The sequence below is a fragment of the Thalassovita gelatinovora genome (genome assembly GCF_001458355.1).
Classification (GTDB): Bacteria; Pseudomonadota; Alphaproteobacteria; order Rhodobacterales; family Rhodobacteraceae; genus Thalassobius; species Thalassobius gelatinovorus.
The window spans coordinates 229218-286888 of the sequence record NZ_CYSA01000028.1; the positions used below are offsets into that span (position 1 = coordinate 229218).

Here is a 57671-nt window from a genome sequence, read left to right on the forward strand (position 1 = left end):
CCATCTGATCGAATTCGGCACCGGGCCGCGCAAGCACAAGTCTGGGAAATTTGTCGGGGCAGTCATGCCGGAGCCGTTCATGCGCCCGGCCTGGGACGCAAACAAGGCGGAAATGCTTGAGCGTCTGAAGCGGGAAATCTGGACCGAAATACAGAAGACCTTGGATCGGACAGCGGCCCGAAATGCCAGGGCGGGGCGGCGCTAATGGAAGAAGAGATGAAAGCATTGCTGGATGGTCTGGGCCATCCGGTTGCATGGGGCTGGCTGGGGCAGGGCACGGGCCTGCCCCGGATTGTGCTGAACAAGGTTTCCGGTTTCGAACCTGTCACCACCGATGGGGCTGCGGGCTTCATTGTTGGCCGGGTGCAGGTCGATATCTACGGAACAACTCCATTCGAGGCGGGGCTTTTGGGCCGTGCGGTCCGGGAACTTCTCTCAGGCTATCACGGGGCAATGGTTCGCTTTGCCCGCCTTGAAGCTATTCGCGACGGTCAGGACGGTTCTGACGGCGATGCAATCCCGCGCGTGTCGCAGGATTATGCGGTGAAATACCGCGTCTGACAGCCGGGTGTCCGGCGTTTCATCAAAGAGGTAAAACTATGACGACGAAAACACTCACCATCACCGACGATACCGTCGTTGAATGGTCCGATGATGGCACCACCTGGGCAAGTCTTCCAGGCGCGCAAAAGGTGAGCTTTCCCGAAGAACAGCGCGACTACAAGGACAAGACCAGCCTTGATAGTGTCGGGATGCACAAGGAATGGTCCCGTGGTCTGATCGACTCTGGCGAAATCACCTTGGGCTGTTTTTACACCAAGGAACTGTTCGCCGCTGCATCCGCAAAGAAGGCGTTGGCTACGCCGACCTATTTCCGCGTGACGCTGCCGATCGACATCGATCAGTCGACCGGCGACCAATTTGCCTGGCAGGCGTGGATCAGTCCTTCGCTGCCCGATGTCGAGGTCGGCAACGATCTTATGTTGGATATCAAACAGAAGGTCACCGGCGCTGTGACCTGGACCCAGGGGACTGCAGCAGTATGATCAGTTCCGTTGATGTAAAATCCGCCGCAGGCGCAGTTGTCACCACGCTGCGTCTGTCCACCAAAGCCATGGTGCGTCTTGAGCGCGAAAATGGCATTCCGATCCACCAGGTTCTGCAAAAGCTGGACAAGGAAGGTTCCGTCGATCTGGTCGCCGGGATCTTCGCGGCTGCCATGAACGATGGCAAAGGCGGCGCGGAAGACGACGCCTATGACGCGATCGATGAGGTCGGCGGCACGGTCGATGCTGTCGTGTTTGTTGGTGAGGCGATCGGGCTGGCATTCCCGGCGGCGGAAAAGACCGACGATGATGTCGTCGCGTTGGAAGAGCCGGTGGGAAACGGCAAGGGGAAGAAACCCAGCAAATAGACTGGGAGTCCCTTATCACGGGGTGGGTCGGTTGCGGCCTGCCCTATGCTGATTTCTGGGCAGTCACCCTGCGGGAATACAAGCTGATCACCGATGCGGTTCAGCGCCGGAAGGAAGCTGAGGTAAACGATCAGCGGGTCTTGCAACAAGAGATGGCCCACCTGATCGGTTACGCCTTTCACGATCCTGGAAACATCCCGGATTTCACCAAGAAGTCCGCACCGAAACAGGCTGAGCCGGTGAATGACCGGCTGGCCACAGAGCAGTTGCGGTCGTCGCTGATCCGCATGCACGTTGACAGTCAAAGGAAACGATAATGTCCGCGATCATTGGCGCCCTGCGCGGTGTTCTGTCTTTGGATTCTGCGGCCTTCGATAAGGGGGTCGACCGCTCGATTGCCAAGATGGGCAAGATGGAGCGGCGGATGGCGCAGACAGGCGCGCGGATGCAACGCTTGGGCCGCAAGCTGTCTCTGGGCATCACCGCCCCGATGGTGGCCATCGGGGCGGCTGCCGTGAAGTCGAGCCTGAGTGTCGTTGATTCTCAGGCGAAAATGGCGCAGTCGCTTGGCACGACCGTCAAGTCCATGCAGGTCTTGGGGCGCGCAGCGGATCTGTCCGGTGTTTCCGTTGGCGAGGTCGAGCAGGCGACCATCGCGCTGACCAAACGCTTGTCACAGGCAGCGCAGGGAACCGGGCCTGCGGCCAAAGCGCTGGCCTCATTGCGGTTGGAGGCGTCCCAGCTTCAGGGGTTGCCGCTGGATGAGCGCCTGGCGTCGATCCAAAAGGCGATGGCGCAATATGTCCCGGAAGCGCAGCGCGCGGCGGTGGCGTCGGATCTGTTCGGCAGCCGGGCCGGTGTCGTCTTTTCGCGGATCGACACGGCCACGCTGCAGCTGGCAACCGAAGATGTCGAGCGTTTTGGCGTCGCTGTTTCCGAAGCGGACGCGGATCAGATCGAGGTTACAAATGACGCTATTTCGCGCATGGGGCTGGCGGCGCGCGGGGTGGCCAATCAGCTGACCGTCGCGGTCGCGCCTGCGATGGAGTCGATCGCAAATGCGGTCGCATCGGTCGCGGGCTGGTTCAATGGCTTGAGCAGTTCCACCCAGATGGCGATCGGGATCATGGGGACGCTGGCGATTGCCGCCGGGCCGGTGATCGCTGGATTGGGGCTGATGGCGTCTGCATCGGCCCCGGTGATCCGTGGCGTTGCCGGAATGATCCCGGCCATGGCAGGTGCGGTGCGGCAGGCTGTTGCGCTGGAAATGGCGCTTGGTGCGACATCCAGGCGGGCCGCGATTTCCAGTATTGCGATCAAGGGCATGTCCCGCGCCCTTGGCGTGTTGAAAGGGGCACTGATTGCCACGGGTATCGGTGCGCTTGTCATTGGGGCGGGTGTGCTTGTGTCCTGGTTCTCGCGACTGGTCACTGCGACAGGCGGCTGGGGCGCGGCTCTTAAGCTTCTTGGTGAAGTCGCCTCTGGTGTCTGGGAAGGCATTAAGCTTAGCGCGAAATCAATTGTCCCAGCCTTGGGGGCCATATGGGCCGACACGCAGGCGGGTTTTGTTCGCGTACTTGAAGCGATGTCTCAGCAATGGGGCACTTTCCTTTGGGGGCTTGGGTCGCGTCTTGAGGGAATACCATTTTTTGGCGATATGGAGCAGGGGCTTAAGAATGCTTCTGAGCGTGCCTTTGATAGCATGGTTGAATTGAATGCTGAGGTATCTTCACTTGAAGGAAGCGCTATTCGACTGCGGAATGAAGCCGCCAGTATGGCAGTTGATGGTTTTGCACAGGCGCGTGAAGCCGCAGGGAAATTGTCTGCGGCTGTTGCTGATACGACGGACGAATTGGGTGATGGAAAAAGCGCCGCGGCCGATCTGAATGACGAGCTTTCGAAAGTGCCGAAATCAGGAGGCAAAGCCAGCAAGTCGCTGAAGGGCGTCAAGGAAGCAGCGGAAGCGTTCGCAGACGCTATGGATAAGGCGGCTTACACTGCGGAGGATTGGGGAAAGAACCGCGCCCAGGCGCTGATCAGCGGAATTGATGGTGTCGCTGATGCATGGGGCGATTTTTTAGTCAGCGGCTTCCGCGACTTTGACGGGTTCATGGATTCGGTCGTTTCCGGTTTCAAGTCGGGATTGTCGCAGATGATTTCGATGGCGGCGCGGAACCAGATCATGATTGGTCTCGGTTTCGGCGGATTTGCTGGCAGCGCGAGTGTTGCTGGGGCAAGCCCTTCGCCTGGGGCTTCCCTCGGCAACGGTTTGCTTGGCAATGTCGGCAGCAGCCTGCTTGGCGGTGGCGCTATTAGCGGCATTGCATCCGGTCTTGGCGGGATCCTGTCTGGTGGCGGTCTTGGCGCATCTTTCGCCAACCTGGGCGGTCTGATGAGTGGTTCGGTGGCTGGATGGGGCGCAATCGGCGCGGCGATCCCGGCGATCGGGCTTGTCGTTGCCGGGTTGTCACTGTTCATCGGCAAGACGAAGGAACTGGATCGCGGGCTGCGCGTCACGGTCGACGGGTTCGATGCGCTGGTGGAAACGTTCCGCGATACCCAAACCAGCCGCCTGTTCGGTCTGATCCGCAGCAACCGCAGCCATTACGCCGCAGCGGGTGAAGACGTTGCCGATCCGATCCGCACCGCCGTGGGGGCAATCCAGTCCGATGTATTGTCGATGGCCGATATCCTTGGCATCGGGTCGGATGTGTTTGCCGATTTCACGGCGCAGATCAGGATCAGCACCAAGGATCTGAGCGATGACGAAATCGCCGCCGCACTCCAGGAACAACTGACGCAGATCGCGGACGGCATGGCCGATCTTGCGTTGGCTTCCTATGACGTGGTCCGAGACGGTGAATCGGCCAGTGCCGCGCTGGATCGGCTGTCGACCCATCTTGTGGCGGTGCAGACTATTGCCGACACGATGGGGCATTCGTTTGATCAGGTCGGGGTTGCCGGTGCTGCGATGGCGTCGGATCTGGTGGATGCATTCGGCGGGCTGGAGGCTATGAACGCTTCGGCGACCACCTATTACGAGGCGTTCTATAGCGCGGCGGAACGACAGGCGGTCACCTTGCGCCATGTGACCACGGCGTTTGAAGACCTGAACCTATCTATGCCGCAAACCCGCGCCGCATACCGATCGCTGGTAGAGGCGCAGGATCTGGCGACCGAAAGCGGGCGCGATGTCTATGCAGCCCTGATCGGAATGGCGTCGGCACTGGATGAGGTTCTGCCGTCTGTGGCCGGGTTCACGGCCATGATTTCCGGGCTGGTGGGTGACACGTCCAGTTTGGTTGATGGCATGATCGCGGACGCCAGCACAATGGCACGGGATGCGGCGACGGCGGCAAGCAACTGGTACAAGGCCAGCGAAACGATCCGCGATCTTCTGGGCGATCTGATCTCTGCAAACACTGACACCAATTCGGGGCGTGACCAGGCGCTGCGCTACAATGAAGGTCAGTATAACCGGGCTTATGCGGCGGCGCGCGGGGGCGATATCGACGCGGCCCGATCGATCCCCGGTCTGGCGCAGGATTATCTGGCCAGCGTTCGGGCCAGCGCCAGCAGTTATTCCGAGGTGCTGCAGGCACAGGCGCGTCTTTCGGCGGATGCAAATTTCCTGTCCGGGATTTCCGCACTGCAAGGGGCCAACGAAGATGTCCTGGTCACGCTCTACAATGAGCAGATCGGGATCATGGAGGACGTTCGGGATTACCTTGCGGGGGCCGAACAGATTGACCCGGATGATATCGCCTCGTTCGAGGCGCGCCTGGGCAGCCTGCAAGGGGCGATCGAACAGGCGGAACTGTTCAGTTATGACTACCTGCGGGAACGGCTGAAGGTCACTGTTGACCTGTTGCCCACGGCTGACATTCCAAAGGATGTCGCGGACCTGATCGGCGCGGCTGCAACCGGTATTCAATCCAGCATCGATTTTGCGGTTCACGCTGCTGGGCTGACGCCGGATCTGCGCTGGTTGGCGGTGAATGCGGCCAGTGAGCACATCAAGACGATTGATTTCGTAATGGGCGCGGACCTGCCGCCGAACGTGGCGCGTCTTGCCTTGAATCAGGTTGGCGACCTGTCCAAAACGGTGAACTTGCTGGCTGGTTCGGATATCGCTGCCGATCTGAAAAGGATCGCGCTGGCCGGATCTTCAGAGTTGGGCCGGGTTGTGAATGTGACCTTGGCGGCAAACGTCAACCAGCAGGCCATGCAGCTGGCTTTGCAAAACGTCGGGGCCTATGACGTCGCCGTGCGCGCAGCGCTGCACCCTTCGGTGTCCGACGATGTGCGCCATATCGTATTCAGCGATATCGGCACCTATGTCGCCAGCATCGAAGCGGCGCTGTCTCAGGATATGCCGAACTGGGCGCGGTCTGTCTTGCTGGGCCGACAAGGCCGGATGATCGTGAATATCACCGGCATTCTGGCATCTGGCATGTCCAGCAGCGTGTCGCGTCTGCTGCTTAACGCCAACACCCACGCCGTGCGCGGCGTGACGGTAGCGATGGCCTTCGCTGGCAGTGTGAGCGCCGCTGAGCGCGATCTTCTGCTTCGCGCAAGCCTGACAACGATGCGCCAAATTCAGGCAATCGTGAACCCTGTTGGCTGGACCGCTGACGACCTGCTATTCATCCGGCAGTCTGCCACAAATGGATCGGTGCGAAGGAACATCCTTGGCGGCGCATGGATGCAGTCTGGGGCCTATTCCAACGACGGCCTGCGGCTGCTGCGGATGAACAGTGACAGGGTAGACCGCGTGGTGCGTGGCCGTGTCGATCTGTCAGGCATGAATACGCAACAGCGGTCCTTGCTGACAGCCGTTTCTGGTGCAAGCGCTGGCACGTTGCGGCTTTCCGGTGGCTTTGTGTTCAACCCGGCGGCCAGCTTCGCAACGTGGTATGAGACTGCGACCAGAAGCGCGATCACATCGCCCATGTCCACCCTGACCGGGGCGCTGTCCAGTTTGCGCCAAGCTGTTCTTAACGATATCGCTGACCGGAATGCGCAGAATGCAGCAGCTGCAAATACAGCGCAACGCCAGCAAGCTTTCAGCACCTACGCTGCCAAGCTTGGCCGTGGGGCGGATGGATCGCTGATCACCAGCGATGCACAACTGCGGTCGCTGGCACAGGCGGGCGGTCTAAGCACATCTGGCAGCGAGGCGGATATTCAGGCGCGGGTCGCCGGGTACATGGCAAACGACGATATTACCCGCATCGTCACCGGTGCTGCTGATATTCAGGACTACTTGTTTGGGGTTTTCCAGTCGCAATACGTACCAACAACGCAGGCCAAATACTCGCAATATTACAATGGCCTGTCGCTGCCCCACTATGAGCGGTACGGTCGCGACGAAATCATCGCCGGGGTGCGTCAGTTCAAACCTCACGCCTTCAATTGGTCGTCGGTCGGGATCAACATTCCGGGCTTTGCGACCGGCGGTTTCCATATGGGCGGCTTGCGCGTCGTTGGTGAACACGGTCCTGAACTGGAAGCAACCGGCCCGTCACGGATCTTCACCCATTCCCAAACCAAACAGATGCTGGGCGGCGATCCGGATATTCAGCGCCGGACCTTGCAGGAGCAGGAAAAGACCCGGCGGGAAATCGAATATCTGCGGGATGGTGTGCGTCGCCTTGTCGTCGCGAATGAAACATCTGCGAAAGCGCTCAAGTACCTCAAGGATAACGGCATCTTGCTGGATCAAACGGTGTGATTTCCCATGCTCAATATGTACCCTGAACTGACCATAACGGATGCGATGCTCACGGCGTCCAACGTGCCGGAGGACGATTACCCGGTATATGATCCAGCAGCGATCTATGCAGCCAGCGACCAGGTTATCGTTATTGCCACCCATTCGGTTTATCAATCCGTGTCCGGCGGGAATTCGGGCAATGATCCGACAACCGATGACGGCACGAACTGGATCAGGATAGGACCGACCAACCGCTGGAAAGCCTTCGACAACACGGTTCTGGGCGGCACGGAAAACGCAGGCACAATCACCTATTCGATCGAACCGGATGTGCTTGTCCTGGCGATCTATTTCGTGGAACTTTCCGCGTCCAAGGTGCGGGTGCAGGTATTCGATCCAGGCGATAACGAAGTATGGGATCGCACGGTTGAGCTTGTCGATTATTCCACCATGATCGATTACGCCCATGTCTACTGGTGGAACGGCGGTTATCAGACCAAAGAACTGCTGACAGGCATTCCGGGCTATGTTGGCAACAGGATCGAAATCACCATCGGAGATGGATTTGGAACCGCCGGTGTCGGTCAAATCGTTCTTGCTTCCCAAGTCAATATCGGCATTCCGATCAGCGGTGCGCGGGTGTCGCTGACCGACTTTTCCAAAAAAGAACAGAATGAATTTGGCGCGTTCACAATCACCAAACGCGGTTATGCGCGCGAGGTTCAGTATCCGGTCCTTGTCGCGGCTCCTGAAGGGGAGCGCGTTTTGCGCGAACTGGAAAGGTATCTCGCCTGTCCCGTCGTCTTCGCGGTGAGCGAAGGCCATACCAAATACGGGACCACAATCTATGGCTATGTGATCGATCCCTACATCACACTTGAAACGGGGTCGGACTCCGAAATGGTAATCGTCGTGAAAGGAATCGTCTAATGCCGGTCGAAATTGTCTATCCCTATGTGCCGCCGGATTTTAACAGTCCTGATACACTTCCGACGCGGCTGCAGCAGTTGTTCTCTTGGGTGTCTGGGCAGCTTCTGACTGATCTCGCGGGCATTGACGCCAGCGACGTCGTTAGTGTGCAAGACAGCCCCGCAGACGACACCGCAGGGCGGGTGCTGTTGGTGGGAGCATCTGCAACAGTCCTGTCAGCATCGCCCGCGCTTAGGGCCTCATATGGTGGTTCTGCGAATGCAATCACCCTGACAACTGGTGCAAGCCTGGCCTCGATTCCGACCGGTTTCAAAATCCGTTTCCGCGCAACATCATCGAACACCGGAGCGACGACGATCGATGTGGACGGCACCGGGGCGGTTGCAGCCAAGACGGTTGACGAGTCTACAGCGCTGCCATCTGGTTACATTCGAACCGATGTGGACACCGAGGCTTATTACAACGGCGCGATCTGGGTCGTTGACAGGGTGGTCGAGCGTGGATCAAACGCGAACGGCGATTACCAACGCTCGGCGGACGGCTTGCAAACCTGCTGGAATCAAAATTCAGCATTGCAAGGCAACGCTTCTGCGAATGTAACCGTGACGCTGCCAGCTGCTTTCGTGGACAACAATTACACCGGGTTCGCTCAGAGCAGCGATTATGCTGGTACGCTTAGAGTGGGGTCGGTTGCTGGCTATTCGACGACTTCTTTCCTTGTTTCAATCTTCGACGACGCGGACACGCGGCAGACGGACTATTTTCGATGGTCTGCAAAGGGTCGTTGGTACTGATGGAGGGTCGCATGAAAATCACCTTGAAACCGGTGCGCCACGGGACGCCGCTCATCTTGGAGAAATCCGGCGACGTTCTTAACGTGAACGGCGTGGCCTACGACTTCTCGGCGCTTCCTGACGGCGCAACATATCCTCGCGTTGAGCAAGCCAACGGAGATGACGTCATCGCCAGCGACGGGTCCGCAGTGCTAAATCTCCCGTTTCCGTTCGCTGGCGATATCACACGGGAAGGCGGTGAGTTGCACGTCATCTTGTGTCTGCCGCATGACAGCAGCGCGCCAGAAGAGACAAAGTTTCCGGCACCGATCACCGTAACCGTCGACGGCCCGATCACTCTGCCGCCGCACAGCATCGAGGACTTCGCAGTATGAGCAGCATAGACCTGACCAAAATAATCACCGCAGAGGACAAGGCCGCTGCAGCCCGCGCCGCTAAATTTTCCGCTCTGGCCGATCTGCGCTGGCAACGCGAAACCGGCGGACTGGACATCGCCGGCGGCGCGCGGATCGTCACCACCCGCGAAAGCCAGGCGCAGATCGCGTCCACGGTCCAGTCGATCAGCGCGGGTCTGATTTCTGAGCCGATAGATTGGAAGCTTGCAAGCGGCTGGCAACAGCTATCGGCTGCAGAAATACTGTCAATCGCTGGAGCTGTGGCCGATCATGTAAAGCGGTGCTTTGCTGCTGAAAAGGCCATCTCTGTGCAGATGGATGCCACGCCCGGCGACCTGTCGGGTTTTGACATCGCAGCGGCTTTCGACGCGGCTTACAGCGCCTGATACCGGCGACAATCAATCACCAGATGCACCGGCCTTGGGCCGGTTTTTTTATGAGGGGGTAGGGCCGATGGATGACCCGAACTTGTTCGCTCAAATCTTCAACCAACGCGGGGCGTTGCTGACCTTTTTCGGCGTCCTGGGCGGCATGGTTCGATCGGCCACGATCCGAACCACATGGCGCGAAGGTCTGCGGGTCAGCTTTATCGGCGGGGCCACGGCCTTCGGCGTGGGTGTCCTTGGCCCGATGCTGGCCCGGCCATGGATCGGGGATCTGCCGGAAGGCATGGAAACCGCCCTGGGGACGCTCTGCGCGGCGGCATTCATCGTCGGGTTGGTGGCGGTCACCATCATCGAGCGGATGATCGAAGGCAAAACCATCACGACGGCGGAAGACTGATGCGCCATCACATCCGCCGGGAAAAAACCGATCCGGCATCGGATATGTGGCGCGTTTTGCGGATTGGCCTGTCGATCGGGCTGATCCTGCTGCTGGTCCTGCCGCTTTTCATCAACTGAGGATCTGACATGTCACAGACATTCGACGTGCGCTGGTTGCAGCGCGCGCTAAAAACGCTTGGCTTCAATCCCGGCCCGATCGACGGGATCAAGGGGCCGCGCACTGACGCTGCGATCGTTGCGTTCAAGCACCGGTTCGGGTTCCGTCAGCGACCCTATCTCGGGCCGATCACGCTGGCCGCGTTGCGCGATGCCGTGGTCGAGGCGATGCCGACCCGGTTCGGCCCCGACACCGCGCCGGAACCGCCGTGGATGGTCGAGATTTCAAAATTCATCGGTCTGCACGAGGTCCGCGACAATGCCGCCGTGCGCGCCTGGCTGCGCTCTGACGGGGCCACTTTGGGCGATCCGGCACAGTTGCCATGGTGCGGCGATGCCGCCGCCACGGCTCTGAAAAAGGCGCTACCGGATGAAGCTTGGCCCGATCGGCTGGAAGCAAACCCGTATTGGGCGCGAAACTTCACCGGATTCGGGATCGCCTGCCGGGACGTTTACGGCGCGGTCTTCGTGTTCAGCCGGGGCAAGGGCGGGCATGTCGGGTTTGCCATCGGTCGCAGCGCGGACGGCAGCCGCTACCGGATCCGGGGCGGCAACCAGGGCGACATGATCCGCGATAGCTGGATGGCGGCCAGCCGCGTTCTGGCGCGGCGCTGGCCCGCGACATGGCCCGCCGCCTATCAGCGCCCCTTGCCGGTGCTGGACGCGTCCGGCGCGGTTCTCAGCGTGAACGAGGCGTGAGGTGATCCGCTGGTTTGCGCTTGCGCTGGTCCTGTCGGTCACGGCCTGCAGCCCGTCCAGCGCGGTCAAGCTGCTGACCGGCGGCGGCCCGAACGTCGCGGCGAACGGGCAGGCGGGCCGGACCAACGTGCAGGCGATCGGGCAGACCGCCGTCACCGATCAGAAAATCGTCCGGCCACAGGCGCGCTCGATCGAACAATCCAGCGGTGACACACGGGTAAAGGCCGAACAGGTGCAGACCGTTGTGGTGAACGAAGCGAAGGACGGCGCGCCGCCTTGGGTCTGGATATCCTGGGCAATGCTGGGAATGACCCCGGCCATTTACAGATGGCCGGGTTTGGCTTGGCAGCTGTTGGGGTGGCGTATTTCTCGGTAGCCCGCCGTGTTGGCGACATCTCAGATTAATTCTTCCGCCATCTGGCGGGGGCAACGGTGCTACAACACCGCCACCGTGCAGCCATCCGTCGAAAGAAGCTGCACCGACATGACACCAGATAATGTCGCCCGACTCTCGCGAGAGCGGGTGTTTCATATTCTGGAAACAACCATGGATACAATGAGAAAGGTGCCGCCTGCGGTGCCGGTCGCCCCTTGGCTGGGCGGTAAGAAGGCGTTGTCCGATAAAATCATCGCCCGGATCGAAGCGATTCCGCATCGCGCCTATGTCGAACCCTTTGTGGGCATGGGCGGCGTTTTCCTGCGCCGGACCTGGCAGCCGAAACTGGAAGTCGCAAACGATCTGAACGGTGAAATCACCAACCTGTTCCGCATCCTGCAGCGTCACTATCCGCAGCTGATGGAGGTGATGAAATACCAGATCACGTCGCGGCGGGAATTCGAGCGGCTAAGAAGCACGGACCCGGCCACCCTGACTGATCTGGAACGCGCTGCGCGGTTTCTCTATCTGCAACGCTTGGCATTCGGCGGCAAGCTGGGTGGCGTCTTCGGGGTTGCCAAGGAACGCGGTGCCCGGTTCAGCCTGTCCAGGATCGAACCTCTGCTTATGTCCGCGCATGAACGCCTTGACGGCGTCGTCTTCGAAAGCCTGGACTGGGCGGATGTCATCGCCCGCTATGATGCGCCGGAAACGCTGTTCTATCTCGATCCGCCTTATTGGGGTGGCGAGTCCGACTATGGCAAGGGCATGTTCGACCGTGCGCAGTTCACCGCCATGGCCGATGTGTTGCGGCAGATCAGCGGCGCGTTCATCCTGTCGATCAACGACGTGCCCGATATCCGCGCGGCCTTCGACGGTTTCCATATTGAGGAGGTCAGGTTGAAATACACCGTATCGCAAGGCGCGGCAAAAGAGGCGCGTGAACTGATCATCAGCAACCGGGAGGCGTCCAACCGGCTGCTGTAGCGTGCAGCTGGGTGCGGTAAATGTTGGGACCACCTCGGGCGGGGAGCGGACCTTCGCGTCAAAGCGCACGCATGACCGGTTCGGATGTGAAGCGGTCGTTCGCCACGCCTCATGCGAACATAGGCGACGCGGAGCTTGCTGAGATTGCTGCCTGGAGGCTTCGAACGCCCCACCCTCGGCAACTCGCTTCAGAGTAAAGGCGTTCGAACGCTGCCGGGGTGCTACGAATGCCTGCCCAGCCCTGCGGAACTGGCGGAATCCTACCCATGTTATCGAATAACACTTGAGGGTTATTGACTAACACGTGAGGTCATATCTTGTTGGCCACAAGATTACGACAAACGACCGGTTAACGCGTTTGTCTGGCAACACGGCGAACTGGCGACAATCCTGAAGCACAAGCGCCATACTACCACCGCGACCTGCGGTAAGAAGGAGCAAGAACATGAAACTCTTGATAGCAACAGCGACGGCTGTTCTGGTTGCATCTCAGGCATTTGCCGGCTCGTACGAGGTAAGATGCGAGACAACGAAAGTGCCGTATCAGGAAACCGTCAAAGGCGGAACTCCCGAGAAAGTAATCGGCGGGGCGATTATCGGCGGGGTGCTCGGGAAAGTCGTGACAAAGGAAAATGCCGGTGCTGCCGCCGGCGCCATCATCGGCGGCGCCGTCGCCAATGAGACGAGCAAGAGGACCGTCACCAAATACAAAGACGTCGAAACCTGCACGAACGTTTTCATTCCCGAGCGCGTCACGGATGAGGAAAGGCTTCGACAGGCCTTGCTGGATCTGAACGGCGGCAAGTCGGTCAGCAAGGAAATGATCATGGACGTGCAGTATACGATCGGCGTCGGCCATGACGGAAAATGGGGGCCAAAGTCCAAGCTGGCCGCCGAGAAATACCTGGCAAACCTCGAGCCTGACGCGCCGCTGTATTCACTGGTGGTCAATGATGTGGTCATCGTCAGTTCGGCCGACGTCAATGCGGTCGATCAGATCAAGGATGCATTGCTTGAAGCAGGTGTCGACTCGCAAATCTTTGTCGATTTGCAGCAATGAATGTCAGCGGCGCTACTCAGCGTAGCGCCGCCTGCGCCCGTCGGCAAAATTTCCCGAACAACGGTTCGGTACCTGTTCGCCCGGCAATCGATGCGGCAATCGCCAATGGCTCTTCGGGCTTATTCCGTTGAAAAACTCCCTGCGCAGCTCCGCGCCCTCCAAATTACAGAACATTTTTCCTGTTTGGCGCTTTGTTTGCCGCATTTCGAGGTGCCTTTCGAAGATGTCGGGAACATCTTCCCGCGACTTTGCTCCTTCAAGAGTGGTTGCTGAGTTTTTCAACAGAATTGGCTCGAAGCGGCCCTTCGCTACGCCCTAGACCAATGACTGTATTGCGCAGGAAGCTGCCTTTACAGATCCTATTTTGCTATGTCCGCGCATAGCCTACGGAATTATGCTCCGATGCATGACGGTATAAAATGAAGGCCGCTCACGCTACATCTGATGCTCATGGGCTTCACTGATCAGAGAGCTGAATATCACTTTCTTCAGCTGGAGCATCGACATAAGAATCAAAACTGTCTCTAAAGCGCTCAAAAAGCTCAGGCTGCTGAAGAAGCAGAAAAGCCAGCAATGTAATCAGCAATGTGAAAGCCCAAGCAATCACATTGGTTGTAATGGCTCGAAGAGCGCCTGTGCTATCAGAAATATGCCTTTGTATCTCTGATGTTGCGCTATTGATCCTATCTAACAAGGCGGACTGCTGGATCTCTTCCGCGGCTTCATCGATTGCATTCGCAGCAAAAGTTTGGAGCTCCTGACGCGCAGCGTTTCGATAAAACTCAACAACTTGGTCCGACGGATTCTTGGGGGTTCCTGCTGTTCTTTGTCCCTGAAGAACCTCATCCCGAACCATCTGTTTGTATCGAGCGTAGGCGACTAGGCCGATCAAGTCGTTATGATCGCCTTTAGTCATTTTATCGAATGCAGTGCTATAACTTCTTGGGCTCTGGTCTGCCTCGCGATGGGCCTCGACCACGTTGTCGTTTGCCTCAGTCACCCGGCTGCCGCCATATCCTTCGAGCGGGCGAGAGCACGATCGAGAGCATCCTTGCGGACGACACGTGCAGTCTTGCCAGAGGGCATCGTCATAGTTCGCACAACCATAACATGACCTTTAGGGGCACGCTTGCCGTCATCTTTACCAGACACAGTCTTGGAAGACTTTGTTTTCTTGCCAAAGATTCGCATATTGCTCTCCTGTTTCTCTAAATCAATATATAGCACGAACTGCCAAAATCCAAACACTTCTGCTCAGGTTAGGAACGAAACACTGCGCGCCACCCGGCACTACGGTCGGGCCTTCTTGATGTGATCCCCGAAAACTGGACCGATTTGGCTTAGAGTTTTCCGCACGAATCCCCGGCTGGGAAAGGAGCGGAAACGCATGAAAGCATCGAAGTTCACGGACGCGCAGAAAGCGTTCATCATCAAGCAGGGCGAAGACGGAACGCCGGTTGCTGAGATCTGCCGCAAGGCCGGGATCAGTCAGGCGACCTATTTCAACTGGAAGAAAAAAAGGCCGGGCTGATGCCGTCGGAGATGAAGCGGCTGCGCGAGTTGGAAGACGAGAATGTGCGGCTGAAGAAGATCGTCGCGGATCTGACGCTGGATCGTGAGATGCTCCAGGACGTCATCAAAAGAAAGCTCTGAAGCCGGATCGGAAGCGCGAACTGATTGACGGGATGTGCGCGGACTGGGCGGTGTCGATCCGGCGGGCTTGTGGGGCTCTCCGGTTCGACCGTTCCACCTACCACTACAAATCCCGGCGCACCGATCCGGCGGCGTTGAAAGCGCGGATCAAGGAGATCTGCGAAACCCGTGTGCGCTACGGCTATCGCCGGGTGCATGTCGTCCTGTGTCGCGAAGGCTGGGACGTGAACATCAAGAAAGTCTATCGCATTTACAGGGAGTTGGGTTTGCAACTCAGAAACAAGACACCGAAACGGCGGGTGAAGGCCAAGCTGCGCGATGACCGTGCCGAGGCTGTCGGTCCCAACGATGTCTGGGCGATGGACTTCGTGCATGACCAGCTTGCCATGGGCAAGAAGCTGCGCGTCCTGACGGTCGTGGATACGTTCTCGCGCTATTCGCCGGTGCTGGATGTTCGGTTCAGCTATCGCGGGGAAGACGTGGTCGCCACCCTGGATCGGGTGTGCCGCCGGATCGGCTATCCGAAGACGATCCGGGTCGACCAGGGTAGCGAGTTCATCTCCCGCGACATGGACCTCTGGGCCTATCATCGCGGCGTGATTCTCGACTTCTCACGGCCCGGTAAGCCGACCGATAACGCCTTCATCGAGGCCTTTAACGGGCGGTTCCGGCAGGAGTGCCTGAGCACACACTGGTTCATGAGCCTTGCGGATGCCCGCGAAAAAGTGGAGGCTTGGCGTAGATACTACAATGAGGAACGGCCACACAGCGCGATCGGGAACAAACCGCCGATCCTGCTGACGAAATCGGGAGGCGCAGCCAGCCCGTCACCCTGATCATAGCCGGAAAACTCTGCCCGCCGCTGGTCCAAAGATGGGTGTCGCTTCAAAGGTTGGGCAGACTCTACATCATGGTGAGGGATTTCGCGGGGGGCAGGTCAGGTAGTCTGGCAATAAAGGTTAAACGATGAATTTCTCTTCATCCCCCCAATGAGAAACAACCAGACGACATTGGCAGCTAACGTGGCGCGCGCCGGACAGCAGAATGCCCACCTGCACTGGAGACCTGTGCCCCAATAATCCCGAAGCCGATCATGCACGAACACTCAGACTGGAGCACTCAGTAGGGGGAGTTCAAGCCCGTCGGTCAGTGGACTTGCACCATGGTGACACTTCAATCAAGCTTATAGCTTTGACTGCTCTTCATGATGTCCAGATTAGAATATCTTGAAACATGCCCTGTGTCGGAAAAGGTCGCCCACATGGCCGCGATATCTGATTGACGGAATTCTATTGGTGTCTTTTTAACATTCCCTTTTCCAAAACCTTGGACGTAAAGTGTACCTACACTTCCTACAAGGAAAACGCTGTTAGGTGAAGGACTGGCGTTTGTTGATCGAATATCCATGTTTAAACGTTCGTCAGTCGTTAACTTGACTAGTTTTTCCAAATTGCGCGACACACTAGAACTCGGGAAAATTCCAGCAAGAGCATCGCTATCAAGCTTTTTCTTCCTGGCTACATAGGTTTTGTTTGCTTTCCCAGCGTTTGCAGCGATATGAATAACCCAGTTTCTGACCCCTCTTGAATACAGCCAGTCGCGCAAGTCGATCAATTGTTTCAGGTGATCATTGTGTTTTGTTACAACAGTTTGCACAGAAACTCCTGCGCCATACTCCAAACAGATATCAATCATCCTAGCAGCATAGTCCAACGAGGTTAGATTTCCAGTTACTAATTCCGGGAAATTTTTTTTGTTCATCGGTCTAAGTTTGTTATTTATTTTAGGGTCCATGGAATCTATCGAAATACGGACATGAATGGGCCGTATGGCTAAAATACGCTTTAGATCACTTTCATGGCCGACACCTGAAGTATCAATAACAATACCTGCTTCTCTTGGGAGCATTTTGATTAATGACACTGCACGATCAGGCCGTGTTAGGGGATCACCTCCGGTTACTACATACACCAATGCATTTAAGTTATTTGCAACTTTTGCAACATCCGAAATTTGATCTGGGTTTTCGTTTTCTCGAGTACCCTGGTCCATAAGGTCATCAGCATGGCAATAGATACATTTAAGAGGGCACCATGATGTTGCGAAGCAGTTCACAAGCAGTGGATGCTCGACAATGGGTACAGTGGGGAAATCTCCAATAAGATGAACTCCCGAGTAACCATGTTGCGGTATTGGAGTTCCATCCGACGAGATAGCTTCAATAATTCCTAGGCCAGTCAAGACCTCTAGGCTTCGCGTTTGGTCAGAAAAATTAGTCCAGTCGGGGCCAATTGAACTCAACAATTTGGAAGCATCGGCGTCCAATAAAAAAATATCGTCTCTTTCTGGCACATAAACTGACTGTCCAAACCTTTCGGGACGTGAGATGAGCCCTTTTTTTGATTTAACCCGCATGCTTCCCTCCCACGGAAGTGAAAATCAGTGACCACTCTCTTTGCGCTAAACCATGTAATGTTTGCTTGGCATACCCCTTTCTCGCCACTCCGATGTGACTACGAACGATATCAAATTCGGTGTCATCTGTTCTACGAAAACCTGCTTGTTCAAGAGCGAACTCAACCACTCTGTGGCTTTCAACGAGAGTGTCTTTTCGAGTGGTATCGCGTATGAAAACCAGCCACATCTTAGCCGAAGCTGAAGCAGCAGCTGCGGACAAGATAGATTTGTGCAAGTCTAGACAAAAATTAGCGAAGTATGGATAGTAGTAGCCGATACTTGCGTACTCTTTGCTGTCTCGTATTTCTTTCAAGCTTCTTGATACGTCCGTAGCGATCGCATCAAGATCGCTTTCGTGGAACTGCCGACCTTTGGTCACGGTACTTGCGATTTGGGCTTCCTTGACTTGTTGAAAAATACTATCATCGCTTAACATCTCAAAAACCTTCAGTTCAGGTGCCCACATTGCCGAATAATCCAGCCGGTTGGCATATGGAGGCGAGCAAACCACAACATCAGCGTTTCTTGCGAAATCGATTTTGAGGTTTTTCGCTTCCGATACGGAAAAGGAAGCGATTGATTCGCTACTACTGAAAACGCTTGATCCGAAACGATCCGTTTTTTCCCGCCGCCACGTAGCGAGTTTTTCTAACTCTTGTATAATTTCCTTCTTGATGTCCGTATGGCGAATCAACCCTCCTGGTTTCAACCATGTTGTGTTGTCAGATTTCGAGTATGTCACCAACCTACGAGCCGCCAGAACGACAGAGGCCCATTTGAAGAGTTCGTCCCGACAATTGGATTCATCTTGAAACAACTCTCCAATGCTTCGGCCATCAAGTTGGTTCGCATATTCGAATAGTCCATCCTGCACATGAGGAGCTATCCAGCCTTGGTGAAACTCGATTGCAGTATCTCGATTAGTCCCGCTATCAAAAGAAGGCAACTCTACACCGCTCAGCCAGTCCAAATATCTGTGCAGCAGGATTTCGAGGTCGTTCAGGACTGCACGAGACCGCAGCCAAGCGAGAAGGATAAGTGCAGGATTGTAGTCGTTTAGCCATACGTCATGCCCTAGCCACGTGAGGCTCGATATTGCATGTGCTTGGCCCGCCATTGGGTCAAAGACAGACAGCTTTTTCTGTCGAATATTCGCGGCAATAGTTTTCATTTGCGCGCGCGTATAGCCTGCGTAAGATCGACTGAAGAATGGAGAAGTGGCAGAGTTGCGCCGCTTTGTCCCCAATAGGATCCAGTCTTCATATGTGAAATCAGTAGACAACACTATTTACCGATAATACTCGAAAACGGCGTTGGCTACTTCCCTATCCGTAGAAGCAGTCCAATCTTTGTATGCAATTGCATCCTGCTCCATCACCTTGGCTGGAAACTTTATTAGATAGTTCTGCACCCACTCCCGCATTTCTGGGTATCGTGTGAGATTTTCTGCAAGTTCCTGCTGTGTACCCGGACGCAAAGCTTGTGTATCCATGTCCCCCCTAACCTTGGGGAGAAAAATGCTTTGAATGGAATACGAATTTTTTTGGGGACATGCTTGCCAAATCGCGTACTCATCATGACCACCGAGAGTTGCAAGCGCCTGACCGTCTGATAAATTTTTAACAACGCATTCCATTACGGTCCAGACGACTGACGGTGAAAGAAGCTTGCGTGGCTTTCTATCAAGTTGAGGCGAGCTATCTTGGTCAAGAAGCTTCGAGTCTTGAAGTACATTTTTAAGTCTTTCCGATTCTAGCAACCAGGTCACCAAGTTTTTCCCCAATCGGGCAAAAACAGTATCATCAGTCTCCTGATCTGGAGACTTCACGAAATCGGAGAATAGTATCGTGTTCTCTGAGATCGCCTCACCACAAGTCGAATTGCTAGCCTTACGCACCCACGCTTCAACACGAGTTTTAAAGTCTGTGACCCCTGATTGAATTGAAGCGTATCCCTCAGGGTTTCCCAAATCATCTAAACAAAGCCTTACGTCTAGACCTTTCTCCTGAAGATGAGCCGCAACATAGGCTTGTGCGGCATGAACAACATTTGGCCTGCGCAGCCGCACCGGCCAATAGACAATAGATCCACGTGGAATTGCTTGTTCATCTTTGCTGTACAGAAGTTGAAAATCAAATTCTTCCACACAATTTAGAGTAGTCTTGATGTCCACTTCATTTTGGCCTTGGGTATCCTCCTTATCTCCTGCTGCCTGTTGATGTTGCGATTTTTTTTTAATGAATTTGTAATGCTGCAAAGCATGCACAACAACTTTTGCCGCATTCGAAGCAGCTTGCTTCTGATATTCCTCTTTCTGTTCCTCATCGACGTTCTTCTTGTATCCCCAGTCGCAAATCGATTTTGCAACTACAATTTCGAAATTTTGGTCGTATTCTTCCCGGGCACGGGCAAGCGCCTGCAAAGCGCCTGTTGCTTCCATTTCTCCTCCAATGGCGCCCGAGCCTTCCAGTGCGGCGTTGCGGGCCTTCTGATTGTCGAACAAGTCTTCCTTGGAAAGGATAGTTCCGAGATAGTAAGTCACACCCATTTGCTTAGCGGCCTCTTCAAGAGTTCTGGCCCCTGTGATCGACGCTGCAGGCCTCTCTGCTCTGAAGGTAATTTTCTTTTCCGCAATTTTGGCGTTCGCCCCTATCTGGATCTGACTCGATATCAGCAAATCTCCGATTTTTTGTTTGGTTTCTTCACCACCCCAAGCGATTCCCACGCAAAGTACCATTGAAGGCATATAGTCACGTATCGCATACCTTACGGTATCATAGGACGCGCCTCCAGTTGAGGACCCCATCCGAGACTTGGCTAACACAACCGACTGACCGTTGATTGAGCCAAAATCCATGTAGTGGTAGAGGCTATTCTCGCTTTGACAATTTTTACCATCAAACCCATTTTGTCGAAGCGCTTCTCTTAGCTCATTATCTTCATGGTCATTTACGGTGACCAGCAAAATGTCAGCTTTCAATTTCCGTTCCCATTCTCACATTTCTTGCCAGCATGCTTGCCGCCATTAGGCCCATCTCTTTTCAACCCATCTTAGTGCAGCGCAGGCGACATGCAACGCTGGCTTTGGAGCAATGGTCTTCTGACCTGCCACTGGTCTTTCATCCAGCCGCGACCAGTGCCCGGTTGGTGTATACGCCGATCGGCGCAGGTTGAGCAATCGCCCGACGCGCGAAGCTTTCATCTCGCGCAGCGGAGCGGGCGATTGCAGTATTCAGGGTCCGCGCGTAGTCAGCCCGGGTCTTGTAATCCACCTGCAGCGAATGTCAGCTTCGTCCGCTCAGCAGACCTTGACTCCAAGCGCAGCGAACGTCCGCATCCCGCCGATTCTGTTGAAAAACTCCGCTGCGTGAAAATCGTAACGAAAATCCGGAACATCCTTCTCGCACGGCGCCTTTTTGTAAACGAAATTTGCATAAGCGTGCTATCGCGGAATGATGTTCTGCCTAATGATTGCCTCTCTGGCAGACACCGAGTTTTTCAACACAATCCGCCCAAACTGCCACAGTGTGCCTGGCGGCTGGTCTGCCAGAGGAATGACCGGGTCGGGCTGCTGATCCTCTGGCGGCGCGTCACTGCTCCAAGTATAGCAAGGACGCTACGTTCAAACGGTCCATTCCGCTTGGCGCTGAATTTACCTACGTGTGACTAGGTCATGCGGTCCACGACCGGCGCGTTTCGGGTAGGGATTTCGTGGGACACATTGGTTCCTAACATATTGATTTGTTTGGTGCCTGATTTTAAAAATCGTGGGACACATTTGTACTGAAAACATTGATAAAATTGTCGATTAATCGACGCCTGCCGGGCCTACCAATCACCTGAATACCCATCCTTTTACGAAATTCAGTTGGGTTTGTCTCCATCACACTCGGGTGCCGGGCAGGCTTAACTGGTGAAGTGAAAACAGAATGCGTCAATTCCCCTGGCGGGACGGGCAACATATTGTCCGGCTAAATCCGAAACGGCATGGCGGCGCTGCTTTGTTGCGAAAAATATTGGCGCAATACTCCCCCCCTCAGAGTTTGCAATGCGCACAGAAAAAACTCACTTCGACTATGGGATTGGCGGTTTGGCACGTCAAACGGGAGCGTTTGTTGGTCTTTCCGAGCCAAAATCCCAATTTCGCTGTCAAACCACGAAATTCTAAAGGTGCAATCTACATAAATCTAACCGCGGCCCGTTCACGGAATTATAGAACCTGTCCTTCCAGATATGAGTGGTGCCTATGCGATTGACGATCAAAACCCGCCTTACACTGACTTTCCTTTTGATAACGACCCTTGCGGTAAGCATCGGAGGAGTATCCCTTTTTCAGTTGCGCGCGATGAAGGAACGCAGTGAAGCCATCGTCGAGACCGATTTCAAAAAATTGCGTGAGGTCGATCAGCTTGCGAAACTGCAAGAACGGATTCAGACAATGATCCGCGATTATCTATTGATCGAGGATCGGAAGACCAGAAGTGCCCTGAAGAAAGAAATGAAGGTGCTCGACAAAGAAATGGATGCGCTGATTGATCAGACACGTGAAAGCGCTGATCCAGAAATGGCCGCCTTTCTCGACGATTTCGACAAGCTCAAAACCAAGATGGCACGGGTCAACCGGACGGTGCGTCAGACCCTCGGCGTTGGTGGCGCCGCGATCGCCGCGCAGACACTGGTGGATTCAGGTACCAAATATCATACCGCGATGATCGAACTGATCGACGCGACCCTGGCGGCCGAAACCCAGTCGATGCAAAGCAACCTGCAGAAGTCGAAAAGCGATTACGAAACAGCATGGCGGGTGATGGCGGGTCTGATCGGTGCGGCTATGTTGATCACCCTGCTGTCGGCAACGCAGATCTTGCGCCGGATCAATCGTAGTTTGTCACTGGCGACGTCACTCAGCAAAGATGTCGCCGAAGGCTGTTTGACCCGTACAGTCAGACATCGGGAAAAAAACGAATTTGGCGATCTGCTGGACAATCTTAACAATATGGTCGTCAATCTGCGCGGTATTGTGTCGGATGTTTCCGAAAGCGCGACCAATGTTTCTGTTGGTGCCAGTCAGATGGCGGAAACATCAGAGGCGCTGAATGACACCGCTCTGAAACAGGCCGGCGCGACCGAAGACGCGTCCAGTTCGATCGAACAGATGACGGCCAATATCGGCCAAACCGCACAGAATGCGGCAGAAACGAAGGATGTGGCGTTAAAGTCAGCTGAAGGTGCCCGCCAAAGCGGGACTGCGGTGAAAGAAGCGATGGACAGCATGTCCACCATCATCGACCGGATTCAGGTGGTTCGGGAAATTGCCCGCCAGACCGACCTTTTGGCGCTCAACGCGGCGGTCGAAGCGGCCCGTGCCGGCGATCATGGCCGTGGTTTCAGCGTGGTCGCTGCGGAAGTACGCAAGCTCGCCGAGCGCAGTCAGGCAGCCGCCAGCGAAATCAGTTCGCTGTCTGGCGGAACGGTACAGTCGGCGAAGAAGGCTATGAATATGCTTGACGGTTTGGTACCCGAAATCGAACGTACGGCGACTTTGGTCAGTGATATTTCCACAGCCAATTCGGAAATTTCCATTGGAATGACCCAGATCAACCAGTCTATTCAGCGGCTCGATCTGATCACGCAGGACACCAATACGTCTGCAGAAGAGTTGTCTGCGACCGCTGAGGAACTCTCGGCCCAGGCCAGCACTTTGCAAGATACGATTGGGTCTTTCCGGATTACGGACGGCGCTGAACTTGAAACGCCTGAAACTCATGCAAATAGTACGGACAAGGCTGTAAACGCTCAAACACCGGTGACCACTCTGGAAACGGGGACGGAAACGGGTGAAACAGATTTTACCCTTGAAACGGATTATGAAGCGGAAGAAGAGCCGAAATCTCGGGTGGCCTGACCAAGGTCAGGAATGGATGAAACATCTGCAGCATAGCTGACCCGTGGTGTGTCAGATCCCAAGGATTGCACGCGCGTCTTCGGGCGAGGCGACGTCGCGGCCCGCGTCCCGCGCCATTCTGGAAAGCGCCCCGATCAGCGCGCCATTGCTGTCCACCTTCTGCCCGTCGGGCAAGTAGAACGTATCTTCCAGCCCGGTCCGCAGATGTCCGCCCAATTCAGCGGTCTTGCGATGCAGCGGCCAGATTTCTTCGCGCCCGATAGCGGTGACCTGCCAGCGGCTGTCTTCGGGGGCCAGATCGGCGAGGATCGGCAACAGATCGGCCCGCACCGGCTGGCCCGAGGCCACACCCATCACGAAATTCAACTGCGCAGTGCCGGAAAACATCCCTGCTGCGCGGTACATACCAACGCTGCGCACGATGCCTGTGTCGAAACATTCGAATTCCGGGATCGCCCCGACGCCGGTGATCGCATCGATAAAGTCCTGCACCTTTTCCACCGGGTTGTCGAACAGCATCGGCGGCCAGGCCCATTCGCCATTGGCCTTTATTTTAAGATAGTTCAACGACCCGGCATTGCAGGCGGCCATTTCCGGTCGCGTGGCGGTAACGACGTCGAGCGCGGGCTGGTACTCAGGGCCCACGGTGCCAGTGGTGTGATTGATGATCACACCGGGACAAGCGGCGCGGATCGCCTGTTGGACTTCAAGCGACAGGACGATATCCCAGCTGGGCAGGTGGCCTTGGCCCGGTTCCTGCTGGCGCAGGTGGATATGCATGATGCTCGCCCCAGCGTCATAGGCGCGTCTGGCCTCGGCTGCCATTTCTTCCGGTGTGACCGGGATATGGTGTTGCTGCGGATTGGTCAGAACACCATTAAGCGCACATGTGATGATCGCCTTGGACATCTTGGTCCCCTTAGAAAGGCATCGGCGGCAGGTTGTCGGCCTCGGCCCCAGAGCGTTGCTTCGCCTTGGCGCGTTGATAGGCGGGGCGCGTGGTCAGCCCGTCGAACCAACGCAGGGTTTCGGGCGGCAGATCATCGCGCAGCCCGAGCAGAACCGCCAGTTCGATCGCGTAATGCACCGCGATATCGGCCATTGTGAAACCCGATTGAAGCAGCGTGTCGCGCCCGTCTGACAGCGCCGGTTCCAACAGTTTCAACCGCGCCAGAAACCACAGCCTGTAATCCTCAGCAGCTTGCGGTAGTTGACGTTCTGGTACTTCCATCCGGGAATACCGCAGATAGATCGTCTGGGGGAAGGTCAGCGTCGCTTCGCCATGATGTAGCCAGTTCAGATAGTCACCGAATTCGGCGTGTTCGGTCGGCACCGCGAACCGGCCTTGGCCATGGCGCAGTGACAAATATTGCAGCATGGCGCAGCTTTCGGTCATCCGGGTGTCGCCATCGACCAGCAGCGGAATGGTCCCCAGCGGATTTTCGGCGAAATAGTCTTTTCGGGACGCCCGTGGCGGGAAAGGCAGCATTTTGAGATCGTAGTTAAGATCTAGCTCTTCCAGCGCCCAAAGCGGGCGGAAACTGCGCGTATCTTCACAATGCCAGAGTGTCAGCATGTCGGGTCCTCCTTGCGCCCATCTTGGACGGATTGGATTGGCGTGCTTGCGTCGAAAGGCTGAAATCGCAGCCAACCGGCGCAAGTTGGTCCTGATTTTGATACGATAGGCTGAATATGTATCCCAAGCAGGAGGTTGCGCCGATGGCTAAATTGCACAGCACCGTTTCCACCGCGTCCGATGTCTTCAGGAAGAACCGGGCGCATATGCTTGGCTTACTGGACGAGATGGGGACTATCGAGGCGCGCACAGTGACGGCCTCGGAACGGGCGCGGGCAAGGTTCGAAAACCGGCACCAGTTGTTGCCACGCGATCGGATAGCTTTGCTTCTTGATCCGGGGCGACCCTTTGTCGAAGTGTCAAAGCTGGCGGGTTACGGGCTTGATACGAAAGACTTAGACAAATCGGTGGCGGGGGGTGGTGTAATTGCCGGGATCGGCACCGTGTCCGGCGTCCGCTGCATGGTTGCTGCATCTGATTCCGGCATTGCCGCCGGAGCGTTGCAACCGATGGGATTGGAAAAGCAGGTGCGGGCGCAGGAAATCGCGTTGGAAAACAAGCTTCCCTTCGTGCAACTGGTGGAAAGCGCCGGGGCGAACCTTATGGCGTACAGAGTCGAAGATTTCGTGAAGGGTGGTGGCTTTTTTCGCAATTTTGCACGGCTGTCGGCGGCAGGATTGCCGGTGGTGACCGTCACGCATGGTAGTTCTACCGCTGGCGGTGCCTATCAGACGGGCCTGTCGGACTACATCATCATGGTGCGCGGCCGCACCCAGGCCTTTTTGGCCGGGCCACCTTTGCTGAAAGCTGCCACCGGGGAAATTGCCAGCGAAGAGGACCTGGGCGGTGCGGAAATGCACACCGGAATTTCGGGTCTGGGTGATTACCTGGCCGAGGATGATCGCCACGCAATCGGGTTGGCGCGCGACGTGATGGCGGGGATCGATTGGGCGGGCGAAGACACTACGCGAACCTTCGAAGATCCCAGCTATGATGCCGAAGACCTTTTAGGCCTCATGCCCGAAGACTATCGTCAGCCGGTCGATATGCGGGACGTGATCGCGCGGCTTACCGATGGGTCGGATTTCACCGAGTTTGGCCAAAGATTCGGTCCGGCAACCATTTGCGGCACCGCGCGGATCGCGGGTTGGCCGATCGGTATCATGACCAATAACGCGCCACTGGATCCTGCCGGTGCGTCAAAAGCCGTGCATTTCATTCAAGCGTGTTGCCAAGCGGGAACGCCAATTCTCTATCTCAACAACACGACCGGATTCATGGTGGGCCGTTCTTATGAAGAAGCGGGCATGATCAAACACGGATCAAAGATGATCCAGGCGGTGACCAATGCTACGGTGCCGCAATTCACGATCTATTGCGGCGCGTCCTTTGGGGCGGGAAATTACGGTATGTGCGGACGCGGTTTTCAGCCCCGGTTCTGCTTTTCATGGCCAAATGCCAAAACCGCAGTGATGGGGGGCGAACAGGCTGCGGGCACGATGGAAGTGGTGCAGCGGGCCCGCGCCGAACGATCCGGTCAACCGGTGGAGGACGCGCAGGTTCAAGCGATGAAGGCCAAGATCATCAAAACCTTCGATGGCCAGATGAGCGCCTTTTACACCTCTGCCCGTTTGCTGGATGACGGGGTGATCGATCCGCGCGACACGCGGCCATTGTTGATCGAATTGATGCAGATCGCTCGCGATGGGGACGCAAGGCAACCCAATAAAATGCAATTCGCCGTGGCGCGACCCTGAAAAGAGATTTGACGATGCTGGAAACCCCGTTTCAAAAGCTGCTGATCGCCAATCGCGGTGAAATCGCTTTGCGGATCATGGGCACTGCGCAGCGGATGGGGATGGCCACGGTGGCGGTCTATTCAGATGCAGACCGCGACGCCACCCATGTGCGGGTGGCCGATCAGGCAGCGTATATTGGTGCTGCCGCACCAAGCCAATCTTATCTGAATATCGATGTGATCCTGAAGGCGGCACACGAAAGCGGCGCTCAGGCGGTACATCCCGGATACGGGTTTCTGGCCGAAAACGCGGATTTTGCCGAAGCCTGCACTGCGGCGGGTCTGATATTCGTCGGGCCTTCAGCGGATACGATCCGCAGAATGGGCGACAAATTGGCGGCCAAGGCCGCGATGATCGAGGCGGGGGTGCCCTGTGTCCCTGGTTTTTTTGGCGATGATCAGTCGCCGTCCAGCCTGCAACGCGAAGCGGAACAGTTGGGATTTCCAGTGATGATCAAGGCGCGCGCCGGAGGTGGCGGGCGCGGGATGCGTCTGGTTACCCGGTACGAAGAATTCGACGATGCGTTGAGCAGCGCCAAATCTGAAGCGATGACCGCGTTTGGCGATGACCGCATTTTACTGGAACGGGCCATCGAAACCCCGCGCCATGTCGAGGTTCAGATCCTCGCGGATCGGCGGGGGCATGTGATCCATTTGGGCGAACGCGATTGTTCGGTGCAGCGGCGTCATCAGAAGTTGATCGAAGAAAGCCCGTCCCCCGCTGTAAATGCCGACCTGCGCGACCGAATGGGGCGCGCTTCGGTCCGTGCGGCACAGGCGATCGGGTATGAAGGGGCAGGGACTTTCGAATATTTGCTGGATGGGCAGGGCAAGTTCTTCTTTATGGAAATGAACACAAGGTTGCAGGTGGAACATCCGGTGACCGAAGCCCTGACCGGGCTTGATCTGGTCGAATGGCAGATGCGTATCGCCATGGGCGAAGATTTGACGCTTATACAGGACGATGTCCCGCTACACGGCCACGCCATTGAACTGCGGCTTTGCGCCGAAGATCCGGGGCGGGATTTTCTGCCGCAAAGCGGGCGAGTGCTGAACTGGCAACCCGCGACGGACCTGCGGGTCGATCATGCGATGTGCGACGGGGCCGAGGTGCCGGCGCAGTACGATTCCATGATCGCCAAGTTGATCGCCCACGGGACAAGCCGCGAAGACGCGCGGCGCAGGCTGGTTGCAGGGCTGAAGCAGACCATCGTAACCGGGGTACGGACCAATCAGGGGGTCTTGGTGGATTGCCTGCGCCATCCGGTGTTTGTGGAAGGGGATGCGACCACAGGCTTCATCGCTCAACACAAATGCGACTTGCTGCCTGATCCGCCCGCAGGTGAAACGGCTGCGGTCATGGTCCTGTCCGCGATCCTCGCCGCTGGGGCCGGTACGGCCTTACCGCACCGCTTCGCCGTGCCGATCAGGTTGGGACGGGATGACAAGACATTCGAGGCAAGGGTCGCAGTAAAACGATACGGACAGTGCGAAGTCGCGCTGGGCGAGGGGTTCACCGTTCTGCAGGTCACAGCCTTGTCTGGTGGCGCCGTACGAATCCGTCGCGACGGTCTGCAAGAGGTCGTCCACATGGCCAGAGATGGCGACAGGGTTTGGCTGCATATAGAGGGCCAGTCTTGGGACTTTGCCGATCTCAGTTTTGCGCCGGTTCATACGGCGGACGAGACCGGAACCGGAAAGATCGCTGCGTCGATGAACGGCACGGTGTCGTCGGTCGGGGTCGTTACGGGGCAGCAGGTCACAAAAGGGCAAGTTCTGGTGGTACTGGAAGCGATGAAAATGGAACATGACCAGCGGTCGGATATCACGGGTACCGTCGCTGCAATTCATGTCTCACCGGGCGATCAGGTTACTGCGCAAACTGTGTTGGTCGAAGTGGCGCCGGATGACCTGATCGACAACTAAAGTGTGATCGATCTGGGCATATCGCGCCAAACTTCCCTTTGTTGCCGACCGTGGCATCATGTCCGCAAAGAATTCGCCATTGGCGAATTGATCTTTGCGACCCCGTCCTTTATTGCAGGCGTGAAATCCATCGCCTGAAAGCCTTGTTATCCGACATGGCCGATTGCACGACGCAATTTCCGAATTGCAGTGCCGCTGCACTTCGTCAACCGAACTACCCTGAAAAAAATAGAAAGGTAGAAAAAATGGCTGAGAATTCGAACCCCGACATTTTGTATACCATCGTAGACGAAGCGCCCGAGCTGGCCTCGGCGTCGTTCTTGCCGATCATCCGCACCTTTGCTTCGGCCGCGGGTGTAAGCGTTGGGACCAAGGATATTTCGCTGGCGGGCCGCCTGCTTGCGACCTTCCCGGAAAACCTGACCGATGAGCAGCGTCATAGCGATGATCTTGCTGAACTGGGCGAACTGGTGAAAACTCCTGGTGCCAATGTGATCAAGCTGCCGAACATTTCGGCATCGGTGCCGCAGTTGGTCGCGGCTGTCACCGAACTGCAATCCCAGGGCTATGACATCCCGAATTATCCCGAAGACCCGAAAACTGACGCAGAAAAGGCAATCCGTGCCCGTTTCGACGCGATCAAGGGGTCGGCTGTGAATCCGGTTCTGCGTGAAGGCAATTCGGATCGTCGCGCTGCTAAGGCGGTCAAAAACTACGCGCAGAAAAATCCGCACCGGATGGGCGCTTGGGCATCCGACAGCAAGACACATGTATCTTCGATGTTGGGGAACGATTTTTATGCCAACGAAGTTGCCACTACGCTGAGCGCCGATCAGGCCGGTTCGGCCAAGATCGAAGTCGTCGGCAAGGATGGATCCGTCACCGTTCTGAAAGACGGCTGGACCCTGATCGAGGGCGAAGTGGTCGATGCCACCTTCATGAGCGCCAAGGCGCTGGGCGCTTTCCTGACTGATGAAATCGAAGCCTCCAAGAAAGACGGCACCTTGTTTTCGATCCATTTGAAAGCAACGATGATGAAGGTGTCGGACCCGATCATCTTCGGCCACGCCGTCAAAGCTTGGCTGGCACCGGTTTTCGACAAATATGGCGATCAACTGGCCGCGGCGGGTGTGAACCCGAATTCCGGCATGGGGGATGTTTTGGCCCGGATCGCGGACATGGACAATGCCGCCGCAATCCTTGCTGATATCGACGCGCTGAACGCCGAGCGTCCGGCAATGTACATGGTGAATTCAGACAAGGGGATCACCAACCTGCACGTGCCGTCCGATGTGATCATCGACGCTTCGATGCCGGCTCTGATCCGCGCAGGCGGCAAGGGCTGGGGCCCGGATGGCAAAGAGGGAGACACCAATTGTGTCATTCCCGACAATTGCTATGCCACCGTGTATGACGAAGCGGTTGAATTTTTCAAAACCAACGGCGCGCTGAACCCTGCCACCGCGGGCACGGTTCAAAACGTCGGCCTGATGGCGCAGAAGGCGGAAGAATACGGGTCGCACCCGACCACTTTCGAAGCGCCTGCGGATGGCGCCATCCGTATTGTTTTGGCCAATGGTGAAGTTCTGCATTCGCTGGATGTCGAAGCCGGTGATATCTGGCGCGCCTGCAGCGCCAAGAAAGCCCCGATCGAAAACTGGATTCAATTGGCCATCGACCGTCAGCGGCTGACCGGCTTCCAGGCGATTTTCTGGCTGGACGAAAACCGTGGCCATGATGCTGAAATCATCAAGTACGTCAAACCGGCGCTGGACGCTGCGGGCGTGGCCGACAAGTTCGTGATCATGGCCCCACGCGAAGCCACCCGGGCGTCGTTGGAAACCATCACCGCGGGCAAGGACAGCATCGCCATCACCGGCAACGTGCTGCGCGACTATCTGACCGACCTGTTCCCGATTCTGGAACTGGGCACATCGGCCAAGATGCTGTCGATCGTCAAGCTGATGAATGGCGGCGGCATGTTTGAAACCGGTGCTGGCGGGTCGGCCCCGAAACACGTGCAGCAGCTGCTTGAAGAAAACCACCTGCGGTGGGATTCAATGGGTGAATTCTGTGCGTTGTCGGAATCGCTGAACTTTCTTGCCGATAGCAAGGGCAACGCCAAGGCCGGTGTTCTGGCCACTGCCGCCGAAGCGGCAACCCAAGGCATTCTGGACGATAACCGGTCACCTTCGCGCAAAGTGGGCGAACCCGATAACCGTGACAGCCACTACTGGTTTGCCCGTTACTGGGCCGAAGCCTTGGCCGCACAGACGGATGATGCCGAACTGGCCGCTCATTTCGCCCCGATTGCGAAACAGCTTGCCGAGAAAGAATCTGCAATCCTGGCCGAACTGGCCGCCGCGCAGGGCGGTGCTGGGGATATTGGCGGGTATTACCATCCGTCGATGGAACTGAAAGCCAAAGTGATGCGCCCCAGCGCGACATTGAACGCCATCATCGGCTAAGGTGCCGGAACAAAATGGAAAGGCGCTCGGGAAACCGAGCGCTTTTTTTATGGAACGGACTGCTGCGCGTTTGAAACTGTGTCTGGGGGTTACCCGCCGTTTTCCTGTTCATATGCCTCCTGCAGGTCGGCCAGCGGCGGCCGGGGCAGGGTGGTCAGAATCTCCAGCACTGCACGACGTGCAGTCGCTCCAGCCCAATCGGGGGGTAACAGAAGGTCCGGCAGGGGGCCATGACGCAGACGCAACCGGCGCCAATGGTGCAGTGTCAGCAATCGCAATACCGCCCGGTCCAGCAGGTCGCTTGGGTGCGGCAGGTTAAGCGCCCGGACATTATGCGCAAGCAAGACATAGTCGGCCCGCAGATCATCAGGGCAGATGGCGGTTACAGTCCAATTCGGTAAGTCCCAATCCGCGAAATCCGTGATCAGCCAATCGGGGTCAAGATTATCGGACTGCCCCACAAGGATCGCAGTTCTTCCCGAAAGGGTTACGGCGTCTTTGGGTAGGGTTTCAGCGATCTCGGGCACCGACATTTGTGGCGGAGCGACGGCCAGCCGGACGGTCTGTGACCGGTCGATGTCATCGGTATAAATGATCGGTCGCACCGCTTGGGTCATTGACCAGCCTTGTGCGGTCAGGAAATAATTGGACGTCCGTCCTTCTTTCTTGGCCTCGATCCAGCCGTCACGGCGCAACCGGTGCAATGCGACCCTGAGCGCCTGATTGGTGATCCCCATGCGGCCCACCAGCAGGCCCAGCACCCGACCGCTGATCTGCGCATCTCGCGTTTCGCTAAAGTCGCCCAAGATGGTGACAATTACCGACCAGACCTTCAACGGGCCACAGCCGTGCAAACGGTCAAGATTGTCCTGAAAATGCGTTTTGGTCATCGCCGTGTTTCCGATGGCGCGAACAGCCACTGTATCACCGGCCGGTTATTCGGGCAGTTGCAGGCCAAGTTTGGCCAGCGCCTGTTCGCTGTCTTCTTTCCATTGCTGACGAAGTAGCTGATTATTGGTGCGTTTAAGACCCAGTTTTAACTGGCTTCTTTCCCGATCCGTGTCGCTGCGACCAAAGCAAAGCCCAACACGTGGCCACCAATAATCGATCGATGCCTGGGCTTCTTCGGCGCCATCTTGTTTCAGGCAAAGCGCAGCACCGGCATCCGCGATCCGGATATGCGCTTCGATGACCGGAAGCACGTCGCGGAATGCGTCGACTGCCGGTTGGTAAGATATGTGGCAGTGATCTTTGATCTGGCAGGCTGCGGCACGGCTCATCAGCAGGTTATGAAAAACGCCATCATTCCAGCCGCGCAACGGATAATTGTAGACCGCCAACCGCAAATCTTCTTTCATCCGCTTGCCACCGATATCGGCACCACGGGCAAGCCGATTGGCCCAAGGATGGCGGGCGACATAGTATTTCTGATCGGTGCCAAATGTTTCCAGAACATCTAGAATTCTGCCAGCGGTTTGGTTCATCTCAAGAACCACCCGGGCGGATGCAATCCGTTCGCGTATGCCGGGGCTGTAATTAATAATTTCAGCGAACCCGGCAGCACCGGCAAGCACGGAATCAACATAACTGGTCAGCACCAGCATCAATTCGGCGCGATACCGTGGCGGGACGTTGTCCGGGCTGGTCAAAACGCCGCCTTGTGCCAAATAGTCTTCGATGCTCATGTTTTCTTCCAAGAACGGGGCCTCACTGATCGTAATCTACTTCGAGAGTGGCTGTGATGGGATAAGCTTGGCAGGACAGCACATACCCTTTCTCAACTTCGTAGTCTTCAAGAGCGTGGTTGGTCAACATTTCCACCTCTCCTTTCAGCACTTTGCAGCGACAGGTCGAACAAACACCAGCCTTGCAAGCGTAGGGCGCAGGCAGATCGTTTGCCAAGGCCGCATCCAGCAAGGATTGGTCCTTTTCCACAGTAACAGTCCGAGTGGCCCCATCCAGCGTGATTGACGCTGTTGTCACCCCTCCGGCGGCATTTTCTGCGCTGCTCTTTACCTTGCGCTTGGCGCGGCCGGGCTGGGCCGATGCAAAGAGTTCGAATTTGATCTGGCTATCGTCCAGACCATGATCGCGCAGCGCCTTGGCGATCCCCAGCATCATCGGTTCCGGGCCGCAGATGAAAGCGGTGTCGACATTTTCGATATCGATCCAGCCGGTGTCGAACAACTGGGCGCATTTTTCTTCGGTCACCAGCCCGGTGAACAGGTCGATTTCCTGCGCATCGGTTTCCAGCACATGGATGACGTTGAAACGACCCAAATAAGTGTTCTTCAGATCTTCCAGTTCCTCGCGGAACATGATCGTGTTCACCGCCTTGTTGGCATAGATCAAGGTGAAAGAAGATTGCGGTTCGCGTGCAAGGGTCGTCTTGATGATTGACAGGACCGGCGTGATCCCCGACCCACCGGCAAAGCCAAGGTAGTGTTTGGCGGCAGAGACATCAATCGGGGTGTGAAACCCGCCCATTGGCGGCATTGCCTGAAGGGTGTCACCAACCTTCAGATCCTCGTTGGCCCAAGTCGAAAAGGCACCGCCGTCGACCCGCTTGATGCCGACTTGCAAAATGCCATCATCCTTGCCGGCGCAGATCGAATAGGACCGGCGCAATTCCTCGCCGTCGAAATTGTGGCGAAAGGTCAGGTATTGACCCTGAATGAAATCGAATTCGGTCGCTGCCCCGTTGACGGGCTTTAGCGTGACAACCACCGCGTCGCGGATGGTTTTGTGGATGTCGGTGACTTCCAGATCGTGAAAGCGCGCCATGTGCTCCTCCTCAGATGCACTTAAAATATTCGAAAGGTTCAAGACAGTCGGTGCAACGCCACTGCGCCTTGCAGGGGGTCGATCCGAACTGGCTGAGCTTTTCCAGATGAGTACCGCCACAATGCGGGCAGCGGGTGGGCCCACCCGCCGGTTGCGGTGGGGAGATGCCGTAATCTTCCAGCTTCTTGCGACCTGCTTGCGACATCCAATCGGTGGTCCAGGCCGGGCTGAGCTGCCGGCGAAGTTCGATCTTGTCGATGCCGTGACCGCGCAACGCGGTTTCGATATCGAGATTGATGATGCTGGTGGCAGGGCAGCCGGAATAGGTCGGGGTGACGGTCACGACACAGGTGTCGTCTTCCCACTGGACATCGCGGATGATGCCCAGATCGGTAAGAGAAATCACCGGGATTTCTGGGTCTGGAACCAGATGAAGCCAGTCCCAAACCTGTTCAGTGCTTGGATGTGTCATTGAATCACCTATCGCGCGGTTAGGTCCGGGGGTGGAATTTGTCGGCAAATTCCGCTTCGATTTCTAGTTCAGAAAACACCCCCGAAACGGTCACCAGTTTGCGTTCGGATAGACGCGCTGCAGCCATTGCATCTGGCACAGGATGTGTCCCAGATGTTCAGTATGCATCGCCCCGGTGCGTCCGCCCTTATGAGCGAAATCGCTGTCGGGGATGTGCAGTGTAGCTTCGGCCAGCACCTTGCCGATCAGAGCGTCGAAATCGTCGCGCAAATTGGCCGGGTCGGGTGCGACACCCGCAGCGGCCAAGGCGCGATCGGTTTCATCGCTGGCGAACATTTCACCCACATAAGGCCACAGGTAATCGAGCGCAGCCTGCATCCGTGCATGGCTTTCCTCGGTGCCGTCGCCAAGCCCCACCACCGTATCGGCGGAGCGTTCAACGTGATAGGCAACTTCTTTGCTGGCCTTTTCGGCAATTTCGCGCACCGTCTGGTCGCTTGATTGCAGCAGCCGGCCCAGCAGCACCGAATGGAACGCGTCGAACAGAAATTGCCGCATCATGGTCCGGCCGAAATCGCCGTTGGGCAGTTCGACCAGCAGCAAGTTGCGGAAATCCCAAGCGTCGCGCAGGAAGGCTACGTCGTCGGCGGTTTCTCCTGTGCCCCGCACTTCGGCGGCATAGCCCAGCCAAAGACTGGTCTGCCCCAGCAGGTCGAGCGCGGTGTTGGCCAACGCGATGTCTTCCTCCAGCACCGGGGAATGGCCGCACCATTCCGATACCCGGTGGCCGAGGATCAGCGTGTTGTCGCCCATCCGCAGCAGGAACTGGGCCAGTTGGGTCTTGTCCACCTCGGCCATCACATATGCCCCACTTCGTCGGGAATATCGAAGAAGGTCGGATGGCGGTAGACCTTGCTTTCCGACGGTTCGAACATCGGGCCTTTTTCACCCGGTACGGTGGCGGTGATGTGGCGCGCTTCGACCACCCAGATCGACACGCCTTCGTTGCGGCGGGTATAGACGTCGCGGGCGTTTTTGACTGCCATTTCGGCGTCCGGCGCGTGCAGGCTGCCAACATGGCGGTGGCTCATCCCGTGCTGACCACGGATGAAGATTTCCCAAAGGGGCCATTCATGTTTCATCTGATTGTCTCCTACCCTTATTCCGCAGCGACTTTGCGTGCGGCTTTCTTTTCAGCATGGGCCAACAGCCCGTCGCGCACCCATTCACCGTCTTCCCAAGCTTTCACCCGGGCGTTCAGACGGTCCGTGTTGCAGGGGCCATTGCCCTTCAGCACATCGAAAAATTCGGTCCAATCTGGTTCGCTGAAATCGTGGCCGCCTTTTTCCTCGTTCCATTTGAGGTTCTCATCGGGAACGGTCAGGCCCAGATATTCGGCCTGCGGCACCGTCTGGTCGACGAATTTCTGCCGCAGCTCGTCATTGGTGTTGACCTTGATTTTCCACGCCATTGACTGGGCCGAATGGACGCTTTCGGCATCCGAAGGTCCGAACATCATCAGCGATGGATACCAATACCGATTGAGCGCATCCTGCGCCATTTTCTTCTGTTCCGGTGTGCCCTGCGCCATCTTCATCATGATGTCGTAACCCTGCCGCTGGTGGAAGCTCTCTTCCTTGCAGATGCGGATCATCGCGCGGCTGTAGGGACCATAGGAGGTCCGCTGCAACGGAACCTGATTCATGATCGCCGCACCATCGACCAACCAGCCAACCGCGCCAATATCGGCCCAGTTCAGCGTCGGGTAGTTGAAGATCGAACTGTATTTCATCTTGCCGGTCAACAACGCTTCGGTCAGTTCGTCGCGGGTGACGCCCAGTGTTTCGGCGGCCGAATAGAGGTACAGGCCATGACCGGCCTCGTCCTGCACCTTGGCTAGCAGGATCATCTTGCGTTCCAGAGTGGGGGCGCGGGTGATCCAATTGCCTTCGGGCAGCTGACCGACGATTTCGGAATGGGCGTGCTGACCGATCTGACGGATCAGCGTCTTGCGATACCCTTCGGGCATCCAGTCGCGCGGTTCGATCTTGATATCGGCATCGACCTTTTCCTGAAATGCGGCTTCCTCGGGGCTCATTTCATCCCGAGATTTCACCCCTTCACCGGTCGATTTAATCATCTGTGCGTACATCGCGGGACCTCCCGTTTTTATGATGCAGCGGTGGATTTGATCCGCTGCCCGAATATTGTGATGCGCAATGCCTGCGCCGTCCTGTTTGTCGGCTTTCGCTACTGAGGCGGCGTCCGGTGCATTCGAGTTTTTCATCCGTCCGACTTGCCCAGCAAAGCCGACCGCTTAGTCGGGATACCTTGTGTGTCGATTCGAGGCAAGCTTAATGTTACGCAAATAATTGCATGTGAATAATTATGTAACATAAAAGGGGTTGGCTTGACGAATATCCAAGGGCCTTGTGCCGGGGATGGCGGTGGTACGATCCCGTCCGGCGCAGGAGATGACGCATTCAAAGGCGTGAGGGGTGAAAAACCTTCCTTCCCGGCAGCAAATTCGGAACTACCCTTTCACCGATCCTGTTGTCGTCCTGCCTTCAATTCCCGTTCAACTTGACTCGCAAATAAAAAAAGGCGGCCCCGCGGGGCCGCCTTTGCCGATGGGAAAGCCCGCCCATCCGCTATTCGGCTGCGATTTTATTCGCAGCCGGATGTTGTGCCAAATAGGCTTTGAACTTTGCAGCAATCTCGGGCGGCAGGTTGTCGAGATCAGGCATGCCGCGCAGGTTCGACGTACCTGTCGCGCGCAACTTGAAACGGGCCAACTGACTGAGCATGTGATTGGCACTGGAAGACAGTTCTTCCGCGCTTGCTGCCAAGGATGTGGATTCGGTGTCGGTACTCGCCGCACTGGTCGAAATTTCACCCACCGCCAGATTGATATGCGCAATCGCGCTGGTCTGTTCCTGGGTGGCCTGGTTGATTTCGCTCACCAAGGTCTGCACATTGCCGAAAGCTTCAGACAGTTCCTTGAATGCGGTGTCCATGGTATCGGTAATGGCGACGCCTTCGGTGATGGCCTGGGTCGATTTGTCGATCAGATCAGTGGTTTCACGCGCCGCCTTCGCCGAACGTTGGGCCAGGTTGCGCACTTCCTGCGCGACGACGGCAAAGCCGCGACCATGTTGCCCCGCGCGTGCTGCCTCGACCGCAGCGTTCAGCGCCAGCAGGTTGGTTTGGAAGGCGATTTCGTCGATCACCTTGTTGATCGAACTGATTGAACGGGAGGTGGTGTCGATCCCTTCCATCGCCTGTTTCATCCGAGCCATGGTATCGCGCCCGTCCGAAGCGGTTTCATTCGCGGTTGTGGCAACCGTGATCGCGCTGTTGGCGGCGCTGGACGTGGCGCGGACCATGCTTTCGGTTTCATCGAAGCTGGACGAGATCTGATCAATCGCAGAAGACGTTTGCTGCGCTCCGCTCGACAAGGTTGACGAGGTCGAAGATACCAGTTCCGCCGCTTTGGTGATTTCGTTGATCTGGGTCTTCAGACTATTTACCAGATTGCCCAATTCACCGAATGTCTGGTCGAACGAAGACATGACATTGCGGTAGTCGCCTTCGAAATCTTCGACGTTAATGGTCAACGACAGATCGCCCTGCTGGATTGCCTGCGAAGCCCGAAGGATTTCATCATTCATTTTGCGGAAGGCACTGCGGACTAGGTCGACGCTGTCGTTGACATGTGCCTTTTCGCCGGGGAAGCGTTCCAATTCAAAATTGAAATCGCCCTTGGCAAAGGCCTGAACCGCGGCGATCAACCGATCTTGTACATGGATGTGGCCATTTACCATACTATTGACCGCTTTGGCCACGTCCTGCAGTTCGGCGGGGAACTGGCCTGCATCGACGAAGGTGCTGATGGAACCCGCTTCATGCGCGTTCCCCATCGCCTTGGTTTCAGATAGGAACCGTTCCAGATCATCTTTTGCCTTCAATTCGCTGGTGCGGTCCTGCCATTCAACCACGATAGCATCCAACGTGCCATCGTCGTTAAAATTTGGCGAAGCGTGAAAGCCCAAATAGGTGGTTCCGATCTTGAATTTGGCTTCATGCTGTTTGGTTAGTCGGGCGATCAGGTCGCGCTGATAGGCAGGATTTTTATGAAAAACGTCGATAGACTGGCCCACGATGTCGCGGGCTTGGAAATGAGGCAGGTCTGTCTGGATATCTGCTTCGAGCCTTTCAAACATGTCATAACCGACACTATTAACGAAGCGGATCACCAAATCCTGATCACACACCATAATCGGGCAGCTGAGATACTGATAAGCAGTATAAGCAGTTTGCTTCGATAAGGTGCTGCTGTCCTGACTCGCTTCGTGAATGTGAGGTATTTTCTCTGGCATTTGATGATCACTCTTGAATTGTCTCAATTATGGACTGCAAAAAACATGCGACCATAAAACCCCGAACGACATCCTGACAGGCGTTTTTACCGTCCAATATGTCGCACTCAGGTTGTATGCGAAAAGCAGCATTGGTTTGCCTTTGAGGAAAAAATTGTGACAATTTCGGATTGATATGAAAATGCACATTGAAAAGTTAGCTTTTAGAAGCGATTGGCACAACTTGCTTGTCGCATGGGTACAGCGAGAGCCGCTGGAAACGGCAATACGACCCATAAGTCATACCGACGAATGATACTCTTTAATACCGACGAAAGAGATGCGCCTGGCTGAAGAATACCGACGAAAGAGATGCGCCTGGCTGAAAGATAAATTTTAAATATATCTATTAATCCCGTTTCGGGATGGAACGGCGACGCGTCGACAAGAAAATCGCGGTCAATCTGCACCGGATACGGTCCGGGCGTGGACTTAGCCAAGCCGATGGTCTATCGGGGGCGAAATTTCACCGGGGATAGTCTTATGAGCCAAGGTAAGAACGGCCTGACCTACGCGGATGCGGGCGTTGATATCGATGCAGGAAACGAATTGGTCGAGCGGATCAAACCCGCGGCCAAGCGCACGGCGCGGTCGGGCGTCATGGCCGGCTTGGGCGGGTTCGGTGCGCTGTTCGATCTGAAAGGGGCAGGGTATAACGACCCGATCCTGGTTGCGGCCACGGACGGGGTCGGTACCAAGCTGCGGATCGCTATCGACACCGGCAATGTAGACACCATCGGCATTGATCTGGTGGCGATGTGCGTCAACGATCTGGTTTGTCAGGGGGCTGAGCCTCTTTTCTTTCTGGACTATTTTGCCACCGGCAAGTTGGAACTGGACAGTGCTGCACGGATCATCGAAGGCATTGCCGAGGGCTGTGCGCAATCGGGCTGCGCGCTGATCGGTGGCGAAACCGCCGAAATGCCGGGCATGTACCATGATGGCGATTTCGATCTTGCCGGATTTGCGGTTGGCGCGATGGAACGCGGGGCGGATTTGCCTTTGGATGTGAAGCCGGGTGATGTGCTGCTTGGGCTGGGATCGAACGGGGTGCATTCGAACGGCTATTCTCTGGTGCGCAAACTGGTCGATCTGTCTGGTCTGGGATGGGATGCGGCCTGTCCGTGGGACGGCGATCAGACGTTGGGCGAAGCGCTGCTGGCACCGACCCGGCTCTATGTGACGCAGGTGTTGTCGGCGATCCGCGCAGGCGGCGTTCACGCGCTAGCCCATATCACCGGCGGCGGGCTGACCGAAAACCTGCCGCGGGTTCTGCCCGATGGAGTGGGGGCCGAAATTGATCTGAACGCATGGGATTTGCCCCCTGTATTCAAGTGGCTGGCGCAGACCGGCGGCATGGCCGAAGCCGAGCTGCTGAAGACCTTCAATTGCGGTATCGGCATGATTGCCGTGGTTGCGGCAGATGAAGCCGAAACCCTGATCGCTCTGTTGCAGGATGCGGGCGAAACCGTTGCGCGGTTGGGGACCATCGGGACAGGTGAAGGCGTGCGTTATAGCGGGGCGTTGCTGTGACCAAACGCGTCGCTATTCTGATTTCGGGCGGTGGGTCGAACATGATCAAACTGGTCGAAAGCATGGTTGGCGAACATCCGGCGCGGGCTGTTTTGGTCGGATCGAACGATCCGCAGGCGGGCGGGCTGAAAAAAGCTGCCGAGATGGGAATCGACACCTTTGCCGTGGACCATCGCCCATTCAAGGGCGACCGCGAAGCCTTCGAGACTGAATTGCAGGCCCATTTGGACGCCGCAAAGCCCGATATTGTCTGTCTGGCGGGCTTCATGCGGGTGTTGACCGAAAATTTCGTGCGCAAATGGGATGGCAAGATGTTGAATATCCACCCGTCGCTTTTGCCGAAATACAAAGGGTTGCATACCCATCAGCGTGCATTGGACGCAGGCGATACCGAAGCCGGATGTTCGGTACATCTGGTCACGGCCGCACTGGATGACGGTCCGATTTTGGGCCAGGCGCGGGTCAGGGTGGAACCGGGCGACACCGCCGATACTCTGGCGGCGCGCGTTTTGGTGCAGGAACATAAACTATACCCGGCGGTACTGGAACGCTTTGCCGGGGGCAGTACCGATCCGATCATTCTGGGTTGAGGCCGGGGTTGATTGCGATGGTTTGCATCCCCTGCGCAATCGCGTATGTCTAGGCAACCGGTCCAGAACCGCGACGCAACAAAACAAGAATACGAAAAATAGCGCGACGATGAAAACACTCACCACGACCGAAGAACTCGCCCATTTCTGCGAGCAGGCCCGCCAACACGAATACGTAACGGTCGATACCGAATTCCTGCGCGAACGAACCTATTATTCCAAGCTGTGCTTGGTGCAATTGGCGATGCCCGGCGATACCGATGAAAATGCGGTTCTGGTCGATCCTCTGGCGACGGGGATATCGCTTGAACCGATGATGGATCTGTTTCGCGATACATCGGTGGTCAAGGTGTTTCATGCCGCGCGGCAGGATCTGGAAATCTTCTTTATCGAACATCGCGTGTTTCCTGAACCGCTATTCGATACCCAGGTGGCCGCGATGGTCTGCGGCTTTGGCGAACAGGTCGGCTATGAAACGCTGGTCCGCAAGATCGCTAAGCAAAGTCTGGACAAGACATCACGGTTCACCGACTGGTCGCGGCGTCCGCTGACCGAAGCACAGAGCAAATACGCGGTGGCTGATGTCACCCATCTGCGAATGATCTACGAATATCTGGCGGCTGAGTTGCACAAGACCGGGCGCGACAAATGGGTGCAGGAAGAACTGCGCATCCTGACCGATCCGGCAACCTATATCGTGCATCCTGAAGAGGCGTGGAAACGGGTAAAGACCCGCACGACAAGCGGTAAGTTTTTGGCGGTGGTGCGCGAACTGGCGCGGTTCCGCGAAGATTATGCGCAATCGCGCAACGTTCCGCGCAGCCGGGTCTACAAGGATGATGCGATGGTCGAATTGGCGTCGACCAAGCCGGTAACGATGCAGGATCTGGGCCGGTCGAGGCTTTTGTTGCGGGACGCCCGCAAGGGTGAAATCGCCGACGGTATTCTGGCCGCGGTCAAGGCTGGCATTGATTGTGCGCCGGAAAACTATCCCAAACCCGATTTGAGTCGCGAAAAGTTGCAGGTGAATCCGGCGCTTGCCGACCTGCTGCGGGTGCTGTTGAAATCCAAAACCGAAAGCGCTGGGGTAGCGTCAAAACTGATCGCTCCTGCCGCCGATCTGGATGCGATTGCCGCCGGGCTGCGCGATGTACCCGCGCTGAATGGTTGGCGCCGCGAAGTGTTCGGCAACGACGCATTGCGTTTATGCGATGGCGAAATTGCGCTGGCGGCCAAGGGCAGTTCGGTCAAGATCGTCAAGCTGTAAGGCCAGCGTTCAGTTGAATGGCGGATCAGCGGCGCCGGCTTGATTGGGCGTTGCGTGCGCCCGTGATGCGAATTTCGCGCACCCCGGACAGATTCTGATTGGTCACGTAGACAGCAGCGGTCAGGCTGCGGCTGCGTTCGGTGCCGCCGGTGATCCGGCTAGCGGTTAGTGCGCGCAATTCGTAGCTGAGCACACCGTTGACCGGTTTGCCGTCATTGAGCGCGATCAGCTTGACTTCGTAGGGGCCTTGCACATCCGACACGCCAGTGACCCGGGCAATGGCACCGCCGGGGACTTGTTCGATCACCAGAGATTTGATTTCTCCGACCAGCCGGCCCTGATAGCCGGGATCGCGCCGTTGCAGACGGCCCTTTGAAGGGATCAGCGGATTAACGTCGCCCGCGCTTTCCGCGACCGGCACCGAGCGGCCGCGCCCGAACCAGTTTTTCGGGTTGAGACGGGATTCGCCGCAACCGGTCAGAATGACCGCTGAAACCAAAAGGACCGAAAGGGATTTCTGCATCGTCACGCCTCATTCGCTTTGTCCTCCGGGTTACCCTATCCGGCGGGGCTTGAAAAGACGCTTGCGGGTCTGGACCTTTGATCCCGCCCGGCCTAACTGGAAGTGAGCAGCAAGAGGACCAAGGATCATGGCCACTGAAGCCTTTGAAGAGATTGTCGAGGATTTCGAGTTCCTTGAGGATTGGGAAGATCGCTATCGCCATGTGATCGAGCTGGGCAAGGCGATGAAGCCGCTTGAGGAGGCACTGAAAGTGCCCGCAACCAAGGTTGATGGTTGCGCCAGCCAAGTCTGGCTGCACCCCAAGATCGAAGGGAACGTGTTTTCCTTTGACGGTGACAGTGACGCGCTGATCGTGCGCGGGCTGATCGCAGTCTTGGCGGCGCTGTATAACGGGTTGCCGGTGGCGCAGGTCGCAGCGGTCGATGCTCAGGCCGAACTGGGCCGGTTGGGGTTGCAGGATCATCTATCGGCGCAGCGGTCCAACGGAGTCCGGGCGATGATCGTACGGATCCGGTCGGTCGCGGCCGCTGCGGCCTGATCGGGATCAAGGTTGTCTGGATGTGCGTCTTCGCTGTCGCTGTTTTTTGACACCCAGCAGGAATTTTTCAAGTTGAAGCGACGCGGTCGAAGCGCGTCAGTTCGGTGGCCAGATCGCCATAGCCAGTAAAGCGGCGTTCATAGGTGAGTCCAAGCCGGTCAGCGCAGGTCGCGGCCTTGGCGCTGAGGTCGGGATCGTCGGTTTGGGCCAAATAGACCAGTTTGGTATAATTTCCGAAATATATTTCGCGCAGGTCGGGATGGCGGTCCAGGCCAAGCGGCTGCCAAACGAACGCGTCAAATTGCCGGGTTAGAAAATCGGTCAGGTAGAAGGCGGTGATTTCGTCTTCGGCGCGGGTGGCGAAAACTGCATTGCCTTCGAAGAAGCTGTAGCAATGCGGTCCGGGAATCATTTCGATGCCGGTTTCGGCGCAGAGATTTTGCAAAGAACCGCCAGTACCGCAATCGGCATAGACCAGAAACAGACGGTCATAATTGGCGCGGTGTTTCTCGATCACCGTTCGGGCAGCGGCGGGGATTTTTTCGGGGTGGTTGTGCAGGATCGCCGGTAGGCAGGTCAGATCCATATGATCCCAGCCATTGAGCGCCTTCAGCGCCAAGATTTCCCGCGCCAGCGCACCGCAGGCGATCAGCAATACCCGACCGCGTCCCTGCGGTGGCAGGCCAGAGACGGTCAGGCTGTCGTCATCGGGCTGTTGCATGGCGCGGCCGGGGCGGGATCAGGCGCTGAGCTGGTTGTGTTTGCGGGCAATGAAATCCTTGGCGGTTTCCACTGCCACCGCGGCATCCCGGCAATAGGCATCGGCACCGATGGCCTTGCCGAATTCTTCGTTCAGCGGCGCGCCACCGACCAGCACGATGTAATCGTCCCGCTTACCCTGTTCGATCAGCGTGTCGATCACCACCTTCATGTAGGGCATCGTTGTGGTCAGCAGCGCTGACATGCCCAAGATATCGGGCTGTTCGGTTTCAAGCGCTTCAAGATAGGCTTCGACCGCGTTGTTGATGCCAAGATCGACCACTTCGAAACCGGCGCCTTCCATCATCATGCTGACAAGGTTCTTGCCGATATCGTGGATGTCGCCCTTGACCGTGCCGATCACCATCTTGCCCATGCGTGGCGCGCCGGTTTCGGCCAGCAGGGGTTTCAGGATCGCCATGCCGCCCTTCATTGCATTGGCCGCCAGCAGCACTTCGGGTACGAACAGGATGCCATCGCGGAAATCGTGGCCGACGATGGTCATGCCACCGACCAGCGCCTTGGTCAGGATGTCGTAAGGGATCCAGCCACGCTCTAGCAGGATATTCACCGATTCTTCGATTTCTTCCCTCATGCCGTCATAGAGGTCATCGAACATTTGCTGGACAAGCTCTTCATCATCCAGTTCTGACAGGATGAGATCGTCTTCTTGGTCGGACATGGCGCGTTTCCCTGGGGCTTGGTCGGCAAGGGCCGAAGCGGAGATTACCAATTCACCTTTGAGAAATTCCGCTTTGGCTGACTAGGCGGATTACGACACGCGGTGCTTCGCTACCGACCTGTGGTTTGATTTTGCCGCTGCGGGGGACCGGGGCTTGTAGAAAGTTCTTGTTATGTTCTAGTTTAGGCCATGTCCTATGCCAAAAACGATGCTAAGATTCCGATTGAGCCCGCGCGCCGCCCCGGACGCGCGGCGGCGAGCAATGATGTCAGCCGGTTCGAACGGTTTGAGCGCACGCTCTTCGCCGATGGCTGGGACGGTGCGGAAGAGTTGCCGAAGCTGAAAACCGAAGTGAGCCTCGAGCGGCCGCGCAGCATGATCAGCTATAACCGATCGCCGGATCTGCCGTTTGACCGGTCGATCAATCCTTATCGTGGTTGCGAGCATGGCTGCATTTACTGTTTCGCGCGGCCCAGCCATGCCTATCTGGGGCTGTCGCCTGGGCTGGATTTCGAAACGCGGCTGGTGGCGCGACCGCAAGCGCCTGAGATTCTGGACAGCGAATTGCGGCGTAGAAGTTACAAGGTGGCGCCACTGGCAATCGGCACCAATACCGATCCCTATCAGCCGGTCGAGAAGGAAATGGAAATCACCCGCGCCTGTCTGCAGGTGCTGCGCGATTTCCGCCATCCGGTGGCGATCGTGACCAAGGGCACGCTGATTGAGCGCGATCTGGATATTCTGAGCGACATGGCGCGGGACGGATTGGTGCGGGTAGGGATTTCGCTGACAACGCTGGATCCGGGCCTGTCGCGGCGGATGGAGCCAAGAGTGCCGCAACCCAAACGCCGGTTGGCAGTGATCCGACGATTGTCGGAGGTTGGTGTGCCGGTGCGGATCATGAGCTCGCCCATCGTGCCGGGGTTGAGCGATACAGAAATCGAGGCGCTGCTGGCGGCGGGCAAGGACGCGGGGGCCAGCGCGGCCAGTTGGATCATGCTGCGATTGCCACGCGAAGTGTCGCCGCTGTTCCAGCATTGGCTGACCGAACACTATCCCGACCGGGCCGGACGGGTGATGGCGCGGCTGCGCGAAATGCATGGTGGCAAGGAATACGATGCGCGCTGGGGCCGCAGGATGCGCGGTGAAGGAGTTTATGCCGAGATGATCGCGCGGCGGTTCGAATTGGCGGCAAAGCGACACGGGCTGGACCGGCCACAGCCGAAATTGCGCTGTGATCTGTTCCGGGCGCCGGTACGGGTGGGGGATCAGTTGGACCTGTTCTGAGCGGAGGACTGACCCCTGCGGATCAGGTTTGCGGGCAGATTGTGCCGACTTGGTCACTGATTTGGCGCGTGTATTGCCGGGCTGAAGCCCGGCCTACATTGTTCTTGATCTGTAGCTGTTCAGGTTGATGATTTTATAGCAACAGGTTAGCCGCGACGACGACGGGAGCGGCGGGCCGGGGCGCTGTCTGTGCCGGTGCCGTCACTGGCCGAGGAAAAGCCGCCAAGCGCGGTGGTGATCTGTTCCAGCGTCGGACGCGGGCCGCGCGGGCGAGTGACAAGCGCGTCATGCATTGCGGCCAAGTGTTCCGGCATTGTGCCGCAACAGCCGCCGATGATCGTCGCTCCGGCATCGCGGGCCAATACCGCATATTCGGCCATCAAGTCGGGGGTGCCGTCGTAATGGATATGGCCGTCGTGATATTTCGGGATCCCGGCATTGCCCTTGGCGATGATCGGGCGTTCGGTTCCCTGAGCGGCGAAACTCAGCACGGTGCGCAGCAGGTCCGAGGCCCCGACGCCGCAATTGGCACCAAAGGCGATTGGCGGGTTAGGCAGTTTTTCCACCATATCCACCATCTGGGCCGAGGTGAGGCCCATCATGGTGCGCCCGGCAGTGTCGAAGCTCATGGTGCCGCACCACGGCATGTCGGCCAAGGCAAAGGCTTCGGCGGCGGCCTTGTATTCTTCGGGGGCCGAAATGGTTTCTAGCCACAAAATGTCGGCGCCGCCTGCTTTCAAGCCCTCGGCCTGTTGATGGAAGATCTCGACCGCGACGGTATGGGTCAGCGGACCCATCGGGGCAAATATTTCACCAGTGGGGCCGACGGATCCGGCCACCACGACGGGGCGTCCGGCGGCATCGGCGACGTCGCGGCCCAATTCCGCGCTGATCTGTGACAATTCGCCGGCGCGTTTTTCCGCCCCGTGCAATTTCAGTCGCGCGGCATTACCGCCAAAGGAATTGGTCAGGAAAATGTCGCTGCCGGCATCGACGGCGGATTGGTAAAGCTGCTTGATCCGATCGGGGTGGTCTTCGTTCCACAGTTCTGGCGCGTCGCCCGAGCTGAGCCCCATATTGAACAGGTTGGTGCCGGTCGCGCCATCGGCCATCAGCCAGTCGCGGGTTTGCAGGAGGCGGGAAAGGGCGTTGGTCATGTCAGTGTCCAGAATAGTCGGCGGGCCAAGAGCGCCGGAACAGAGAGGGCAAGCACAATCATCACGGATCAGGCTGGGGATTTCAGGGTCGGAAACGACAAAACGCGGCGTCTCAGCGCCGCGTTTCTTGTTGGATCAGAAACCGGAAGCGCGGCTTAGTCGGTTTCCTTCATCAGGCCAGCTTTGGCCTGAGCCAGCATTTCGGCCCGTTTGGCGCGGATTTCGGCGGCCTCGACCTTGCCGTTCAGGTCGCCGGCGACCTTGCGCACGACATCTTCATGGCCGGCTTCTTCGAAATCGGCCTTGATGACGGTCAGGGCATAGGCGTCAGCGTCGTCGCCCGACAGGCCCTGCTTTTCGGCTGCCCACAGACCCAGCAGCTTGTTGGCGCGGGCTTCGGCCTTGAACATCATTTCTTCATCATGGGCGAATTTGGCTTCAAATGCGGATTCGCGATCGTCAAAGGTGGTCATTCTAGATCCTCGGGTGACGTTGGTGTTGAGCCACATATGCCCGTCATCACGGTCCTGTGCAAGAGTTAGGGACCTATTGCGACAATGCCGCCATTGCACTAAGACGACGCCAACCCCCGGGGACTCATCCCCGGATGATCGACGGAGTGGCCATGGCACGGCGCAAGAAAATCTACGAAGGCAAGGCGAAAACACTTTATGAAGGCCCCGAACCGGGAACCATCGTACAGTATTTCAAAGATGACGCCACTGCGTTTAACGCCGAAAAAAAAGCCGTTATCGAAGGCAAAGGCGTTCTGAACAACCTGTTGTCGGAATATTTCATGCTGGGGTTGACCAATATCGGCGTGCCGAACCATTTCCTGAAACGGCTGAACATGCGTGAACAGTTGGTCCGGTCGTGCGAAATCGTCCCGCTGGAAGTGATCGTGCGCAATTACGCCGCCGGGTCGATGGCCAAGCGTCTGGGAATCGAGGAAGGCACCCAATTGCCGCGCCCGATCGTCGAATATTGCTACAAGGACGACAAGCTGGGCGATCCGCTGGTCACCGAGGAACATATCGCCGCCTTTGGCTGGGCCAGCCCGCAAGACATGGACGATATCCTCAGCTTGGCGCTGCGGGTCAACGATTTCCTGTCTGGTGTGATGTATGGGGTAGGAATCAAACTGGTGGATTTCAAGATCGAAATCGGCCGGGTGTATGAAGGCGATTTCCAGCGCCTGATCGTGGCTGATGAAATCAGCCCCGACAGCTGCCGTTTGTGGGATATTGAAACCGGTCAGAAGCTGGACAAGGACGTGTTCCGCCGCGATCTAGGCAGTCTGACGGATGCTTATACCGAAGTGGCCAAGCGTCTGGGCGTGATGCCCAAAACCTCGGCCCCGATGGGCAAACCCACCCTGATCAACTGAAAACGGGTCCGGACTGCGGGGCCTGATTTGCTTAAGTAAACACAAGACCGCATCGAATGCGGTCACAGACCGGAGAAGCGCAAATGAAAGCTCGCGTTCACGTCATGCTGAAAAACGGTGTTCTGGATCCGCAGGGCGAAGCGGTTCGCCACGCATTGGGATCGCTTGGATTTGATGGCGTCGAAGGTGTGCGGCAGGGCAAAGTGATCGAGCTGGATCTGGCCGACGGTACCAGTGAAGACACGGTCAAGGACATGTGCGAGAAGCTTCTCGCCAATACCGTGATCGAAAGCTACACGATCGAACTTAACTGAGCCGAGACAGGAGCCCAGCCCATGAAAGCTGCCGTCATCGTTTTCCCCGGATCCAATTGCGACCGCGACCTGGCGGTCGCCTTTGAACGCGCCGGGGCAAATGTCTCCATGGTCTGGCACAAGGATACGCACCTGCCCGACGATATTGATATCGTCGGTATTCCAGGCGGATTTTCCTTTGGCGACTATCTGCGCTGTGGTGCGATTGCAGCGAATTCGCCGATTTGCCGGTCAGTGGTGAAACATGCGGAAAAGGGCGGCTATGTTCTGGGCATCTGCAATGGATTTCAGGTGCTGACAGAAACCGGGCTGTTGCCGGGTGCTTTGATGCGCAATGCAAACCTGAAATTCATTTGCAAACAGGTGGGGCTGCGGGTCGCCACGGCCGACAGCGCCTTTACTACCGGGTATGCCAAAGGACAGGAAATCACCGTTCCGGTCGCCCATCACGACGGCAATTACAATGCAGAGCCCGATTTGTTGGCGCGGTTGCAGAGCGAGGATCGTATCGCCTTCACTTATACCGACAATCCCAACGGGTCGGTGGCCGATATCGCCGGGGTTCTGTCGGAAAACCGCCGGGTGCTTGGTATGATGCCGCATCCCGAACGCGCGGTGGATGAAAGCCACGGCGGCACCGACGGATCGGCAATGTTCCGCGGCTTGGTGGATCAACTCGCCACAGCGTGACTTGCGGCTTGGCCCGGCTGTGGCCTAATCTGAGGCATGTCGCTGTTGCCACGATCAATAAATTCCCTGCGCGGCCCCCGCACGATATCGTGGCGGGTACGAGTGGCATTGTTGGTGCTGTTTATTGTTGCGGTGACAACAGTCTTGACCACCCATGCGCTGCTGACCGACCGGTTTACCGAAAATACCCGCAATCGGGCTGAATTACGGTTGGCGCTGTATAGCGGCAATCTGTTGTCGGAGTTGCGCCGAAACGCCATCGTGCCGCAGTTGTTGTCGCGCGATCCGACGCTGATCGGGGCGCTGAATTCGTCGGATTATTCCAATTCGACCCAGCGGTTGATTTCCTTTGTCGAAGAAATTGGCGCGGCTTCTTTGATGCTGCTGGACAGCGACGGGCGCGCAGTGGCGGCGACCGACCGAAACCGATTGGGGTCGCAACACAGGACCGAGCCCTATTTTGTCAACGCGATCCGGGCCAGCGAAACCCTGTTTACCGTGTTGCGCAAAGAGTCGGGCGGCTATCTGTTTGGCTATACAAGGCGGATCGAAGATCAGGGTCAGACGCTGGGCGTGATCATGGTCGAGGTCGATTTGCAGAAATTCGAACGCGCTTGGGCCGGGATTTCGGATGCGGTTCTGGTCAGTGATAGCGAAGGGGTTATCATTCTGGCCACCGAACCACGCTGGCGTGGTCAGACCGAGGCCGAAGCCTTGGCCACGGCACCGGCTCAATCGGCCATTCAGCGCGCCATTCAGGCCACCGCCGACTGGGCCACGGTGCCCGCCGATGCCTATGTGCAAGGTCAGGCGGTCATGCGGATGGAAAGCCGCATTCCGTTCCGTGGCTGGCGCATTGCCAGCTTCACCACATACGAAAGCGTGCGCGATAAGGTGAACGGGGTACTGGCGCTGGAAATCATGGGATTCGCCATGCTGCTGGCGCTGACCTTCTATGCGATGAGCCGAAAATCGACGCTGAGGATGATGCTGTTCCAGCGGGAATCGGCAGAGCTTCGCGCATTGAACGCAAGGCTACAGCGGGAAGTCGCCGAACGTGAGCGGGTGCAAAAGTCGCTCGACGTGGCCGAACAGACGCTGGCGCAAAGTTCCAAACTGGCCGCTTTGGGCGAAATGTCGGCGGCGGTCAGTCACGAATTGAATCAACCATTGGCGGCGATGAAAACCTATCTGGCCGGGGCGCGATTGTTGCTCAAGCGCAACCGCCCTGATGAGGCACTATCGAGCTTCCAGCGGATCGATGATCTGATCGAACGAATGGGCGCGATCACCCGGCAATTGAAAAGCTATGCGCGCAAGGGGGGCGACACGTTTTCCCCTGTGGATATGGGCGAAGCGTTGGCTTCTGCGCTGTCGATGATGGCGCCGCAGCTGAAGGATCGAAAGGTGCGGATCACCCGGGCACTGCCATCTGAACCGGTGCAGGTGATGGGCGATCGTGTGCGGGTCGAACAGGTCATGGTGAACCTTCTGCGCAATGCGCTGGACGCCACTCAGTCGGTCGATGAACCCGAGATCGAAATCATACTGGCCGCCGGAGAAACCGTCACTTTGACGGTGCGCGATAACGGGCATGGCATTGAAGAACTCGATGAGTTGTTCGAACCGTTCTACACGACCAAGAAGCCCGGAGAGGGTGTCGGTCTGGGGCTTGCCATTTCATCTGGTATCGTCAAGGACTTAGGTGGACGCCTGATGGCACGTAATGCCGAAGGTGGGGGGGCTGTATTCGAAATGCAGCTGCCTATCTTAACTGGTGAGAGCGATATCGAAGCGGCGGAGTAAAGCCCCATGTCGAAAGTAATGAAAATCGCCATCGTGGATGACGAGCAGGATATGCGGCAGTCGATCAGCCAGTGGCTGGCGTTGTCGGGGTATGACACCGAAACTTTTGCCAGCGCCGAAGATGCGCTGAAAGGGATCGGGCCGGATTATCCCGGAATCGTAATCACCGACATCAAGATGCCTGGCATGGACGGGATGAAATTCCTGAAAAAACTGATGGGAAGCGACAGCGCGTTGCCGGTGATCATGATTACCGGGCATGGCGATGTGCCGATGGCAGTCGAAGCGATGCGCGTCGGCGCGTTCGATTTTCTGGAAAAGCCGTTCAATCCCGACAGGATGACCGAACTGGCCAAGAAGGCCACCAATGCCCGCCGGTTGACGTTAGACAATCGCGCGCTGCGGCGTGAATTGTCCGATGGCGGCCAGTTGATGAAGAAACTGATCGGTGCCTCGCCGGTGATGGAACGGTTGAAGGAAGATATTCTGGATCTGGGGCAGGCCGATGGGCATGTGTTGATCGATGGTGAAACCGGCACCGGCAAGACGTTGGTGGCCCATGCGCTGCATGCGGTTGGGGCACGGGCGGGTAAGAAATTCGTGCTGTTGTCCTGTTCCGCCTGGGACGAAGAGGTGCTGGCCAAGCGATTGTTTGGACCGATGCAGCCAGAAGACACGCAATTGCCCGCAGTGGAAGAGGCGCGTGGCGGCACACTTGTGTTGGAGGACGTCGAGGCGTTGTCGGATAGTTTGCAGGCGCGTTTGCTGAGTTTTATCAACGATCAAGGCAGCCCGGCAGAAACTCGGATCGTGGCGATCTGCAACATGCAAGAACAGGATCGTACTTGCGAAGACGCTTTGCGGTCTGACCTGTTTTACCGGTTGGCCGCATTGCGGATCACCCTGCCGCCGCTGCGCCAGCGCGGCGAGGATATACTGACCCTGTTTACCCGACTGTCCGAACAATTCGCCGAAGAATACGGCTGCGACGCGCCGCAGGTGTCGGCACAGGAAGCCGCGCAACTGTTGCAGGCCCCGTGGCCCGGCAATGTGCGCCAATTGATCAATCTGGCCGAACGCGCGGTGCTGCAATCGCGCCGTGGCAGCGGCACCATCGCATCGCTGCTGATGTCTGATCACGATGAAATGCAGCCGGTGATGACCACAGAAGGCAAGCCGCTGAAAGAATATGTCGAAGCGTTCGAGCGGATGCTGATCGATAACACGATGCGGCGCCACAAGGGATCAATCGCCAGCGTAATGGATGAATTGTGCCTGCCGCGCCGGACGCTGAATGAAAAAATGGCCAAATACGGCCTGCAACGGTCCGACTATCTGTAATTTCTGACAAAAGGCCGAATATGCCTGCTGCCTATCTTTTTGATATGGATGGGCTGCTCTTGGATACAGAGCGGCTGGCCATGACAAGTTTTGTCGACTGCCTGACGCCGATTGGGATTGCTGCTGAAGCGGCGAAAACGTTTTTCCTGACACTGGTGGGGACGTCGGTGTCGCAGACAGATCGCATGCTTGCTGCGTTTCTTGGCGATGCGGGGCAGGCCGAATTTATTGCGCAGCAGTGGAATGCTCATTTCGATCAACGACTGCAACAGAATGTCCCGGTCAAAGCCACGGTGCGGGCGACGCTGGCCGAACTGACCGCAGCCGGTGCGCAGATGGCGGTTGTCACATCTACCAAGGGTGCGCGGGCGCGGCATCATTTGCATCAGGCCGGCTTGCTGGGGCATTTCAAATTCGTTCTGGGCGGGGATGAGGTTTCGGCCAACAAACCCGATCCCGCCCCCTATCGCGAAGCTGCGGCGCGTTTGGGGTTTGATCCGAAACGCTGCGCCGCCTTTGAAGACAGTGACCGTGGTATCATGGCTGCCATGGCCGCCGGATGCCATGCGGTGCAGATCCCGGATTTGCGTCCGGTTGATCAGGCTTTGCCGCAGCTGGGACAGTTGTTGGCTGAAGATCTGGCCCGGGCCGTGGCTCTGGTACAGAACAGGTCGCCCGCGATCATGGCCTGAACCTTCTGTCCGCAGCGTGGTTTCTCTCGCTGCTTTAGATCGTTGTCAGATTAGTCGGGATTGACCCTTAAGAAAATTAAAACCTATAATTTACAAATGGTTGATGTTGTAAGCATCTGTGATGCAATAAGCGCTATGATCAGCGGGCGACGTTTTTTAGGCGCGTCGACAAAACGCGCAGCATACTGCGGGCGGGACGCTGCCCTATGTAAAGTTGCATTTTCCTTATTGTAATTTATCCCCAGCACCCCTTATGGTCTTAGAACGGCGAAAGGCGCGATGCGCTCGCCGCATGAGTTTCGCTGATCCAGAAGTCGTCGGATAGAAAACCCCGACACCTGGTCAGACCGATTGGGCCCTATCGCATATTCATGTGACAGGGCCGTTGAGACCGCCGCTTGGTTGCCGATACGGTGCTGACGGCCATGAATGGGCGCTCTGGGATTGGCGATAGCCGTCAGATGCGTCGGAGAAGAAACGCGATGAGGCGCGCGACACTGTCGAGTAATAGAGCAGGGGCTGACAACAGCCGAACCTGCCTCGCGTCCGCATTCGCCCCTAACAGACATTTGCCGCAACGCCCCCGCCCACCGGGTCAGGAGGCTTTGCCGCGATGCAGACGGACACAATGGCAAAGAAAATGCTCATCGACGCCACCCACGCGGAAGAAACCCGCGTTGTTGTGGTTGACGGAAATAAGGTCGAGGAATTCGATTTTGAATCCGAAAATAAGCGCCAGCTTGCTGGCAACATCTATCTGGCAAAAGTAACCCGCGTCGAACCTTCGTTGCAGGCAGCCTTCGTTGACTATGGCGGTAATCGTCATGGTTTTCTGGCGTTTTCGGAAATTCATCCTGATTACTATCAGATTCCGGTCGCTGACCGCGAAGCGTTGATGGAAGAAGAACGCGCCTATGCTGAGGCCCAAAAGGCCGAAGACGAAGCGGACGAAAAAAAGCCGCGGCGCCGGTCACGGTCGAAATCCAAGGCCGCGACGACCAAGTCGAATGACGCCACTGCGGTGAAAGAGGTCGAAAAGACCGATACCGATAGCGGTGAGATCGCCGGTATGGAAACCATCGACCTGCAGGAAGAAGACGTGCCCGAAGGCAGCTCGCCGATGGAAACGGTGGCCGAAACCCCGGTCGAGGAACCGGTGGACGACGCTGTCAGCGTCGAATCTGGCGCGCCCGAGGCTGCGGTTGATGCCGATGCAGGATCCGCCCCGCAAGAAGATGCTGCGAACAATAAAGGCGACGACACCGCATCGACGGACGAAGACGATGGCGACGACGATGATCTCGACGCTGCGGCCAAGGACGAAAGTATCGAATCTGTCGCCGAAGAAGACGACATCGAAGACATTCGCCCGCGCCGCAAGCCGCGTCCGCGTCGCTACAAGATTCAGGAAGTCATCAAGGTGCGCCAGATTCTTCTGGTGCAGGTGGTCAAGGAAGAACGCGGCAATAAAGGCGCAGCGCTGACCACCTATCTGAGCCTTGCAGGGCGTTATTGCGTGTTGATGCCGAATACCGCCCGCGGTGGCGGGATCAGCCGCAAGATCACCAATGCCGTCGACCGCAAGAAGCTGAAGGAAATCGCCAACGAATTGGACGTGCCCAAGGGCGCGGGCTTGATCGTGCGCACCGCCGGGGCCAAACGAACCAAGTCGGAAATCAAGCGTGACTACGAATATTTGCAACGGCTGTGGGAACAGATCCGCGAATTGACGCTGAAATCCGTCGCACCGGCCAAGATCTACGAAGAAGGCGATCTGATCAAACGGTCGATCCGCGATCTTTACAGCCGCGATATCGACGAGGTTCTGGTCGAGGGTGAGCGCGGCTATCGCATCGCCAAGGACTTCATGAAAATGATCATGCCGTCCCACGCCAAGAACGTGAAGCAATATGCCGAACAGATGCCTTTGTTCGCGCGGTTCCAGGTCGAGAGCTATCTCAGTTCGATGTTCAATCCCGTCGTGCAGCTGCGGTCGGGCGGGTATATCGTGATCGGCGTGACCGAAGCCTTGGTCGCAATCGACGTGAACTCGGGCCGAGCCACCAAGGAAGGCTCGATCGAGGAAACCGCGCTCAAGACCAATCTGGAAGCAGCCGAAGAGGTCGCCCGACAGTTGCGTTTGCGCGATTTGGCTGGTCTGATCGTGATCGACTTCATCGACATGGATGAACGCCGCAATAACAATTCGGTCGAAAAGCGGATGAAGGACAAGCTGAAATCCGATCGTGCCCGCATTCAGGTGGGCCGGATTTCTGGTTTCGGTCTGATGGAAATGAGCCGTCAGCGTCTGCGCCCCGGCATGATCGAGGCGACGACGCAGCCCTGTCCGTCCTGTCACGGCACCGGGTTGATCCGATCGGATGACAACCTGTCGCTGTCGATCCTGCGTCAGATCGAAGAAGAAGGCGTGCGCCGCCGGTCGCGTGAGGTTCTGGTTAAATGTCCGGTTGGCATCGCCAATTTCATCATGAACCAGAAGCGCGAACATGTCGCACAGATCGAAGCGCGCTATGGCCTGTCGGTTCGGATCGAAGGTGAACCGCATCTAATCAGCCCCGATTTCACGCTAGAAAAGTTCAAGACCGCAACCCGGGTGGTGGCAGAAGTTGCCGCACCGGTGGTGTCGGTGGACACGTCACTGATGGATCAGGTCGACGAGGATGCAGAGGCCGATCCCGAAGAGGTTTCCGAAACCGTCGAGACCAATGACGAGGAGACCAAGCCCAAGAAGCGCCGCCGTCGTCGTCGGCGGCGGAAGCCCAACGGCGACCGCACCGAGGGTGATCAGGACGGTCAGGACGAGGATGAGGCAGACGCCGAGTCTGCTGCCGAAGTGCAGCAGGATGCGGCGGACACCGAGACCAAGGCGGATACCAAGATGGTAACCGAGGCCAGCGAAGAACCGGCCGGGGAAGACAAGAAGCCGAAACGCCGCCGCACCCGGTCGCGCAAGAAGAAGACTGACGAGGCTGATGAGGTCGCGGTGGTCGAGAGCGACGCGGCGGAATCGATTGCCGAAGCGCCTGCAGCCGAAGCCCCAACAGCAGAAGCCGAGGCGGAGCCTGCGCCCGAAGCTGCTGTCGTGGCGGATAATGCTGCACCTGTTGCCGATGCGGTCGAACCTGCCGCAGTCGTTGAAGCGGAAGCGGAGCCAGAAGCCTCCGAACCGGTCGAAGTGGCTGACCCGGCCTCTGAAACGGTTGCCGATCAGGTAGCGGAACCCGAAGCCGTCGAAGAGACCGCCGCTGAACCGGAACCCGAAGCCGAACCAACGCCGGAACCGGTAGCCGCAGTAGCCGAATCCGAACCCGTCGAAGACCCCAAGAAGCCGAAGCGACGCGGTTGGTGGTCGCTGGGCTAAACCGGTTTGATGGTTTGAAAAATGACGCCGCGCTTTGTGAAAAGTGCGGCGTTTTTTCTGGTGGAAAGGCTTGTTTCAATCTGGCCACAATGTTGTGACAACGCGTCAGGTGACGGCTGCGGGACAATCGCTTAAGACGGATATCATGTTTGGAATAGAAATCATCGACGCAGGATTGTTGCCTGCGATATTTGTGGCACTGATGGCGGGGATCGTTTCCTTCCTAAGCCCCTGTGTATTGCCCATCGTTCCGCCCTATCTGGCCTATATGTCAGGGGTCTCGCTGGGTGAATTGTCCGATCGGCAGGCGAAGAACCGGGCGCTGGTGCCCGCGCTGTTCTTTGTGTTGGGTCTGTCCACAGTGTTTCTGTTCCTTGGCTTTACCGCTTCGGCCATCGGTTCGCTGTTTCTCAGCTATCAAGGTTGGTTCAATAGCATCGCCGGTATTCTGGTGATGATCTTTGGCGCACATTTCATCGGCGTTTACCGGATCGGGTTTCTGGACCGTGAAGCCCGTATCGATGCCGGTGATCGCGGCGGGTCGTCTTTTGGCGCTTATGTTTTAGGGCTGGCTTTTGCCTTTGGCTGGACGCCGTGTATCGGGCCACAGCTGGGCGCGATCCTGTCATTGGCCGCCTCCGAGGCATCGGTGGCGCGGGGGACGGTTCTGTTGGCGGTTTATGCGCTTGGACTTGGGGTACCTTTCCTGCTGGTCGCCGCCTTCCTGCCGCGTCTGGGCGGCGTGATGGGGTGGATGAAACAGCATATGGAGCGGATCGAAAAGATCATGGGTTTGCTGCTGTGGACCATCGGGTTGTTGATGCTGACCGGGGGTTTTTCGGCTTTTTCCTACTGGTTGCTGGAACATGTGCCGTCCTTGGCGACGCTGGGTTAAGGGGCTGCCCCCCAACCGATACCGCCCAAGGGGCCTTCTGCGTCATTGATTGAAGGCCC

At 57.1% G+C, this 57671-nt stretch carries 50 protein-coding genes and 2 pseudogenes (1 of these 52 only partly in view); 32 read left to right on the forward strand and 20 right to left on the reverse strand.

Annotated features, from left to right (window positions below; translation table 11 throughout):
* The 14 genes from TG4357_RS18530 to TG4357_RS18595 all read left to right on the forward strand — a co-directional run.
* Positions 1-205: the final stretch of an HK97-gp10 family putative phage morphogenesis protein gene (locus tag TG4357_RS18530; protein ID WP_058264397.1), read on the forward strand. The gene continues 272 nt to the left of window position 1, outside the view; the window shows 205 of its 477 coding nt (coding positions 273-477); its start codon lies beyond the left edge, outside the window; it ends in the stop codon at positions 203-205.
* On the forward strand, positions 205-561 hold the full coding sequence (locus TG4357_RS18535; RefSeq protein ID WP_058264398.1) for a hypothetical protein: 357 nt from the start codon (positions 205-207) through the stop codon (positions 559-561). The genes TG4357_RS18530 and TG4357_RS18535 overlap by 1 nt, the downstream gene beginning before the upstream one ends.
* Positions 562-599: 38 nt before the next feature.
* Positions 600-1046: a phage tail tube protein gene (locus TG4357_RS18540; protein ID WP_058264399.1), complete on the forward strand. Its 447-nt coding sequence runs from the start codon at positions 600-602 to the stop codon at positions 1044-1046.
* Positions 1043-1414, forward strand: a complete 372-nt coding sequence (locus TG4357_RS18545) for a hypothetical protein (RefSeq protein WP_058264400.1) — start codon at positions 1043-1045, stop codon at positions 1412-1414. Before TG4357_RS18540 ends, TG4357_RS18545 begins: the two co-directional genes overlap by 4 nt.
* 316 nt (positions 1415-1730) lie before the next feature.
* On the forward strand, positions 1731-7148 hold the full coding sequence (locus TG4357_RS18550; RefSeq protein ID WP_058264401.1) for a phage tail tape measure protein: 5418 nt from the start codon (positions 1731-1733) through the stop codon (positions 7146-7148).
* A gap of 6 nt (positions 7149-7154) precedes the next feature.
* Positions 7155-8060, forward strand: coding sequence for a hypothetical protein (locus TG4357_RS18555; protein WP_058264402.1), 906 nt, complete (start codon positions 7155-7157; stop codon positions 8058-8060).
* Positions 8060-8854, forward strand: a complete 795-nt coding sequence (locus tag TG4357_RS18560; RefSeq protein ID WP_058264403.1) for a hypothetical protein — start codon at positions 8060-8062, stop codon at positions 8852-8854. Before TG4357_RS18555 ends, TG4357_RS18560 begins: the two co-directional genes overlap by 1 nt.
* 11 nt (positions 8855-8865) lie before the next feature.
* On the forward strand, positions 8866-9228 hold the full coding sequence (locus tag TG4357_RS18565; protein ID WP_074646956.1) for a hypothetical protein: 363 nt from the start codon (positions 8866-8868) through the stop codon (positions 9226-9228).
* Positions 9225-9635: a DUF4376 domain-containing protein gene (locus TG4357_RS18570; protein ID WP_058264405.1), complete on the forward strand. Its 411-nt coding sequence runs from the start codon at positions 9225-9227 to the stop codon at positions 9633-9635. The genes TG4357_RS18565 and TG4357_RS18570 overlap by 4 nt, the downstream gene beginning before the upstream one ends.
* 67 nt (positions 9636-9702) lie before the next feature.
* A complete protein-coding gene (locus TG4357_RS18575) occupies positions 9703-10032 on the forward strand; it encodes a hypothetical protein (protein WP_058264406.1) in 330 nt (109 codons plus the stop codon).
* 128 nt (positions 10033-10160) lie between these two features.
* The gene (locus TG4357_RS18580; protein WP_058264407.1) at positions 10161-10889 is read left to right on the forward strand and encodes an NlpC/P60 family protein; all 729 of its coding nucleotides are present in this window, start codon (positions 10161-10163) and stop codon (positions 10887-10889) included.
* Between the two features lies 1 nt (position 10890).
* Positions 10891-11265, forward strand: coding sequence for a bacteriophage spanin2 family protein (locus TG4357_RS18585; protein WP_058264408.1), 375 nt, complete (start codon positions 10891-10893; stop codon positions 11263-11265).
* Positions 11266-11445: 180 nt separating this feature from the next.
* Positions 11446-12252 (forward strand): DNA adenine methylase, encoded by an 807-nt coding sequence (locus TG4357_RS18590; protein WP_058264477.1) that lies wholly within the window; start codon positions 11446-11448, stop codon positions 12250-12252.
* A gap of 445 nt (positions 12253-12697) precedes the next feature.
* The gene (locus tag TG4357_RS18595; RefSeq protein ID WP_139193630.1) at positions 12698-13312 is read left to right on the forward strand and encodes a hypothetical protein; all 615 of its coding nucleotides are present in this window, start codon (positions 12698-12700) and stop codon (positions 13310-13312) included.
* A 457-nt stretch (positions 13313-13769) separates the two neighbouring features.
* Here the strand turns inward: TG4357_RS18595 and TG4357_RS18600 are convergent, their stop codons facing one another.
* A complete protein-coding gene (locus tag TG4357_RS18600; RefSeq protein ID WP_058264410.1) occupies positions 13770-14312 on the reverse strand; it encodes a hypothetical protein in 543 nt (180 codons plus the stop codon).
* Positions 14313-14699: 387 nt separating this feature from the next.
* On the opposite strand from TG4357_RS18600, the pseudogene TG4357_RS18615 reads away from it, so the two are divergent.
* Positions 14700-15801 (forward strand): annotated as a pseudogene (locus TG4357_RS18615) (IS3 family transposase).
* A gap of 337 nt (positions 15802-16138) precedes the next feature.
* On the opposite strand, the gene TG4357_RS19235 reads toward TG4357_RS18615, so the two are convergent.
* From TG4357_RS19235 to TG4357_RS19420, 4 genes and pseudogenes are all read right to left on the reverse strand, one after another.
* Positions 16139-17380 carry a radical SAM protein gene (locus tag TG4357_RS19235; RefSeq protein ID WP_074646943.1) on the reverse strand — a complete coding sequence of 414 codons (1242 nt, stop codon included), beginning with the start codon at positions 17378-17380 and terminating at the stop codon, positions 16139-16141.
* Positions 17370-18593 carry a hypothetical protein gene (locus TG4357_RS18625; RefSeq protein WP_058264415.1) on the reverse strand — a complete coding sequence of 408 codons (1224 nt, stop codon included), beginning with the start codon at positions 18591-18593 and terminating at the stop codon, positions 17370-17372. The genes TG4357_RS19235 and TG4357_RS18625 overlap by 11 nt, the downstream gene beginning before the upstream one ends.
* 117 nt (positions 18594-18710) lie before the next feature.
* Entirely contained in the window at positions 18711-20402 is a 1692-nt protein-coding gene (locus TG4357_RS18630; RefSeq protein WP_058264416.1) for a phosphorylase family protein, read from the reverse strand.
* Positions 20403-20541: 139 nt separating this feature from the next.
* Positions 20542-20694, reverse strand: a pseudogene (locus tag TG4357_RS19420) (IS3 family transposase); the annotation flags it as partial.
* A 974-nt stretch (positions 20695-21668) separates the two neighbouring features.
* Here TG4357_RS19420 and TG4357_RS18635 point away from each other — a divergent pair.
* Positions 21669-23327, forward strand: a complete 1659-nt coding sequence (locus TG4357_RS18635) for a methyl-accepting chemotaxis protein (RefSeq protein WP_058264417.1) — start codon at positions 21669-21671, stop codon at positions 23325-23327.
* A gap of 51 nt (positions 23328-23378) precedes the next feature.
* Here the strand turns inward: TG4357_RS18635 and TG4357_RS18640 are convergent, their stop codons facing one another.
* Both TG4357_RS18640 and TG4357_RS18645 read right to left on the reverse strand, forming a co-directional pair.
* A complete protein-coding gene (locus TG4357_RS18640; protein ID WP_058264418.1) occupies positions 23379-24236 on the reverse strand; it encodes a beta-keto acid cleavage family enzyme in 858 nt (285 codons plus the stop codon).
* 10 nt (positions 24237-24246) lie between these two features.
* Entirely contained in the window at positions 24247-24903 is a 657-nt protein-coding gene (locus TG4357_RS18645; protein WP_082644205.1) for a glutathione S-transferase family protein, read from the reverse strand.
* 143 nt (positions 24904-25046) lie between these two features.
* Between TG4357_RS18645 and TG4357_RS18650 the strand changes: the two genes are divergently transcribed.
* From TG4357_RS18650 to TG4357_RS18660, 3 genes are all read left to right on the forward strand, one after another.
* Positions 25047-26660 (forward strand): acyl-CoA carboxylase subunit beta, encoded by a 1614-nt coding sequence (locus TG4357_RS18650; protein ID WP_058264479.1) that lies wholly within the window; start codon positions 25047-25049, stop codon positions 26658-26660.
* 14 nt (positions 26661-26674) lie between these two features.
* Entirely contained in the window at positions 26675-28627 is a 1953-nt protein-coding gene (locus TG4357_RS18655; protein WP_058264419.1) for an acetyl/propionyl/methylcrotonyl-CoA carboxylase subunit alpha, read from the forward strand.
* Positions 28628-28872: 245 nt separating this feature from the next.
* Positions 28873-31095, forward strand: coding sequence for an NADP-dependent isocitrate dehydrogenase (locus TG4357_RS18660; RefSeq protein ID WP_058264420.1), 2223 nt, complete (start codon positions 28873-28875; stop codon positions 31093-31095).
* 89 nt (positions 31096-31184) lie between these two features.
* Here TG4357_RS18660 and TG4357_RS18665 read toward each other — a convergent pair whose 3' ends face one another.
* From TG4357_RS18665 to TG4357_RS18700, 8 genes are all read right to left on the reverse strand, one after another.
* Positions 31185-31985: a PaaX family transcriptional regulator C-terminal domain-containing protein gene (locus TG4357_RS18665; protein ID WP_058264421.1), complete on the reverse strand. Its 801-nt coding sequence runs from the start codon at positions 31983-31985 to the stop codon at positions 31185-31187.
* Between the two features lie 45 nt (positions 31986-32030).
* On the reverse strand, positions 32031-32780 hold the full coding sequence (locus tag TG4357_RS18670; RefSeq protein WP_233487571.1) for a Phenylacetic acid catabolic protein: 750 nt from the start codon (positions 32778-32780) through the stop codon (positions 32031-32033).
* A gap of 22 nt (positions 32781-32802) precedes the next feature.
* On the reverse strand, positions 32803-33879 hold the full coding sequence (locus tag TG4357_RS18675; RefSeq protein ID WP_058264423.1) for a 2Fe-2S iron-sulfur cluster-binding protein: 1077 nt from the start codon (positions 33877-33879) through the stop codon (positions 32803-32805).
* A 10-nt stretch (positions 33880-33889) separates the two neighbouring features.
* Entirely contained in the window at positions 33890-34351 is a 462-nt protein-coding gene (paaD, locus tag TG4357_RS18680) for a 1,2-phenylacetyl-CoA epoxidase subunit PaaD (RefSeq protein ID WP_058264424.1), read from the reverse strand.
* Between the two features lie 90 nt (positions 34352-34441).
* The gene (paaC, locus tag TG4357_RS18685; RefSeq protein ID WP_058264425.1) at positions 34442-35209 is read right to left on the reverse strand and encodes a 1,2-phenylacetyl-CoA epoxidase subunit PaaC; all 768 of its coding nucleotides are present in this window, start codon (positions 35207-35209) and stop codon (positions 34442-34444) included.
* Positions 35209-35493 carry a 1,2-phenylacetyl-CoA epoxidase subunit PaaB gene (gene paaB / locus TG4357_RS18690; protein WP_058264426.1) on the reverse strand — a complete coding sequence of 95 codons (285 nt, stop codon included), beginning with the start codon at positions 35491-35493 and terminating at the stop codon, positions 35209-35211. Before paaB ends, paaC begins: the two co-directional genes overlap by 1 nt.
* Before the next feature lie 17 nt (positions 35494-35510).
* Positions 35511-36503 (reverse strand): 1,2-phenylacetyl-CoA epoxidase subunit PaaA, encoded by a 993-nt coding sequence (gene paaA / locus TG4357_RS18695; protein WP_058264480.1) that lies wholly within the window; start codon positions 36501-36503, stop codon positions 35511-35513.
* 499 nt (positions 36504-37002) lie between these two features.
* Positions 37003-38574, reverse strand: coding sequence for a methyl-accepting chemotaxis protein (locus tag TG4357_RS18700; RefSeq protein ID WP_233487573.1), 1572 nt, complete (start codon positions 38572-38574; stop codon positions 37003-37005).
* Between the two features lie 678 nt (positions 38575-39252).
* On the opposite strand from TG4357_RS18700, the gene purM reads away from it, so the two are divergent.
* The 3 genes from purM to rnd all read left to right on the forward strand — a co-directional run bounded on the left by purM (position 39253) and on the right by rnd (position 42159).
* A complete protein-coding gene (purM, locus tag TG4357_RS18705; RefSeq protein ID WP_058264428.1) occupies positions 39253-40302 on the forward strand; it encodes a phosphoribosylformylglycinamidine cyclo-ligase in 1050 nt (349 codons plus the stop codon).
* Entirely contained in the window at positions 40299-40892 is a 594-nt protein-coding gene (gene purN / locus TG4357_RS18710) for a phosphoribosylglycinamide formyltransferase (RefSeq protein WP_074646945.1), read from the forward strand. Before purM ends, purN begins: the two co-directional genes overlap by 4 nt.
* Positions 40893-41001: 109 nt before the next feature.
* Positions 41002-42159: a ribonuclease D gene (gene rnd, locus TG4357_RS18715; RefSeq protein ID WP_058264429.1), complete on the forward strand. Its 1158-nt coding sequence runs from the start codon at positions 41002-41004 to the stop codon at positions 42157-42159.
* A 25-nt stretch (positions 42160-42184) separates the two neighbouring features.
* Here rnd and TG4357_RS18720 read toward each other — a convergent pair whose 3' ends face one another.
* Positions 42185-42682, reverse strand: a complete 498-nt coding sequence (locus TG4357_RS18720) for a hypothetical protein (RefSeq protein ID WP_058264430.1) — start codon at positions 42680-42682, stop codon at positions 42185-42187.
* A 127-nt stretch (positions 42683-42809) separates the two neighbouring features.
* Between TG4357_RS18720 and TG4357_RS18725 the strand changes: the two genes are divergently transcribed.
* Complete coding sequence (locus TG4357_RS18725; protein WP_058264431.1) at positions 42810-43220, forward strand: SufE family protein; 411 nt, start codon at positions 42810-42812, stop codon at positions 43218-43220.
* Positions 43221-43287: 67 nt separating this feature from the next.
* On the opposite strand, the gene TG4357_RS18730 is transcribed toward TG4357_RS18725, so the two are convergent.
* Positions 43288-43941, reverse strand: a complete 654-nt coding sequence (locus TG4357_RS18730) for a DUF1638 domain-containing protein (protein WP_058264432.1) — start codon at positions 43939-43941, stop codon at positions 43288-43290.
* Between the two features lie 18 nt (positions 43942-43959).
* Positions 43960-44661, reverse strand: a complete 702-nt coding sequence (locus TG4357_RS18735; protein WP_058264433.1) for a corrinoid protein — start codon at positions 44659-44661, stop codon at positions 43960-43962.
* Between the two features lie 189 nt (positions 44662-44850).
* On the opposite strand from TG4357_RS18735, the gene TG4357_RS18740 reads away from it, so the two are divergent.
* Entirely contained in the window at positions 44851-45948 is a 1098-nt protein-coding gene (locus TG4357_RS18740; protein ID WP_175473932.1) for a PA0069 family radical SAM protein, read from the forward strand.
* Positions 45949-46094: 146 nt separating this feature from the next.
* Here the strand turns inward: TG4357_RS18740 and bmt are convergent, their stop codons facing one another.
* Positions 46095-47105 (reverse strand): betaine--homocysteine S-methyltransferase, encoded by a 1011-nt coding sequence (bmt, locus tag TG4357_RS18745; RefSeq protein ID WP_058264434.1) that lies wholly within the window; start codon positions 47103-47105, stop codon positions 46095-46097.
* A gap of 155 nt (positions 47106-47260) precedes the next feature.
* Positions 47261-47578, reverse strand: coding sequence for a DUF1476 domain-containing protein (locus TG4357_RS18750; protein ID WP_058264435.1), 318 nt, complete (start codon positions 47576-47578; stop codon positions 47261-47263).
* A gap of 152 nt (positions 47579-47730) precedes the next feature.
* Between TG4357_RS18750 and purC the strand changes: the two genes are divergently transcribed.
* The 8 genes from purC (at position 47731) to TG4357_RS18790 (ending at position 57612) form a co-directional block, all read left to right on the forward strand.
* Complete coding sequence (purC, locus tag TG4357_RS18755) at positions 47731-48492, forward strand: phosphoribosylaminoimidazolesuccinocarboxamide synthase (RefSeq protein WP_058264483.1); 762 nt, start codon at positions 47731-47733, stop codon at positions 48490-48492.
* Between the two features lie 83 nt (positions 48493-48575).
* Positions 48576-48806: a phosphoribosylformylglycinamidine synthase subunit PurS gene (purS, locus tag TG4357_RS18760; RefSeq protein WP_058264436.1), complete on the forward strand. Its 231-nt coding sequence runs from the start codon at positions 48576-48578 to the stop codon at positions 48804-48806.
* Between the two features lie 21 nt (positions 48807-48827).
* The gene (purQ, locus tag TG4357_RS18765; RefSeq protein ID WP_058264437.1) at positions 48828-49496 is read left to right on the forward strand and encodes a phosphoribosylformylglycinamidine synthase subunit PurQ; all 669 of its coding nucleotides are present in this window, start codon (positions 48828-48830) and stop codon (positions 49494-49496) included.
* A 36-nt stretch (positions 49497-49532) separates the two neighbouring features.
* On the forward strand, positions 49533-51302 hold the full coding sequence (locus TG4357_RS18770; protein ID WP_074646946.1) for a sensor histidine kinase: 1770 nt from the start codon (positions 49533-49535) through the stop codon (positions 51300-51302).
* 6 nt (positions 51303-51308) lie between these two features.
* Positions 51309-52643, forward strand: coding sequence for a sigma-54-dependent transcriptional regulator (locus TG4357_RS18775; RefSeq protein WP_058264438.1), 1335 nt, complete (start codon positions 51309-51311; stop codon positions 52641-52643).
* A 20-nt stretch (positions 52644-52663) separates the two neighbouring features.
* On the forward strand, positions 52664-53335 hold the full coding sequence (locus TG4357_RS18780) for an HAD family hydrolase (protein ID WP_058264439.1): 672 nt from the start codon (positions 52664-52666) through the stop codon (positions 53333-53335).
* A 628-nt stretch (positions 53336-53963) separates the two neighbouring features.
* Positions 53964-56717 carry a ribonuclease E/G gene (locus TG4357_RS18785; protein ID WP_058264485.1) on the forward strand — a complete coding sequence of 918 codons (2754 nt, stop codon included), beginning with the start codon at positions 53964-53966 and terminating at the stop codon, positions 56715-56717.
* A 145-nt stretch (positions 56718-56862) separates the two neighbouring features.
* Positions 56863-57612, forward strand: a complete 750-nt coding sequence (locus TG4357_RS18790) for a cytochrome c biogenesis CcdA family protein (RefSeq protein WP_058264486.1) — start codon at positions 56863-56865, stop codon at positions 57610-57612.
* Positions 57613-57671 lie beyond the last annotated feature (59 nt).

Excerpts from the sequence above, each read along its gene's own strand:
- TG4357_RS18550 (WP_058264401.1), top strand. The coding sequence starts at position 1,731 with ATGTCCGCGATCATTGGCGCCCTGCGCGGTGTTCTGTCTTTGGATTCT.
- TG4357_RS18555 (WP_058264402.1), top strand. The coding sequence starts at position 7,155 with ATGCTCAATATGTACCCTGAACTGACCATAACGGATGCGATGCTCACG.
- TG4357_RS18785 (WP_058264485.1), top strand. The coding sequence starts at position 53,964 with ATGGCAAAGAAAATGCTCATCGACGCCACCCACGCGGAAGAAACCCGC.
- TG4357_RS18780 (WP_058264439.1), top strand. The coding sequence starts at position 52,664 with ATGCCTGCTGCCTATCTTTTTGATATGGATGGGCTGCTCTTGGATACA.
- TG4357_RS18540 (WP_058264399.1), top strand. The coding sequence starts at position 600 with ATGACGACGAAAACACTCACCATCACCGACGATACCGTCGTTGAATGG.
- TG4357_RS18770 (WP_074646946.1), top strand. The coding sequence starts at position 49,533 with ATGTCGCTGTTGCCACGATCAATAAATTCCCTGCGCGGCCCCCGCACG.
- TG4357_RS18535 (WP_058264398.1), top strand. The coding sequence starts at position 205 with ATGGAAGAAGAGATGAAAGCATTGCTGGATGGTCTGGGCCATCCGGTT.
- TG4357_RS18790 (WP_058264486.1), top strand. The coding sequence starts at position 56,863 with ATGTTTGGAATAGAAATCATCGACGCAGGATTGTTGCCTGCGATATTT.
- TG4357_RS18560 (WP_058264403.1), top strand. The coding sequence starts at position 8,060 with ATGCCGGTCGAAATTGTCTATCCCTATGTGCCGCCGGATTTTAACAGT.
- paaA (WP_058264480.1), bottom strand. The coding sequence starts at position 36,503 with ATGTACGCACAGATGATTAAATCGACCGGTGAAGGGGTGAAATCTCGG.
- TG4357_RS19235 (WP_074646943.1), bottom strand. The coding sequence starts at position 17,380 with ATGCGGGTTAAATCAAAAAAAGGGCTCATCTCACGTCCCGAAAGGTTT.
- TG4357_RS18740 (WP_175473932.1), top strand. The coding sequence starts at position 44,851 with ATGTCCTATGCCAAAAACGATGCTAAGATTCCGATTGAGCCCGCGCGC.
- paaC (WP_058264425.1), bottom strand. The coding sequence starts at position 35,209 with ATGGCCGAGGTGGACAAGACCCAACTGGCCCAGTTCCTGCTGCGGATG.
- TG4357_RS18565 (WP_074646956.1), top strand. The coding sequence starts at position 8,866 with ATGAAAATCACCTTGAAACCGGTGCGCCACGGGACGCCGCTCATCTTG.
- purQ (WP_058264437.1), top strand. The coding sequence starts at position 48,828 with ATGAAAGCTGCCGTCATCGTTTTCCCCGGATCCAATTGCGACCGCGAC.
- paaB (WP_058264426.1), bottom strand. The coding sequence starts at position 35,493 with ATGAAACATGAATGGCCCCTTTGGGAAATCTTCATCCGTGGTCAGCAC.
- purM (WP_058264428.1), top strand. The coding sequence starts at position 39,253 with ATGAGCCAAGGTAAGAACGGCCTGACCTACGCGGATGCGGGCGTTGAT.
- TG4357_RS18730 (WP_058264432.1), bottom strand. The coding sequence starts at position 43,941 with ATGCAACAGCCCGATGACGACAGCCTGACCGTCTCTGGCCTGCCACCG.
- TG4357_RS18625 (WP_058264415.1), bottom strand. The coding sequence starts at position 18,593 with ATGAAAACTATTGCCGCGAATATTCGACAGAAAAAGCTGTCTGTCTTT.
- TG4357_RS18700 (WP_233487573.1), bottom strand. The coding sequence starts at position 38,574 with ATGTTTGAAAGGCTCGAAGCAGATATCCAGACAGACCTGCCTCATTTC.
- TG4357_RS18590 (WP_058264477.1), top strand. The coding sequence starts at position 11,446 with ATGAGAAAGGTGCCGCCTGCGGTGCCGGTCGCCCCTTGGCTGGGCGGT.
- TG4357_RS18655 (WP_058264419.1), top strand. The coding sequence starts at position 26,675 with ATGCTGGAAACCCCGTTTCAAAAGCTGCTGATCGCCAATCGCGGTGAA.
- TG4357_RS18660 (WP_058264420.1), top strand. The coding sequence starts at position 28,873 with ATGGCTGAGAATTCGAACCCCGACATTTTGTATACCATCGTAGACGAA.
- purS (WP_058264436.1), top strand. The coding sequence starts at position 48,576 with ATGAAAGCTCGCGTTCACGTCATGCTGAAAAACGGTGTTCTGGATCCG.
- TG4357_RS18580 (WP_058264407.1), top strand. The coding sequence starts at position 10,161 with ATGTCACAGACATTCGACGTGCGCTGGTTGCAGCGCGCGCTAAAAACG.
- TG4357_RS18675 (WP_058264423.1), bottom strand. The coding sequence starts at position 33,879 with ATGGCGCGCTTTCACGATCTGGAAGTCACCGACATCCACAAAACCATC.
- TG4357_RS18735 (WP_058264433.1), bottom strand. The coding sequence starts at position 44,661 with ATGTCCGACCAAGAAGACGATCTCATCCTGTCAGAACTGGATGATGAA.
- TG4357_RS18645 (WP_082644205.1), bottom strand. The coding sequence starts at position 24,903 with ATGCTGACACTCTGGCATTGTGAAGATACGCGCAGTTTCCGCCCGCTT.
- TG4357_RS18775 (WP_058264438.1), top strand. The coding sequence starts at position 51,309 with ATGTCGAAAGTAATGAAAATCGCCATCGTGGATGACGAGCAGGATATG.
- TG4357_RS18545 (WP_058264400.1), top strand. The coding sequence starts at position 1,043 with ATGATCAGTTCCGTTGATGTAAAATCCGCCGCAGGCGCAGTTGTCACC.
- TG4357_RS18635 (WP_058264417.1), top strand. The coding sequence starts at position 21,669 with ATGCGATTGACGATCAAAACCCGCCTTACACTGACTTTCCTTTTGATA.
- TG4357_RS18650 (WP_058264479.1), top strand. The coding sequence starts at position 25,047 with ATGGCTAAATTGCACAGCACCGTTTCCACCGCGTCCGATGTCTTCAGG.
- TG4357_RS18595 (WP_139193630.1), top strand. The coding sequence starts at position 12,698 with ATGAAACTCTTGATAGCAACAGCGACGGCTGTTCTGGTTGCATCTCAG.
- TG4357_RS18720 (WP_058264430.1), bottom strand. The coding sequence starts at position 42,682 with ATGCAGAAATCCCTTTCGGTCCTTTTGGTTTCAGCGGTCATTCTGACC.
- rnd (WP_058264429.1), top strand. The coding sequence starts at position 41,002 with ATGAAAACACTCACCACGACCGAAGAACTCGCCCATTTCTGCGAGCAG.
- TG4357_RS18665 (WP_058264421.1), bottom strand. The coding sequence starts at position 31,985 with ATGACCAAAACGCATTTTCAGGACAATCTTGACCGTTTGCACGGCTGT.
- TG4357_RS18725 (WP_058264431.1), top strand. The coding sequence starts at position 42,810 with ATGGCCACTGAAGCCTTTGAAGAGATTGTCGAGGATTTCGAGTTCCTT.
- purC (WP_058264483.1), top strand. The coding sequence starts at position 47,731 with ATGGCACGGCGCAAGAAAATCTACGAAGGCAAGGCGAAAACACTTTAT.
- TG4357_RS18575 (WP_058264406.1), top strand. The coding sequence starts at position 9,703 with ATGGATGACCCGAACTTGTTCGCTCAAATCTTCAACCAACGCGGGGCG.
- TG4357_RS18750 (WP_058264435.1), bottom strand. The coding sequence starts at position 47,578 with ATGACCACCTTTGACGATCGCGAATCCGCATTTGAAGCCAAATTCGCC.
- paaD (WP_058264424.1), bottom strand. The coding sequence starts at position 34,351 with ATGACACATCCAAGCACTGAACAGGTTTGGGACTGGCTTCATCTGGTT.
- TG4357_RS18670 (WP_233487571.1), bottom strand. The coding sequence starts at position 32,780 with ATGAGCATCGAAGACTATTTGGCACAAGGCGGCGTTTTGACCAGCCCG.
- bmt (WP_058264434.1), bottom strand. The coding sequence starts at position 47,105 with ATGACCAACGCCCTTTCCCGCCTCCTGCAAACCCGCGACTGGCTGATG.
- TG4357_RS18570 (WP_058264405.1), top strand. The coding sequence starts at position 9,225 with ATGAGCAGCATAGACCTGACCAAAATAATCACCGCAGAGGACAAGGCC.
- TG4357_RS18640 (WP_058264418.1), bottom strand. The coding sequence starts at position 24,236 with ATGTCCAAGGCGATCATCACATGTGCGCTTAATGGTGTTCTGACCAAT.